Source organism: Luteococcus peritonei (genome assembly GCF_039526385.1).
Taxonomy (GTDB): Bacteria; Actinomycetota; Actinomycetes; order Propionibacteriales; family Propionibacteriaceae; genus Luteococcus; species Luteococcus peritonei.
This window is the reverse complement of the sequence record NZ_BAAAIX010000008.1, coordinates 1-46,524: the sequence shown is the minus strand read 5'-3', so window position 1 is coordinate 46,524 and position 46,524 is coordinate 1. Positions and strand designations below refer to the sequence as shown.

48 protein-coding genes and 2 pseudogenes are annotated in these 46,524 nt (G+C 69.8%); 19 read left to right on the top strand and 31 right to left on the bottom strand.

The features are described 5' to 3' along the window. Positions 1 to 138 precede the first annotated feature (138 nt). Both ABD073_RS03825 and ABD073_RS03820 read left to right on the top strand, forming a co-directional pair. Positions 139 to 1,557: an IS30 family transposase gene (locus tag ABD073_RS03825; protein ID WP_343872494.1), complete on the top strand. Its 1,419-nt coding sequence runs from the start codon at positions 139 to 141 to the stop codon at positions 1,555 to 1,557. 4 nt (positions 1,558 to 1,561) lie between these two features. Beyond that, a pseudogene (locus tag ABD073_RS03820) lies at positions 1,562 to 1,855 on the top strand (integrase core domain-containing protein); the annotation flags it as partial. Positions 1,856 to 1,895: 40 nt separating this feature from the next. Here ABD073_RS03820 and ABD073_RS03815 read toward each other — a convergent pair. Beyond that, positions 1,896 to 2,335, bottom strand: a pseudogene (locus ABD073_RS03815) (transposase); the annotation flags it as partial. Between the two features lie 319 nt (positions 2,336 to 2,654). Here ABD073_RS03815 and ABD073_RS03810 point away from each other — a divergent pair. After that, positions 2,655 to 3,602, top strand: a complete 948-nt coding sequence (locus ABD073_RS03810) for a type IV toxin-antitoxin system AbiEi family antitoxin domain-containing protein (RefSeq protein ID WP_343872487.1) — start codon at positions 2,655 to 2,657, stop codon at positions 3,600 to 3,602. A 276-nt stretch (positions 3,603 to 3,878) separates the two neighbouring features. Here the strand turns inward: ABD073_RS03810 and ABD073_RS03805 are convergent, their stop codons facing one another. Further along, complete coding sequence (locus ABD073_RS03805; protein ID WP_343872486.1) at positions 3,879 to 5,162, bottom strand: M50 family metallopeptidase; 1,284 nt, start codon at positions 5,160 to 5,162, stop codon at positions 3,879 to 3,881. Next, positions 5,159 to 6,400 carry a 1-deoxy-D-xylulose-5-phosphate reductoisomerase gene (dxr, locus tag ABD073_RS03800; RefSeq protein ID WP_343872485.1) on the bottom strand — a complete coding sequence of 414 codons (1,242 nt, stop codon included), beginning with the start codon at positions 6,398 to 6,400 and terminating at the stop codon, positions 5,159 to 5,161. Before dxr ends, ABD073_RS03805 begins: the two co-directional genes overlap by 4 nt. 171 nt (positions 6,401 to 6,571) lie before the next feature. On the opposite strand from dxr, the gene ABD073_RS03795 reads away from it, so the two are divergent. From ABD073_RS03795 to ABD073_RS03775, 5 genes are read left to right on the top strand one after another with little or no spacing between them, the layout of a single operon-like run. Further along, the gene (locus tag ABD073_RS03795) at positions 6,572 to 7,831 is read left to right on the top strand and encodes an ABC transporter substrate-binding protein (protein WP_343872484.1); all 1,260 of its coding nucleotides are present in this window, start codon (positions 6,572 to 6,574) and stop codon (positions 7,829 to 7,831) included. Between the two features lie 7 nt (positions 7,832 to 7,838). Next, positions 7,839 to 8,759, top strand: a complete 921-nt coding sequence (locus ABD073_RS03790; RefSeq protein ID WP_343872483.1) for a carbohydrate ABC transporter permease — start codon at positions 7,839 to 7,841, stop codon at positions 8,757 to 8,759. Between the two features lie 2 nt (positions 8,760 to 8,761). Then, positions 8,762 to 9,673: a carbohydrate ABC transporter permease gene (locus ABD073_RS03785; RefSeq protein WP_343872482.1), complete on the top strand. Its 912-nt coding sequence runs from the start codon at positions 8,762 to 8,764 to the stop codon at positions 9,671 to 9,673. Between the two features lie 29 nt (positions 9,674 to 9,702). After that, positions 9,703 to 10,809 carry an LOG family protein gene (locus ABD073_RS03780; RefSeq protein ID WP_343872480.1) on the top strand — a complete coding sequence of 369 codons (1,107 nt, stop codon included), beginning with the start codon at positions 9,703 to 9,705 and terminating at the stop codon, positions 10,807 to 10,809. A 12-nt stretch (positions 10,810 to 10,821) separates the two neighbouring features. After that, complete coding sequence (locus ABD073_RS03775) at positions 10,822 to 11,742, top strand: N-acetylglucosamine kinase (protein ID WP_343872478.1); 921 nt, start codon at positions 10,822 to 10,824, stop codon at positions 11,740 to 11,742. Here the strand turns inward: ABD073_RS03775 and gdhA are convergent. The 7 genes from gdhA to rpsB all read right to left on the bottom strand — a co-directional run bounded on the left by gdhA (position 11,739) and on the right by rpsB (position 18,737). Continuing rightward, a complete protein-coding gene (gene gdhA / locus ABD073_RS03770; RefSeq protein WP_343872476.1) occupies positions 11,739 to 13,073 on the bottom strand; it encodes an NADP-specific glutamate dehydrogenase in 1,335 nt (444 codons plus the stop codon). The genes ABD073_RS03775 and gdhA overlap by 4 nt on opposite strands. Before the next feature lie 114 nt (positions 13,074 to 13,187). Further along, positions 13,188 to 14,453: a dual-specificity RNA methyltransferase RlmN gene (gene rlmN / locus ABD073_RS03765; RefSeq protein ID WP_343872475.1), complete on the bottom strand. Its 1,266-nt coding sequence runs from the start codon at positions 14,451 to 14,453 to the stop codon at positions 13,188 to 13,190. Positions 14,454 to 14,504: 51 nt separating this feature from the next. Continuing rightward, positions 14,505 to 15,392, bottom strand: coding sequence for a phosphatidate cytidylyltransferase (locus ABD073_RS03760; protein WP_343872474.1), 888 nt, complete (start codon positions 15,390 to 15,392; stop codon positions 14,505 to 14,507). Positions 15,393 to 15,405: 13 nt separating this feature from the next. Continuing rightward, on the bottom strand, positions 15,406 to 15,960 hold the full coding sequence (frr, locus tag ABD073_RS03755; protein ID WP_343872493.1) for a ribosome recycling factor: 555 nt from the start codon (positions 15,958 to 15,960) through the stop codon (positions 15,406 to 15,408). Positions 15,961 to 16,026: 66 nt separating this feature from the next. Continuing rightward, positions 16,027 to 16,740 (bottom strand): UMP kinase, encoded by a 714-nt coding sequence (pyrH, locus tag ABD073_RS03750; RefSeq protein ID WP_343872473.1) that lies wholly within the window; start codon positions 16,738 to 16,740, stop codon positions 16,027 to 16,029. A gap of 217 nt (positions 16,741 to 16,957) precedes the next feature. Beyond that, positions 16,958 to 17,767, bottom strand: a complete 810-nt coding sequence (gene tsf / locus ABD073_RS03745; RefSeq protein WP_343872472.1) for a translation elongation factor Ts — start codon at positions 17,765 to 17,767, stop codon at positions 16,958 to 16,960. Between the two features lie 34 nt (positions 17,768 to 17,801). Continuing rightward, positions 17,802 to 18,737 carry a 30S ribosomal protein S2 gene (rpsB, locus tag ABD073_RS03740; protein ID WP_343872471.1) on the bottom strand — a complete coding sequence of 312 codons (936 nt, stop codon included), beginning with the start codon at positions 18,735 to 18,737 and terminating at the stop codon, positions 17,802 to 17,804. Between the two features lie 309 nt (positions 18,738 to 19,046). Between rpsB and ABD073_RS03735 the strand changes: the two genes are divergently transcribed. Further along, positions 19,047 to 20,054, top strand: coding sequence for a peptidoglycan DD-metalloendopeptidase family protein (locus ABD073_RS03735; protein WP_343872469.1), 1,008 nt, complete (start codon positions 19,047 to 19,049; stop codon positions 20,052 to 20,054). A 29-nt stretch (positions 20,055 to 20,083) separates the two neighbouring features. On the opposite strand, the gene ABD073_RS03730 is transcribed toward ABD073_RS03735, so the two are convergent. Then, positions 20,084 to 21,061, bottom strand: coding sequence for a tyrosine recombinase XerC (locus ABD073_RS03730; protein WP_343872467.1), 978 nt, complete (start codon positions 21,059 to 21,061; stop codon positions 20,084 to 20,086). A gap of 106 nt (positions 21,062 to 21,167) precedes the next feature. On the opposite strand from ABD073_RS03730, the gene def reads away from it, so the two are divergent. Together def and ABD073_RS03720 are read left to right on the top strand one after the other, a co-directional pair. After that, a complete protein-coding gene (gene def, locus ABD073_RS03725; RefSeq protein WP_343872466.1) occupies positions 21,168 to 21,773 on the top strand; it encodes a peptide deformylase in 606 nt (201 codons plus the stop codon). Next, entirely contained in the window at positions 21,773 to 22,231 is a 459-nt protein-coding gene (locus tag ABD073_RS03720) for a DoxX family protein (RefSeq protein ID WP_343872465.1), read from the top strand. The genes def and ABD073_RS03720 overlap by 1 nt, the downstream gene beginning before the upstream one ends. A 152-nt stretch (positions 22,232 to 22,383) precedes the next feature. On the opposite strand, the gene ABD073_RS03715 is transcribed toward ABD073_RS03720, so the two are convergent. Genes ABD073_RS03715 through ABD073_RS03700 form a run of 4 tightly spaced genes read right to left on the bottom strand, consistent with a single transcriptional unit; the run spans position 22,384 to position 24,707 of the window. Further along, positions 22,384 to 22,824 (bottom strand): hypothetical protein, encoded by a 441-nt coding sequence (locus ABD073_RS03715; RefSeq protein ID WP_343872464.1) that lies wholly within the window; start codon positions 22,822 to 22,824, stop codon positions 22,384 to 22,386. 7 nt (positions 22,825 to 22,831) lie between these two features. Continuing rightward, positions 22,832 to 23,638 carry a TrmH family RNA methyltransferase gene (locus tag ABD073_RS03710; protein ID WP_343872463.1) on the bottom strand — a complete coding sequence of 269 codons (807 nt, stop codon included), beginning with the start codon at positions 23,636 to 23,638 and terminating at the stop codon, positions 22,832 to 22,834. Positions 23,639 to 23,647: 9 nt separating this feature from the next. Further along, complete coding sequence (locus tag ABD073_RS03705) at positions 23,648 to 24,223, bottom strand: methylated-DNA--[protein]-cysteine S-methyltransferase (protein WP_343872462.1); 576 nt, start codon at positions 24,221 to 24,223, stop codon at positions 23,648 to 23,650. Further along, entirely contained in the window at positions 24,216 to 24,707 is a 492-nt protein-coding gene (locus ABD073_RS03700; protein ID WP_343872461.1) for an RNA polymerase sigma factor, read from the bottom strand. Before ABD073_RS03700 ends, ABD073_RS03705 begins: the two co-directional genes overlap by 8 nt. Positions 24,708 to 24,787: 80 nt before the next feature. On the opposite strand from ABD073_RS03700, the gene ABD073_RS03695 reads away from it, so the two are divergent. Both ABD073_RS03695 and ABD073_RS03690 read left to right on the top strand, forming a co-directional pair. Continuing rightward, complete coding sequence (locus tag ABD073_RS03695; protein ID WP_343872460.1) at positions 24,788 to 25,780, top strand: bile acid:sodium symporter family protein; 993 nt, start codon at positions 24,788 to 24,790, stop codon at positions 25,778 to 25,780. A gap of 9 nt (positions 25,781 to 25,789) precedes the next feature. Then, the gene (locus tag ABD073_RS03690; RefSeq protein ID WP_343872459.1) at positions 25,790 to 26,047 is read left to right on the top strand and encodes a hypothetical protein; all 258 of its coding nucleotides are present in this window, start codon (positions 25,790 to 25,792) and stop codon (positions 26,045 to 26,047) included. 98 nt (positions 26,048 to 26,145) lie between these two features. On the opposite strand, the gene ABD073_RS03685 is transcribed toward ABD073_RS03690, so the two are convergent. From ABD073_RS03685 to ABD073_RS03675, 3 genes are read right to left on the bottom strand one after another with little or no spacing between them, the layout of a single operon-like run. Continuing rightward, positions 26,146 to 27,387 (bottom strand): SPFH domain-containing protein, encoded by a 1,242-nt coding sequence (locus ABD073_RS03685; protein WP_343872458.1) that lies wholly within the window; start codon positions 27,385 to 27,387, stop codon positions 26,146 to 26,148. 46 nt (positions 27,388 to 27,433) lie between these two features. Further along, complete coding sequence (locus ABD073_RS03680; protein ID WP_386751639.1) at positions 27,434 to 27,946, bottom strand: NfeD family protein; 513 nt, start codon at positions 27,944 to 27,946, stop codon at positions 27,434 to 27,436. Then, entirely contained in the window at positions 27,946 to 28,749 is an 804-nt protein-coding gene (locus ABD073_RS03675) for an ABC transporter ATP-binding protein (protein ID WP_343872457.1), read from the bottom strand. The genes ABD073_RS03680 and ABD073_RS03675 overlap by 1 nt, the downstream gene beginning before the upstream one ends. Before the next feature lie 75 nt (positions 28,750 to 28,824). Between ABD073_RS03675 and ABD073_RS03670 the strand changes: the two genes are divergently transcribed. Further along, positions 28,825 to 29,580 (top strand): hypothetical protein, encoded by a 756-nt coding sequence (locus ABD073_RS03670; RefSeq protein ID WP_343872456.1) that lies wholly within the window; start codon positions 28,825 to 28,827, stop codon positions 29,578 to 29,580. A 49-nt stretch (positions 29,581 to 29,629) separates the two neighbouring features. On the opposite strand, the gene fabI is transcribed toward ABD073_RS03670, so the two are convergent. After that, a complete protein-coding gene (gene fabI / locus ABD073_RS03665; protein ID WP_343872454.1) occupies positions 29,630 to 30,403 on the bottom strand; it encodes an enoyl-ACP reductase FabI in 774 nt (257 codons plus the stop codon). Positions 30,404 to 30,446: 43 nt separating this feature from the next. After that, positions 30,447 to 31,175, bottom strand: coding sequence for a 3-oxoacyl-ACP reductase FabG (fabG, locus tag ABD073_RS03660; protein WP_343872453.1), 729 nt, complete (start codon positions 31,173 to 31,175; stop codon positions 30,447 to 30,449). Between the two features lie 100 nt (positions 31,176 to 31,275). Here fabG and ABD073_RS03655 point away from each other — a divergent pair, with 100 nt between their 5' ends. The 4 genes from ABD073_RS03655 to ABD073_RS03640 are packed head-to-tail and all read left to right on the top strand — an operon-like array spanning position 31,276 to position 34,076. Then, positions 31,276 to 31,617, top strand: a complete 342-nt coding sequence (locus tag ABD073_RS03655) for a DUF3099 domain-containing protein (RefSeq protein ID WP_343872452.1) — start codon at positions 31,276 to 31,278, stop codon at positions 31,615 to 31,617. A 45-nt stretch (positions 31,618 to 31,662) separates the two neighbouring features. Beyond that, on the top strand, positions 31,663 to 32,469 hold the full coding sequence (locus ABD073_RS03650; RefSeq protein WP_343872491.1) for an SURF1 family cytochrome oxidase biogenesis protein: 807 nt from the start codon (positions 31,663 to 31,665) through the stop codon (positions 32,467 to 32,469). 15 nt (positions 32,470 to 32,484) lie between these two features. Next, positions 32,485 to 33,258 (top strand): SDR family oxidoreductase, encoded by a 774-nt coding sequence (locus ABD073_RS03645; RefSeq protein ID WP_343872451.1) that lies wholly within the window; start codon positions 32,485 to 32,487, stop codon positions 33,256 to 33,258. Between the two features lie 8 nt (positions 33,259 to 33,266). Further along, positions 33,267 to 34,076, top strand: a complete 810-nt coding sequence (locus ABD073_RS03640) for a putative RNA methyltransferase (protein ID WP_343872449.1) — start codon at positions 33,267 to 33,269, stop codon at positions 34,074 to 34,076. A 57-nt stretch (positions 34,077 to 34,133) separates the two neighbouring features. Here ABD073_RS03640 and ABD073_RS03635 read toward each other — a convergent pair whose 3' ends face one another. The 3 genes from ABD073_RS03635 to ABD073_RS03625 form a co-directional block, all read right to left on the bottom strand. After that, a complete protein-coding gene (locus ABD073_RS03635; RefSeq protein WP_343872448.1) occupies positions 34,134 to 35,993 on the bottom strand; it encodes an ABC transporter ATP-binding protein in 1,860 nt (619 codons plus the stop codon). Between the two features lie 111 nt (positions 35,994 to 36,104). Beyond that, positions 36,105 to 36,941 carry a helix-turn-helix domain-containing protein gene (locus ABD073_RS03630; RefSeq protein ID WP_343872447.1) on the bottom strand — a complete coding sequence of 279 codons (837 nt, stop codon included), beginning with the start codon at positions 36,939 to 36,941 and terminating at the stop codon, positions 36,105 to 36,107. A gap of 83 nt (positions 36,942 to 37,024) precedes the next feature. Then, on the bottom strand, positions 37,025 to 38,623 hold the full coding sequence (locus ABD073_RS03625; RefSeq protein WP_343872445.1) for an ABC-F family ATP-binding cassette domain-containing protein: 1,599 nt from the start codon (positions 38,621 to 38,623) through the stop codon (positions 37,025 to 37,027). Between the two features lie 44 nt (positions 38,624 to 38,667). Here ABD073_RS03625 and thpR point away from each other — a divergent pair, with 44 nt between their 5' ends. After that, positions 38,668 to 39,234, top strand: a complete 567-nt coding sequence (gene thpR, locus ABD073_RS03620) for an RNA 2',3'-cyclic phosphodiesterase (RefSeq protein WP_343872443.1) — start codon at positions 38,668 to 38,670, stop codon at positions 39,232 to 39,234. Here thpR and ABD073_RS03615 read toward each other — a convergent pair. The 8 genes from ABD073_RS03615 to ABD073_RS03580 all read right to left on the bottom strand — a co-directional run bounded on the left by ABD073_RS03615 (position 39,231) and on the right by ABD073_RS03580 (position 46,223). After that, a complete protein-coding gene (locus tag ABD073_RS03615) occupies positions 39,231 to 39,581 on the bottom strand; it encodes a metal-sulfur cluster assembly factor (protein ID WP_343872489.1) in 351 nt (116 codons plus the stop codon). The genes thpR and ABD073_RS03615 overlap by 4 nt on opposite strands. Positions 39,582 to 39,688: 107 nt before the next feature. Next, on the bottom strand, positions 39,689 to 40,141 hold the full coding sequence (gene sufU / locus ABD073_RS03610; protein ID WP_343872441.1) for a Fe-S cluster assembly sulfur transfer protein SufU: 453 nt from the start codon (positions 40,139 to 40,141) through the stop codon (positions 39,689 to 39,691). Then, positions 40,138 to 41,457, bottom strand: coding sequence for a cysteine desulfurase (locus ABD073_RS03605; protein ID WP_343872440.1), 1,320 nt, complete (start codon positions 41,455 to 41,457; stop codon positions 40,138 to 40,140). The genes sufU and ABD073_RS03605 overlap by 4 nt, the downstream gene beginning before the upstream one ends. A gap of 95 nt (positions 41,458 to 41,552) precedes the next feature. After that, on the bottom strand, positions 41,553 to 42,320 hold the full coding sequence (gene sufC, locus ABD073_RS03600; RefSeq protein WP_343872439.1) for a Fe-S cluster assembly ATPase SufC: 768 nt from the start codon (positions 42,318 to 42,320) through the stop codon (positions 41,553 to 41,555). 47 nt (positions 42,321 to 42,367) lie between these two features. Further along, positions 42,368 to 42,700 (bottom strand): non-heme iron oxygenase ferredoxin subunit, encoded by a 333-nt coding sequence (locus ABD073_RS03595; protein ID WP_343872438.1) that lies wholly within the window; start codon positions 42,698 to 42,700, stop codon positions 42,368 to 42,370. Then, a complete protein-coding gene (sufD, locus tag ABD073_RS03590) occupies positions 42,697 to 43,908 on the bottom strand; it encodes a Fe-S cluster assembly protein SufD (protein WP_386751641.1) in 1,212 nt (403 codons plus the stop codon). Before sufD ends, ABD073_RS03595 begins: the two co-directional genes overlap by 4 nt. A gap of 118 nt (positions 43,909 to 44,026) precedes the next feature. Further along, positions 44,027 to 45,475 (bottom strand): Fe-S cluster assembly protein SufB, encoded by a 1,449-nt coding sequence (gene sufB / locus ABD073_RS03585; RefSeq protein ID WP_343872436.1) that lies wholly within the window; start codon positions 45,473 to 45,475, stop codon positions 44,027 to 44,029. Between the two features lies 1 nt (position 45,476). Next, complete coding sequence (locus ABD073_RS03580) at positions 45,477 to 46,223, bottom strand: helix-turn-helix transcriptional regulator (RefSeq protein ID WP_343872435.1); 747 nt, start codon at positions 46,221 to 46,223, stop codon at positions 45,477 to 45,479. Positions 46,224 to 46,524 lie beyond the last annotated feature (301 nt).

Here is a 46,524-nt window from a genome sequence, read left to right as displayed (position 1 = left end):
GGTCGCGCAAGCAGCAAGGCATCACCAGCTTCACGGGACTGGTCCACCACACCGATGCCGGGTCCCAGGGCGGATTCAACTGGTCGTCGCAACACCTTGATCTGGAAGGTGTTGATGATGGGCAGGGTTCATTGGTCGATGAAGACCAGCGAAGCTCCGGAAGGGTTGAGGCGTCAGTGGCGGGCGGACAGGGCGTTGAGGCCCTTGATGTTCTCTCCGGGCAGGCCGCAGCCGTCTCGGGTTGTCCAGCGGGAGTTCTGGCGGGTGATCGCCACTGGTGTCTCAACGGCGGAAGCGGCGATCGCGGTGGGCGTGTCGGTTCCTGTCGGGATGCGCTGGTTTCGTCACGCTGGGGGCATGGCGCCGATCAGTCTGGCCGAGCCGAGTGGCCGTTACCTGTCCTTCGAGGAGCGTGAGGAGATCGCGATCCTGCGCGCGACGGGGACTGGTGTCCGGGCCATCGCCCGGGCCCTGGGGCGTGATCCGGGCACGATCAGTCGTGAGCTGCGCCGCAACGCCGCTACCCGGGGAGGCAAGATCGAGTACCGGGCGACGGTGGCCCAATGGAAGGCGCAGGAGGCCGCGAAACGCCCAAAGACCGCCAAGATGGTCACCAACCCACGGCTGCGTGACTACGTCCAGGACCGCCTCGCCGGCAAGGTCACCCGACCCGACGGCGCCACCGTCGATGGTCCCGACACGCCGGCCTGGAAGGGGCTGAACAAGCCCCATCGTGCCGACCGGCGCTGGTCAAAGGCCTGGAGCCCCGACCAGATCAGCCACCGGCTGCGCCTCGACTTCCCCGATGATGAATCCATGCGGATCAGTCACGAGGCGATCTACCAGTCACTGTTCATCGAGGGCCGCGGCGCCTTGAAGCGGGAACTGGTGACCTGCCTGCGCACCGGCAGAGCTCTGCGCTCGCCGCGTGAGCGTTCGAGGAACAAGCCCCAAGGCCATGTCACCGCTGATGTCGTGATCAGCGAGCGTCCCGCGGAGTCAGCGGATCGGGCGGTTCCCGGTCATTGGGAAGGCGACCTGATCATCGGCACCGGCCGCTCCGCGATCGGCACCCTGGTCGAGAGGCACAGCCGCGCCACGATTCTGGTCCACCTCCCGCGCTTGGAGGGCTGGGGCCAGACCCCGCCGGTCAAGAACGGACCATCCCTGGGCGGCTACGGCGCGGTCGCGATGAACACCGCGCTCGCCGCGTCGATCACCGCTCTGCCGCAGCAGTTGCGCAAGACCATCACCTGGGACCGCGGCAAGGAACTGTCCGCCCACGCCACCTTCGCGGTGGAGACGGGCACGAAGGTCTACTTCGCCGACCCCCACAGCCCGTGGCAGCGGCCCAGCAACGAGAACACCAACGGGTTGCTGCGCCAGTACTTCCCCAAGGGAACCGACCTGTCCCGCTGGAGCGCCGCTGACCTCGAAGCCGTCGCCCACACCCTCAACAACCGGCCCCGCAAGACCCTCGGCTGGAGAACACCGGCCGAGGTGTTCGAAGAGCAACTACGATCCTTGGAAGCAGCCAGTGTTGCAACGACCGGTTGAACCCGCCCAGTACGTCAGTTTTGCCGTCACCCAGCGGTTGGTCGAGGCCGGCGTCGATCCGTCGGTCGGGTCGAACCACGACCCCTACGACAATGCCCTGGCTGAGTCCACGATCGGGCTGTTCAAGGCCGAGTTGATCCGGCCCGAAGGCCCCTGGCGCAGTGTCGAGCACGTCGAGCTCGAGACCCTGCGCTGGGTCGACTTCTACAATACGATCCGTCCCCACGAGGCACTCGACGACCTGAGCCCGATGCAGGCCGAGGACCTGCACTACCATCGGCTCAAGCTCACCGCCTGAGCCACCAAACCAAGTCTCCGGACATGCCGGGGCGGTTCAGTGCTGCCTTCTGCCAGGCGTAGAACGAGGAGCGTGACAGTTCCAACACTTGGCACAACCGCTTCACCTGATAGGTGGTCTGGTGGTCGGCGACGAACTGGAAGCGGTTCACCAGTTCGTCTCCCCGGCGAAATACTTGGCTGCCTTGCGCAGGATGTCCCGTTCGGTCTCGATACGGGCCTTGTCCGCCCGCAACCGCGCGTTGTCGGCCTCCAGCCGGGCAATCCGTGCTGCGGTCGACTCCCCATCCGGTGCTGCGGGTGACGGGGGCGTCGCACCGGGTGTCCTGACACCGCTGCCCAAGACCTTGACCCAGTCCGCGAGGGTCCCGCGGGACACTCCCAGATCCGTGGCGATCTGCTTCAACGTCGCATCCGGAGAGCTCTCGTACAGGTCAACGGCCTGCTGGCGAAACTCTGCCGAGTAGTTCTTCCTGGCCATGATGATGATCATCTCGCTTCCTCCAGCCCATGCTGGATTCCACGTGTCCACAACCCGGGGTCAGGGTCCTAGTCCGCATCACGGCAGAACGGACGGCATCGCGGCACAAAGGTCCACATCACGGCACTTGGTCACGCATCGCCCCTGCAGCAACAGGGGCGATCCGGCACGAACGGCCGCGATCCCCCGGTCCAGTCCACGGCGCTGGTCGAATCCCGAGCCGCCCATCACCTTCCGGGAGTTTTCCACAGGGTGTTCTCCATCCACAGATTTCGCCCGCCCCATGGCCTCAGAGCCGTCTCGGAGTGAGGATCGGCGCATGGAAGCCCACCCCAGGACCTCGGCGACGCGACTGCCACCCCTTGCTGTCCCGGAGATCATGACCACTGCGGGTCTGCATGAGCTCGGACATGATGCCGCCGCCATCCGCCGCAAGGTTCGCGCCGGTGAGCTCGTCAGGCTGAGGCGCGGCCACTATGCCGCACCCGCCTTGGGCGCGGCGGAACGGGAGCGCTGTCGCGTACTCGCCGTGCTCGAGGCCCAGGGTGGATCACCCGTGGTGAGCCACGCCACCGCCGCGAGGGCCTGGGGGCTTCCGGTCCGGCGCGCTGCCACCACCGACGTTCACCTGCTGGTCGCGGGCCAGAGCCGCAGCAAGAGACGCGGCGGTGTGCATCTGCACGGCGGTCGCCTGGCCGCGGACGAGGTGACCGTCCATCAGGGCATGCCCTTGACCACCCTCGCCCGAACCGTCATCGACATGGCCCGCTCGGAGGACCCCGGCTGGGCCTTGGCCGCGGCTGACGCCGCTCTTCATACCGGACTCGTGGACAGGACGCAGCTGGACGAGCAGCTCGTACGACAGGCAGGCGTTCGGGGCAGCGCACATGCCAGGGCAGTGGTCCGCATGGCTGATGCACGCGTCGAGAGCCCGGGCGAATCTCTCTGCAGAGCGGCGCTGCGCCAGCACGGCGTCCCTGACCCCGTCCTGCAGCAGTCACTTCATGACGACGCCGGTTTCGTCGGGCGCGTCGACTTCTGGTGGCCGCAGCAGCGCGTCGTGCTGGAGTTCGACGGACGTGAGAAGTACTTCGCCAATGCCCGTCCAGGGCTCTCGCCCAGCGACGTGCTCTGGGCCGAGAAGCGACGCGAGGACCGGTTGCGCGCATTGGGGTGCACGGTGGTGCGCTGCACCTGGGACGAGGTGCTGCACCATCCGGAGCAGGTGGCCGAGCGGGTACTTCGCGCCCTGGCCAGCGTCGCGTGAGACAACGCGCCGTGGCGTCCACCCAGGCGCCGACTCCCCGGGGCCGGCTCTTGCGCGGATACTTGGCCGACTCCACCGCGCAGGTCTCCCGCCGCCCATCACGGCCTCTGGCGTCGCATCACCCCTGCAGGAACAGGGGCGATCAGCCCCGTGCGGCCGTGATCCGGGCGGCAGTCTCGCAGCACGTTGTCATGCGACCGGTGGGCAGCACGACGGCGCACAGCACAGGACCAGGTCCCCCACTGCCCGGTGAACCCGCAGCAGCGCCCGGGGGGCTCAGAAGAGCTTCACCGGGCTGACCACGTCGGCCAGGATCAGCACCAGGCCGGCCACGAGCAGGAAGCCACCCACCAGGTAGGAGACGGGCAACAGCCGCGCGGTGTCCACCGGGCCGGGGTCGGGGCGGCCCAGCAGCCGGGCGACAGCACGTCGCAGCGCCTCGTACAGCGCGCCGGCGATGTGCCCGCCGTCCAGCGGGGGCAACGGTACGCAGTTCAGCAGGAAGACGAACAGGTTCACCGAGGCCAGCATCCCGAACCAGGAGGCGATCTTGTCACCGGTCGAGAGCCGCTGGGTGCTGGCGATCTCGCCGGCCGCACGCGACGCACCGACGATGGAGATCGGCCCGTTGGCGTCGCGCTGCTGGCCGGTGGCCAGGTCCTTGCCCACGTTGAAGACCTTGACCGGGAAGGTGGCCAGTGCGGTCACCGACTGACGGGTCTGCAGCCACAGGTCGGAGGCAGTGGTCGCCAGGCCACCGCGCTCACGCTGGTAGCGCGGAGTGACGCCGAAGAAGCCGACCTCCACGGTCCTCGACGGGTCCAGCTTGTCGCGCATCCCGGTGACCACGGTGGGCACAGCCGGCAGCTCGACGGTGCGACCGTCACGCTCCACGACGAGTCGCGCCTCGCCGGATCCGTTGGCGCGCACCAGGTCACTGAACTGCGACCAGCTCTCGAGCGCCACGCCGTTCAGGCTGACCAGCCGGTCCCCCGCCCGCACGCCGGCCGCGCGGGAGGGTGCCACGGGATCCGCGGCCGTGCAGCTGCGCTCGGCCCGCTCAGCCGGCACCACGCACTCACTGACCTGTTCGGCCACCAGCTGGGGCCGGTACTGGCCGTGCACGGCGTTGATCGTGCCCAGCACCAGCACGGCCAGCAGCAGGTTCATCAGCGGGCCGCAGGCCATCACCACGACCTTCTGCCACCAACGCTTCTGGAAGAACAGGCGCCCCTCGTCGGCGGGGCTGATCTGTTCGTACTCGACGGCCCGCGCCTCATCGGCCAGCCGAGTGAGGCGGGAGTCGCGGCGCCCGGGGCGGGCCGGCGGGTACATCCCCACCAGCCGCACATAGCCACCGAGCGGCACCGCCTTGATGCCGTACTCGGTCTCCCCGCGTCGCAGGCGCCACAGGGTGGGGCCGAAGCCGACGAAGTACTGGGTGACCTTGGTGCCGAAGAGCTTGGCGGGCACCAGGTGGCCCACCTCGTGCAGGGCGATGGAGGCCATCACCAGGGCGAAGAAGCCCAGCGCGGCCACCACCGTGACCAGCAGCGTCATCCCTTGGTCCCGAAGGCGAGCTCCTCGGCCCGGCTGCGGGCCCAGGCGTCGGCGGCAAGCACCTTCTCGACGCTCATCTGCTCGTCGGTGATGTGGCCGCCCTCGCGGCCGGCTAGCCCCAGGTGCTCGTCGACGACGGCGGCGACGGTGTCCACGATGTCCAGGTAGCCGATCCGACCGTCGCAGAAGGCGTCCACGCAGACCTCGTTGGCGGCATTGAAGACCGCGGGAGCGGAACCGGCGGCACGCCCGCAGCGACGGGCCAGCTCCACGGCGGGGAAGGCCTCGTCGTCGAGCGGCTCGAAGATCCACTGCACCGGGCTGGTCCAGTCGTTGGGCCGGGAGGCGTCCTCGACGCGGTCCGGCCAGGCCAGGCCCAGGGCGATCGGCAGGCGCATGTCGGGCGGGCTGACCTGGGCGATGGTGGCGCCGTCGTGGAATTCCACCATGGAGTGCACGATGCTGCCGGGATGCACCACGACGGTGATGTCGTCCAGGTCCACGCCGTAGAGCAGCCACGCCTCCAGCAGCTCCAGGCCCTTGTTGACCAGGGTGGAGGAGTTGATGGTGACCACCCGGCCCATGTCCCAGCTGGGGTGCGCGAGCGCCTGCTCGACGGTGACATCGGCCAGCTCCTCACGGCTGCGGCCACGGAAAGGGCCGCCGGAGGCGGTGAGGACCAGGCGGCGCACCTCGTCGGCGCGGCCGGAGCGCAGGCACTGGGCGAAGGCGGAGTGCTCGGAGTCGACGGCGACGATCTGGCCGGGAGCGGCGGCCTCGGTGACCAGACGGCCGCCGATCACCAGCGACTCCTTGTTGGCCAGCGCCAACGTGGTGCCAGTCTCCAGGGCGGCCAAGGTGGGCAGCAAGCCGGCAGAACCGGTGATGCCGTTCAGCACCACGTCGCAGTCCATACGAGCCAGCTCGGTGGCGGCATCAGGGCCGAGCAGGATCCTGGGCAGCTGGAAGGAGCCCTCGTTCCAGCCCCGCTGCTTCGCCTCCGCGTAGAGGGCCAGCTGCAGGTCCTGGCCGGCGGTGGCCTTGGCCAGCGCCACCACCTGCGGCTGGAAGTCGAGCACCTGGCGGGCGAACAGGGCGACGTCGGATCCGCCCGCGGCGAGACCCACCACCTGGAAGCGGTCCCGTCGGCTGTCGATCACGTCGAGCGCCTGGGTTCCGATCGACCCGGTGGACCCGAGGATGACGACGCGACGGGGGCTGGACTGGTGGCTGTTCACCACACCATCCTTTCACGCGCCCGGGGCCGCGCCGCGGCGCCACGTCCTGCCCCCGGTTCACCCCTTGGGGTGTGCACATCTGCACCCCTGCGGAGGGATTGTTTTGTGGCGAAGTAAATTCGCGGCGTCGGACACCGCAGTCCCCCGCCCCGGTCCCCGCAGGAGGACTTCATGCACGAGATCTCACGTCGCAACCTGCTGCTCTCGGCAGGTGCCCTGACCGGCGCCGGCCTGCTCGGTGGCTGCGCCTCCAACGATCCCGGAGGGCCGCCTCGTCTGGAGCTGTTCCAGTTCAAGAGCGAGGCGATCAAGCTCTTCGACAAGATCTGCACCCAGTTCAACGCCAGCCAGCAGGCCTGCACCGTCAGCCAGAACTTCCAGGCCGACAATGTCACCGCCCTGCGCGTCCGCCTGGTCAAGAACGACTTTCCCGACCTGATCACCATCAACGGCGACTACGGCTACGGCTCGCTCGCCAGGACCGGTGTCTTCTACGACTTCTCCCCCACCGCGCTGATGAAGCAGGTGCAACCCGCGATCGCCGAGATCCTGCCGACGCTGGGCACCGGCGGAGAGGGCCAGGTCAACGGCATCCCCTTCGCGAACAACGGCTCGGGCATCATATACAACGCCGACGTCTTCCGGGCGGCGGGGCTGGAGCCACCCACCACCTGGGCGGAGCTGGTGGAGATCTGCGAGGAGTTCACCGCACGCAAGATCTCGCCGTTCACCTGGGGCTTCAAGGACAACTGGACCGGGGCCCCGATGTTCAGCTCGCTGAGCGGCGACACCTTCACCGACGGCGTGGCCGCCTGGTACGAGGAGCGGCGAGCAGGACGAACCAGCTTCGCCAAGGACTACATGCCCATCCTCGAGAAGATGAAGAAGCTGGCCTCCTACGGCAATCGCAACAAGTACGAGCTGGGCTACAACGACGCCAACCAGGCCTTCGCCAAGGGCGACTCGGCCATGTACGTGCATGGAACCTATGCGATCCCGGCCATCCGGTCCTACAACCCGAAGATCAACCTCGGAACCTTCGCGATGCCAGCCGACCAGGCCAAGGACACCCGCGTCGTCTCGGGCGTCGACGTGGCGCTGACCATGGGCGTCGAACCGCGCCACGAGCAGGAGCAGCTCGCCTTCTTCGAGTACCTGATGAAGCCGGAGAACCTCAAGGCCTACTGCGACGAGCAGGTGGCCTTCCCCACCCTCGAGGGGATGAAGGCCACCGACCCGGCGCTGCAGGGTCTGGTCCCCTACTTCGACAAGAACCTGCTCGCCACCTATTCCGACCACAACTTCCCGCAGGCCGTGACGTTGAACGCCTACATGCAGCAGTTCCTGATCGACGGCGACGCCAAGGGCTTCGCCGAGACCCTGGACAGCCAGTGGGACAAGGTCGTCACCCGCCTCAACCGGACCCAGTGAGGAAGCCATGTCCACTCCGACGAGCACTCTGGAGCGCACCACCGACACCGACCAGGTCCGCCACCGCCGTGACCCGATCGAGAAGACCTACCTGGCCATGCTGATCCCGGCCTTCGTCCTGTTCACGGCACTGCTGATGGTGCCCTTCCTGACGGGGCTGTTCTACACGTTCACCAACTTCAAGGGCTACGGCGAGTGGCGCTGGATCGGGCTGAGCAACTACACCAGCCTGCTGAAGGACAACGTGATCTGGCAGTCCTACGCCTTCACCTTCACCTACGCCCTGGTGGCCACCGTCCTGATCAACGTCATCGCGCTGGCGCTGGCCCTCTTCCTGAACGAGAAGATCAAGGGCCAGACCTTCTGGCGCGGCCTGTTCTTCCTGCCCAACATCCTGCCGGTGCTGATCGTCAGCTACATCTTCGGCTACCTGTTCACCAACAACCTGCCCGAGCTGGGCGAGAAGCTGGGCATCGAGGTGCTGTCCACCTCGCTGCTGGCCAACGAGAAGTACGCCTGGCTGGCCATCGTCCTGGTGGGCGTCTGGCAGGCGGTGGCCTACAACACGATCATCTACCTGTCGGGCCTGCAGACCATCGACGACAGCGTCTACGAGGCCTCGGCGATCGACGGCGCCAGCTCCTGGAACCGGCTGCTGCACATCACACTGCCGCTGATCATCCCCTTCATGGGCATCAACATGGTGCTCTCCTTCAAGGGCTCGCTGGGCGTCTTCGACCAGATCGTCGCGCTCACTGGCGGAGGTCCCGGCACCAGCACCCAGTCGATCTCCTTCCTCATCTTCAAGAACGGCTTCCAGGGCGGCGAGTACGCCTACCAGACCGCCAACGGCATCATCTACTTCCTCATCGTGGTGCTGATCTCGGTGGCCCAGCTGCGGTTCTTCCAGTCCCAGGAAAGGCTCTGAGCATGTCCCAGGAAGCTGTCTCCCATGTCGCCCAGGCCGACGTCGCCACGCTCGACCCGCGCCGCCAGCCCGCCGTCCGTCGTCGCCGCAGCCGCGCCGGGGGTGGCACCAACTGGCCTGCCACCCTGCTGCTGGCCGTCCTCTCGCTGACCATCCTGGTGCCGCTCTACTTCGCGGTGGTCACCGCCTTCAAGACCCCGACCGAGCTGGCGGAGTCCGGCTTCGGGCTGCCCGGCAGCTGGAGCCTGGACAACTTCCGCACCGCCTGGGAGATGACCGAGTTCCCCAAGCGCTTCTGGACCTCGCTGGTGATCACCCTGGGCGCGGTGACGCTGACCCTGCTGACCAACTCGATGGTGGCCTATGCCATCGCCCGCAACCTGCACCGTCGCTGGGTCAAGGCCCTCTACTACTACTTCGTGATCGCGCTCTTCGTGCCCTTCCCGATCATCATGCTGCCGGTGGTCAAGGAGACAGCCATCCTGCGCATCGACAACGAGCTCGGCCTGATCCTGCTCTACGCGGTCTACGGCCTGGCCTTCAACATCCTGCTGTACACCAGCTACATCAAGTCGATCCCGTTGGAGCTGGAGGAGTCCGCGGCGCTGGAGGGCGCCTCGCGCTGGACCATCTTCTGGAAGGTCATCTTCCCGCTGCTCACCCCGATGAATGCCACCGTGGGCATCCTCACCTGCCTGTGGGCGTGGAACGACTTCCTGCTCCCGCTGGTGATCCTCACCGATCCGGACAAGCAGACCCTGCCGCTGGCCCAGTACGTCTTCCAGGGCCAGTTCAACACCAACTACACGGTGGCCTTCGCCTCCTACCTGATGGCCATCGCCCCGATGGTGCTGGTCTACATCCTCGCGCAGCGCTGGATCATCTCCGGCATCATGCGCGGCGCCCAGAAGTAGCGTCGCACCCGGCCACTAGGCTCGACGGCATGAACGTGCCCGAGAACCTGGAGCTCCACAGCCCGGCCGAGCTCGACGCCCACCTGCAGCGGGCCAGTTCGCTGGCCCGCTGCATCGTGCAGTCGGTGGACCTGACCGGGCGCGGGGCGCAGCTGGCCACCGTCGAGGTGCGCGGTGCCCTCTTCCTGGGCTGCACCATGACCGTCGAGGAGGAGTCCGCGCTGCGGCATCGCGGCGCCCTGGTCTTCCCTGCCCTGCCGGAGCTGCCCTTCAACCCCTACCAGCCCCGGCTCTACACCCCAGAGGACCTCTACGACGCGGTGCTCGACGGTGGCGACTACGCCGCCAGTCGCGATGCCCTGGTCTACGCCTGGACGCTGAAGCAGGGACCCCAGCCGGACCTGGACGCCACCCTGTCCACCGCGCTGCACGACCATGCCGTCTCCGACGCCCTCGACGAGCTCTGCCTGGCCACCGAGGCCGACCGCTCGATCGGCATCATGGGCGGTCATGCGGCCGCGCGCGGCAGCCAGGACTACCTGAGCGCCGCGCGGCTGGCCGGCGAGCTGACCCGTGGCGGACGCCTCGTGATGACCGGAGGCGGCCCCGGCGCCATGGAGGCCGGCAACCTGGGTGCCTACCTGGCCGGACAGCCGGACCAGCTCGAGCAGGCCGTCGAAGTGCTCACCGCCCATCCCGACTTCCACGCCGACCTCACCGGCTGGGCCCGCGCCGCCCTGGAGGTGCGCGCCCGCTGGCAGGCCAGCGGCACCAGCGTCGGGATCCCCACCTGGTTCTACGGCCACGAGCCGCCCAATGCCTTCGCCACCCACGTCGCCAAGTACTTCAGCAATGCCATCCGCGAGGACACCCTGCTGCAGCGCTGCAAGGGCGGCATCGTCTACCTGAGCGGCGCGGCCGGGACGGTCCAGGAGATCTTCCAGGCCGCCACCGCCAACTACTACGCCGCCGAGGGCGCGCCCACCACGCCCATGGTTCTGGTGGGCGTGGAGCACTGGACGAGCCGTCTGCCGGCCTGGCCGCTGCTGGAGGCCCTGGGCCGCGACCGGGCCATGGGAACCCGACTGCACCTGGTGGACCACATCGACCAGGCCGCCGAGCTGCTGCTCGGCTGAGAGGCGGTCACCGTGTCCCTGCTCGGCCTCGACGTGGGCGGTACCTCGACGCGCGCCCTGCTCTGCTCGGCCGACGGGGTGGTCCTGGGTCGGGGCAGGGCGGACGGCGGGAATCCCCGCTCCAACCCGGGCACCGCCCTCGAACAGCTCCGACTGGCCGTCCACCAGGCCCTCGGAAGCCATCCGGCCGCCTCCCTGTCCGGCGTGGCGATCGGCGCCGCCGGGGCCGGGCACCCGGAGGTCCGCGAGCTGCTGGAGCAGGCGGTACGCCGTCTTGGGATCAGCGCACCCTTGGCCGTGGTGCCAGACATCGACATCGCCTTCCGAGCCGGCGACCTGGGCGGTGACGGGGTGCTGCTGCTGAGCGGCACCGGGGCGATCGCCGCCCGTTTCCGTGGCCATGCCCTGGTGCAGCGGTGCGACGGGATGGGCTGGCTGCTGGGAGACCGGGGCTCCGGCGTCTGGCTGGGACTCGAGGTGCTGCGCGCCGTCGCTGCCGAGCTCGACGACCGGGGTCCGTCCACCGTCATGACGGCACAGGTGCTCACTCACCTCGGGATCGAGCAGGCGGACCCGCGCCAGGCCCTCGTTGCGCAGGTCCATGCGCTGCCCCCGTCGCAGCTCGGCAGCTTCGCGAGGCTCGCGCTCATGGCCTGCGACCAACCACACGCCGACCCGGTGGCGCAATCGTTGGTGGACCAGGCCGCGGACCTGCTCTGCGGCCATGCCAGCACGGTGGGGGCAGTCGCCGACGAGCCCTTGGTGACCGCGGGCGGGTTGCTCGCGCCCGGACCGCTGGCCGACCTCATCCAGGAACGCTTCCCGCTGGCCCGCCACGTCGCCGAGCCGGTGCTGGGCGCCTGCGGCCTGGCAGCAGAAGTGGCCGGCACCCCATGGGATGCCGGCCACCTGTCAGGTCTGCTCGAGGACTAGACGACGCCCATCGAGATCATCGCGTCGGCCACCTTCACGAAGCCCGCGATGTTGGCGCCCAGCACGTAGTCGCCGGGAGCGCCGTACTCCTCGGCGGTCTGGATGCAGTTGTCGTGGATGTCCTCCATGATCTGCGCCAGCCGCTTCTCGGTGTACTCGAAGTCCCAGCTGTCACGCGAGGCATTCTGCTGCATCTCCAGCGCCGAGGTGGCCACGCCACCGGCATTGGCCGCCTTGCCGGGCGCGTAGGCCACGCCGGCGGCCTTGAAGACCTCGATGCCCTCGGGCGTGGTGGGCATGTTGGCGCCCTCCGCGATCACCTTGACGCCGTTCTTCACCAGGGTGCTGGCGGCATCGCCGGGCAGCTCGTTCTGGGTGGCGCAGGGCAGCGCGACGTCGGTGGGGATGTCCCAGACCGAGCCGTCGGTGACCAGCTTGGCGCCCTCGCGACGGTTGGCGTAGTCGGCCGCGCGACCCCGCTCCACCTCCTTGACCTGCTTCAGCAGGTCGAGGTCGATGCCCTTCTCGTCGTAGACATAGCCCGAGGAGTCACTGAAGGAGTGGCACAGGGCGCCCAGCTGCTGCGCCTTCTCGATGGCGTAGATGGCCACATTGCCGCCGCCGGAGACGGTGACGCGCTGGCCCTCCAGGCTGGAGCCCTTGGTCTCCATCATCCGGTTGGCGAACAGCACGGTGCCGTAGCCGGTGGCCTCGGTGCGCACCAGGGAGCCGCCCCAGGTCAGGCCCTTGCCGGTGAGCACGCCGGCCTCGTAGCGATTGGTGATGCGCTTGTACTGGCCGAACAGGTAGCCGATCTCACGTCCGCCCACGCCGATGTCGCCGGCGGGGACGTCGGTGTACTCGCCCAGGTGACGGTAGAGCTCGGTCATGAAGCTCTGGCAGAAGCGCATGACCTCGCCATTGCTGCGGCCGTGCGGGTCGAAGTCGGAGCCGCCCTTGCCGCCGCCGATCGGCATGCCGGTCAGCGAGTTCTTGAAGACCTGCTCGAAGCCGAGGAACTTGATGATGCCCAGGTAGACGCTGGGGTGGAAGCGCAGGCCGCCCTTGTAGGGGCCGAGGGCCGAGTTGTACTCGACGCGGAAGCCGCGGTTGATCTGCACCTTGCCCTGGTCGTCGACCCACGGGACACGGAAGATGATCTGGCGCTCGGGCTCGCACATCCGCTCCAGGACGGCGGACTCGACGTACTGCGGGTGGCGCTTGAGCACGGGCCCGAGGCTGTCCAGCACCTCCTTGACCGCCTGGTGGAATTCCACCTCGCCGGGGTTGCGCTTGACGACGGTCTCGTAGACGGTGTCGAGGATGGTCACAGGGACTCCTTGTACTCGTTGGTCAGACTCGGTCTTGCTCCGAGCGGAGCCTATCGAGCACCGGCTCCCGCCCGGGAACCGCCCACCCATCGGTCCATGGAGTGGACAGCGGGTTCACGACATCGTGGCCGCGAGCTGGCCGCAGGCCCCGTCGATCTCTTGGCCGCGGGTGTCGCGCACGGTGACCGGGATGCCCCAGTTCTCCAGCGTCTTCACAAAGGCCCGCTCGTCGCTCTTGCGCGAGGCGGTCCACTTGGAGCCAGGGGTGGGGTTCAGCGGGATCAGGTTGACGTGCGCCCAGCCCCAGTCGCCCCGGGCCTTGAGGCGACGGGCCAGCAGTTCGGCGCGGGCGGCCTGGTCGTTGATGTCCTTGATCATGATGTACTCGATGCTCACCCGACGCCGGGTGGTGCGCGCGTACTCCCAGGCGGCGTCCAGCACCTCGTCGACGTCGTAGCGGGTGTTGATCGGCACCAGCTCGTCGCGCAGCTCGTCGTCGGGGGCGTGCAGGCTGATCGCCAGCGTCAGCGGGATGCCCTCCGTGGTGAGCTGCTGGATCCGCGGCACCAGGCCGACGGTGGACAGCGTGATGCCGCGCGCGCTCATCCCGATGCCGTGCGGCGCGGGCTCCACCAGGGTGCGGACCGCGGCGATCACGGCCTTGTAGTTGGCCATCGGCTCACCCATGCCCATGAAGACGATGTTGTTCACGCGGCCCGGCCCGCCGGGCAGCTCACCGGTGGCGAGCAGCTGGTTGGCGGCCACCACCTGGCTGATGATCTCGCCGGTGGACATGTTGCGCTGCAGCCCGCCCTGGCCGGTGGCGCAGAAGGGGCAGGCCATACCGCAACCGGCCTGAGAGCTGATGCACAGCGTGCTGCGCACCCGGCCGACGCCGGTCTCGTCGTCGGTCTCCCCCAGCTCCACCTCGCCGGGCTTCGAGGGGCGCACGCCGTAGCGCATCAGCACCGACTCCACCAGCGAGCCGTCGTGCAGCCGCCACAGCGTCTTCACGGTGGTGTCGCCGTCGCAGCGCTGCTCGCTGACCTGGGTGATCAGCGTGGGGAAGAAGGTCTCGGCCACCTGCTCGCGCATCCCCTGCGGCAGGTCGGTCCACTGCAGCGGGTCGGTCTCGTGGCGCTCGAAGAAGTGCTTGCTCATCTGCTGCGCCCGGAAGGCCGGCAGCCCCGCCTGCTTTACGGCCTCGACGCGCTCGTCGACCGTCAGGTCGATCCAGTGCCTGGCCGGCTTGCCGCGACGCGGGGCCGCGAAGACCAGCGGCAGCTCCTTGCCGGGATCGGCGAGCGGCTCGGCGGGCAGCACGAGGGCGGGGCTGGTGGCCTTTGGGGCGGCGTGGTTGCGGCCGTCGGGTGCGCTCATCGGAGCACGTCCTCACTACTCGGGAAAGGGTCTTGCAGGAATGGGGCGGTCTCAGCCGCCGGGCACCATCAGGAACATGGCGAACCAGGCCACCGGCGCGGCGACCAGCAGGGAGTCCAACCGGTCCATCACGCCGCCGTGCCCGGGCAGGAAGGAGCTCATGTCCTTGATGCCCACGTCGCGCTTGATGTTGGACTCCACCAGGTCCCCGGCGGTGCCGAAGCAGACCAGGAGCAGGCCCATCACGGCGCCCACCAGCCAGTGCACGTGTAGCAGCCAGGTGGACAGCAGCGCGCCGATCACGACGCTGAACAGGATGGAGCCCGCGAAGCCCTCCCAGGTCTTCTTGGGGCTGACCCGCGGCGCCATCGGGTGCTTGCCGAAGAGCACGCCGGCGATGTAGCCGCCGGTGTCGGAGGCGATCACGCAGGTCAGGAAGGTGATGATGCGCTCGCGACCCAGATCACCGGCCAGCATCAGGGCCACGGTGGAGCCGAGCAGCGGGATGTAGGCGACGGTGAACAGGCTGGCGGAGGTGTCGCGGATGAAGCCGTCGGAGCCACCGCGCAGCCGCAGCACCAGGCAGGCCAGGGCGGTGATGGCCAGCAGCCCGATGATCAGGGTGTTGGCGGGCAGGTGGTCCGCCGGCCGCTGGCCCACCCAGTAGGACCCCAGCACGGTGGCCACGGTGCCCAGCACGATCGGGACCACCTCGGTGCGCGCACCGATCCGCTCCACGGCCTGGGAGATCTCGACGGCTCCCAGGCTGAGCGCGATGGCCACCAGCAGCACGAAGCCCCAGTTCCACCAGGCCAGGGTGGCCACCACGGCACCGAACAACCCCACGCCCACCGCGATGGCGGCCGGCAGGTTGCGTCCTGCGCGGCTCGGCTTCGGCGGGTGCGTGAGGTCGGACGGTGCGATGCGCTCCTGGCTCATGGGGTGGGTGCGCTCAGACCTCGAGCAGCTCGGCTTCCTTGCTCTTGAGCAGCTCGTCGATCTGCTCGACGTACTTCTTGGTCACGGTGTCCAGCTGCTTCTCGGCGCGACCGGCCTCGTCCTCGCCGATCTCCTTGTCCTTCTCCAGGCGCTTGATGGCGTCGTTGGCGTGGCGACGCACGTTGCGCACGCTGACGCGACCCTCCTCGGCCTTGTGCTTGGCCATCTTCACGTACTCCTTGCGACGCTCCTCGGTCAGCGCCGGCAGGATGCAACGGATCATGTTGCCGTCGTTGGAGGGGTTGACGCCCAGGTCGGAGTCACGCACGGCCTTCTCGATGGCGTTCACGGCGGAACGGTCGAAGGGGGTGATCAGGATGGTGCGCGCCTCCGGCACCTGGAAGGTGGCCAGCTGCTGCAGCGGGGTGGGGGCGCCGTAGTAGTCGGCGGTGATCTTGTTGAACATGGACGGGTTGGCGCGGCCGGTGCGGATGCCGGCGAACTCCTCGCGGGCGAAGTCGACGGCGGCGCCCATCTTCTTCTCGGCGTCCTTGATGATGTCGGTGATCACGATGCTGTCCTTCTGTCGGTCTGCGGTGGTGGTTGGTCGTGCATGGGCCGGGCGCCGCTGGGCTCAGCGGACGATGGTGGTGCCGATCTGGTCGCCGTGGGCGGCCTTGCGGATGTTGCCCTCGACGCTGAGGTTGAAGAAGACCATCTTCAGCGCATTGTCGCGGGCCAGCGAGATGGCGGCCGCGTCGGCCACCTTGAGGTCCTTGGCCAGGTAGTCGTCGTAGCTCAGCTCGTCGAACATCGTGGCCTGCGGGTTGGTCTTGGGGTCGGAGTCGAAGACGCCGTCGACGCCCTGCTTGCCCATCAGCAGCGCGTCGCAGCCGATCTCCAGCGCGCGCTGGGCGCTGACCGTGTCGGTGGAGAAGTAGGGCATGCCGGCGCCGGCGCCGAAGATGACCACGCGGCCCTTCTCCAGGTGGCGCACCGCGCGACGGGGGATGTAGGGCTCGGCCACCTGGGTCATGGTGATGGCGCTCTGCACCCGGGTGGGCACGCCGGCCTGCTCACAGAAGTCCTGCAGGGCGATCGCATTCATGACGGTGCCCAGCATTCCCATGTAGTCGGCCCGCTCGCGCTCCATGCCGCTCTGCGAGAGCTCGGCACCGCGGAAGAAGTTGCCGCCACCCACGACGATGGCCACCTGCACGCCGTCGGAGACCACCTCGGCGATCTGGCGCGCGATGCCCGAGACCACGACGGGGTCCACGCCGATGCGACCGCCGCCGAAGACCTCGCCCGAGAGCTTCAGCAGAACTCGCTTGTAGGGATTGCTCACAGTTCCTCCTCGTCGACCGGGACGGTGCAGCTGCCCCGGTTTCCATGACCGTGGCCCCCGATGGACGCGCGGCATGAGGCCGCACGGGTGCACGGCTCCGGCCACTCTACCGAGAATCCGAGCCGGTGGCGTCATCACCCGCACCGGGACGCGACGAGGGGGAGGACCCGTGCGGGCCCTCCCCCTCGTGGGAGTGCGGGTGGTGCTCAGGTGGTGATCAGGCGCCGGCCGACAGACGGACGAAGCGGGTCACCTTGACGCCGGCGGCGTCCAGCAGCTGACCGACGGTCTTCTTGTCGTCCGAGACGGCGGGCTGCTCGACCAGGCAGACGTCCTTGTAGAAGCCACCCAGACGACCCTCGACGATGCGGTCGAGGATCTTCTCGGGCTTGCCCTCCTCCAGGGCGGTCTCCTTGGCGATGCGGGCCTCCTTCTCGATGACCTCGGCGGGGACGTCCTCGCGGGTCACGAACTGGGGCTGCATCGAGGCGATCTGCAGGGCGACCGAGTGCACCAGGGCCTCGTCCTCGCCCTCGTACTCCACCAGGACGCCGACCTGCGGAGGCAGGTCCTGCGAGCGGCGGTGCAGGTAGGTGTGGGTGGTGCCGCTGTACTTGACGGCATCCTTCAGCTCGAGCTTCTCGCCGATCTTGGTGGCCAGGGCATCGACGGCCTCGGCCACGGTGCCCTCGTCCAGCGTGACGGCCTTCGCCGACTCCAGGTCAGTGGCGTCGGAGGCGTCGACGGCCGCGACGATCTTCTCGGCCAGGGCGATGAACTCGCCGTTCTTGGCCACGAAGTCGGTCTCGGAGCCGAGCTGGATGACGGTCTTGCCGGCGGCCGCCACGATGCCATTGCTGGCCTCGCGGTCGGAACGCTTGGCCATCTTGGCCTGACCGGTCACGCGCAGGATCTCGATCGCGCGCTCGAAGTCGCCGTCGGCCTCGGTGAGCGCCTTCTTGGCGTCCATCATGCCGGCACCGGTGGTGTCGCGGAGCTTCTTCACATCGGCAGCAGTGATTGCCATGTCAGTTTTCCGTTCTTGGAAGTGGGTGTACGGATCAGTTGGCGTCGGTGGACTCGGCCGCGGCGGCCTCGCCCTCGGTGGCCTGCTCGGCCGGGGCGGCCTCGACGGCCTGCTCGGCGGGAGCAGCCTCGGCAGCCAGCTGGCCGGCCTCGGGATCGGTGGACTCGGCCTGGGCCGGGGTCTCCGCGACGCCCTCACGGTTGGTCTCACCGGCGAGCAGCTCGCGCTCCCAGTCGGCCAGGGGCTCGGCGGGGGCGTCACCGGCCGGTGCGTTGCCACCGGAACGGGCCAGCAGGCCCTCGGCAGCGGCGTCGGCGATGATGCGGGTCAGCAGCGAGACGGAGCGGATGGCGTCGTCATTGCCCGGGATCGGGAAGTCGACCTCGTCGGGATCGCAGTTGGTGTCGAGGATGGCGACGACGGGGATGCGCAGCTTGCGCGCCTCGTCGATGGCCAGGTGCTCCTTCTTGGTGTCGACCACCCAGACGGCCTGCGGGGCGCGCGCCATCTCACGGATGCCGCCCAGGGTCTTCTCGAGCTTCGCCTTCTCGCGCTTGAGGCCCAGCAGCTCCTTCTTGGTGAGGCCGGAGGCGGCCACGTTCTCGAAGTCCATGACCTCGAGCTCCTTGAGGCGCTGCACGCGCTTGATGACGGTCTGGTAGTTGGTGAGCATGCCGCCCAGCCAGCGCTGGTTCACGTAGGGCATGCCGACGCGGGTGGCCTGCTCGGCGATGGTCTCCTGGGCCTGCTTCTTGGTGCCCACGAACATGATCTGGCCGCCCTTGGCGACGGTCTCCTTGACGAAGGCGTAGGCGCGGTCGATGTAGGTCAGCGACTGCTGCAGGTCGATGATGTAGATGCCATTGCGCTCGGTGAAGATGAAGCGCTTCATCTTGGGGTTCCAGCGGCGGGTCTGGTGCCCGAAGTGGACACCGCTCTCGAGCAGCTGGCGAGTGGTGACGACGGCCATGGCCGGTCCTTTCTTCGTGGGCGCACGGCGCCCACACGGTTCCTTGACGGGCACCGAGCTCTTCGGTGCCACCCTGATGCGCCGCTCGTCCCCGCCCGCGCGGACGCGGGACCGAAGGGGCCGAACCCGTTGCCGGCTCGACGCATGCGAAGTCAGCCCGAATCGGTCCGGGCTGCCCCGGCAGTCTACGGCCCGCACGGCCCGGGACCCAAACCGGGACGTGTCCACAGCCGAGGGGTGGTCGAGGAATTGTCCACAGGCCACGGCGAGGGTGAGAAATCAGGGCCCTCGACGTCCACACTCACCGGCATGAGGACCACGACGCCCCGCTCCCCCGGCACCGCCTCGACCGCGCCGGCCCGACCACTCGCCGTCCTGCTGGCAGGCCTGCTGGTGGCGCTGCTTCCGGCGTCGCAGGCCGGGGCAGCTCCCGGCGGCTCCGGGACCGACCTGGTCCGGCCGGTCCCCGGCCCCGTGGCGCGGCACTACGACCCGCCGGCCGAGCGCTGGCAGGCGGGCCACCGCGGCATCGACCTGGCCGCGCCCCCGGGCACCCCGGTGGTCGCCGCGGCCGGCGGCAGGGTGGCCTTCGTGGGGATGGTGGCCGGGCGCCCGGTGGTCTCGGTGGAGCATGCCGACGGCACCCGCACCACCTACGAGCCGGTGCGCGCCCGGGTGCGGGCGGGCGCCACGGTCTCGGCGGGCCAGTCGCTGGGCGAGGTGGTGGCCGGCCACGACTGCGCCTGTCTCCACTTCGGGCTGCGCCGCGGCCGCGACTATCTGGACCCGAACCGCTTCGGCAGCGCGGATGGTCAGGTGCGGCTGCACCGGTGGGGTGCACGTCCCGCTCCCCCGCCGCCACCTCCGTCACCGATCGGGGGCGGCGAGGTGCCGCTGGCCGGCTTCACGCAGCCCACCGGGGCGCACGGGCTGGCCCGCCCCAGCGCCGGGCCGGTCAGCTCGCGTTTCGGGATGCGCTTCCATCCGGTGCTGTACCGCTGGAAGCTGCACGACGGGGTGGACTTCGCCGACCCGTGCGGCGCACCGGTGCGAGCCTCCGCCGCGGGTCGGGTGGTGCTGGTGGAGGCGAACCTGGCCTATGGCAACCGGGTGGTGGTGGACCACGGGGTGCTCTCGGGCCGCAGGGTGCGCACCTCCTACAACCATCTGTCCAGCGTCGCGGCCTCCCCCGGCCAGGTGCTGGGCGCGGGGCAGCGGGTGGGCCGGGTGGGCACCACGGGCTTCTCCACCGGCTGTCACCTGCACTTCATGGTCTGGATCGACGGCGGGGTGGTCGATCCGCTGGGACAGCTGTGAGCCTGCGGACGCGCAGGGCCGGGGTCGGTTCAGGCGCGGGGGTGGGCCTGCTCGAAGGCCGCGCGCAGCCGCTCGTTGCTCACATGGGTGTAGATCTGCGTCGTGGCCAAGGAGCTGTGGCCCAGGATCTCCTGGACCGTACGCAGGTCGGCGCCGCCCTCCAGCAGGTGGGTGGCCATGGCGTGGCGCAGGCCGTGCGGGCCCAGGTCGGGCGCCTGGGGCACCGCGTCGAGGGCCTGGTGCACCATGCGCCGCACCACCCGGGGGTCGATCCGTGCGCCGCGCGCGCCCAGGAAGACCGCATCACTGGTCTGGCGCAGCCACTGGCCGCGCACCGCCAGCCAGGCCTCGAGGGCGCGCTGCGCGGCACCGCCCAGCGGGACGGTGCGCTCCTTGTTGCCCTTGCCCAGCACCCGCAGGGTGCCGCGGGCCCGGTCGATGTCGGCCAGGTCCAGGCCGCACAGCTCCGAGACCCGGATACCGCTGCCGTAGAGCACCTCCAGGATGGCAACGTCGCGCAGCCCTCCGGGACCCTCCGTCTCGGCCGCGCGGGCGGAGGCGGCGGCGAAGAGCTGGTCCATGTCCTCGGTGGCGAGGTCCGGTGGCAGGCGTCGCGGCACCCGCGGGGACTTCAGCCCGACCGCCGGATCGGTCTCCACCAGCTGCTCACGGGCGGCCCAGGCGAAGAAGACCCGGGCCACACCACTGCGCCGTTGCAGGGTGGCGGGGCTGGCCCCGGTGGCCTGCATGGCGGCCAGCCAACCGCGCAGGTCGCGCACCTGCACCCGGTGGAGCTGGTCTATCCCCTGCTGCGCCAGGTGCTGCACCAGCAGGCTGACGTCGCCGCGGTAGGCGCGCACCGTGTGCTCCGAGTTGCGCCGTTCGGTGGCCAGCCACTCCGCAAAGGCCTCGACGGCATCGCGCAGCGCAGGACTCGGCTCCGCCTGCAGGGGCCGACCGTGCGCCCCCGGCTCGGACGGGTTCGGCTCCTCCTGCTCTGGGCTCATGCGCCCAGACTAGGCGGGCGGGGCGGCGCGTCGGCCCAGCCGGCCACCGCGTCGCGCCGGGGTGTCCCTGTAGGGTTCGCAGGTACGCACCTGGAAGGAAGAGCACGTGAGCGCGAGCAGCCTGGAAGACCTCACCACCTCGGGACGCGTCCTGCGGGTCACCCGCTGGGGCGAGGACGTCCTGCACCAGCCCACCCGCCCGGTGACCGACTTCGGCGAGGAACTGCACCAGCTGGTCCGCGACATGTTCGCCACCATGGCCGCCGCCGAGGGCGTCGGCCTGGCAGCCACCCAGGTGGGCGTGGACCTGGCCGTCTTCGTCTACGACTGCCCCGACGAGGACCAGGTGCACCACCGCGGAGTCTTCTGCAATCCCGTCGTCACGCTGCCCGAGGGCCGCGACCGCCGCCTGGACTCCACCGACGAAGGCTGCTTGAGCTGGCCCGGTGCCTACCAGCCGCTCGCCCGCCCCGACCGCGCCACCTGCACCGGCCAGGACGCCTTCGGCCAGGACATCACCGTGGTGGGTACCGGGTTACTGGCCCGCTGCCTGCAGCACGAGACCGACCATCTGGGCGGCATGGTCTTCGGCGACCGACTCAGCTCGCGCGCCCGTCGCAAGCTCGACGAGCAGCACGAGCAGCTCAAGCACTTCTACCCCGACGACTGGCCGGTCAGCCCCAAGGGTCGTCGCGAGGACCCGCAGGCCTGATGCACGCCACCCAGACCCCGTACACGGAGAACCCGTGGCGGGCCATCATCCTGCTGCTCTGCCGCTGCGCCCTGGGCGTGGTCTTCATCGCCCACGGCTGGAGCAAGTTCACCGACCCCACCATCCAGGCCACCATCAAGCAGTTCACGGCCTGGCACATCCCCCAGCCCGGGATCGCCGCACCGCTGGTGGCCCTGCTGGAGCTGCTGGGCGGCGCCTGCCTGGTGCTGGGCGCCTACACCTGGGTGGTCTGCGTGCTGCTCAGCCTGGAGATGGCCGGCGCCATCTGGTTCCTGCACAAGGACAACGGCATCTTCGTCGGCCAAGGCGGCTGGGAACTCTGCGCCGCCCTGATCGCCGCCCTGATGTGCCTCTCGTTGGCCAGCGCCGGCGACTGGAGCTACGACTCCTGGGCCAACGGCCCCGACACCCCGCGGCGGCGACGACGCCGCTCCTGAGCACCGAACTCCCGGCCGCCCCCTGAAGGGCGGCCGGGAGTTCTTCGTCGAGGGGCCGGGCACGTGGCAGCCCCAGAGGGAGCCCACCGGGCTCAGGATCGCCGCGCCAGGCGCCAGATCCGCGAGCCCAGCAGCGGCAGGCCGATGAGCAACTAGGGCGAGATGACCATGCCGAAGCCGAGACCGAAACCATTGACCTGGTTGCCGGCGGTGAAGCGCGAGCCCGGCAGCAAGGTCACGCCGGCCGTGACCTCGTGCCCCACCGGGATACCGGTGGCCATGGCGCCGTCGACGAAGGCGAACATGCTCCAGGCGTGCACCAGCACCACGAAGCCGAAGAGAAGCGCGGCCAGCACCGCCCCGGTGGTCCATGAGGGACGACGTTCGTCGCGCACCGAGGCGGCACTCTCCCGGGCCAGGGCCCGGATGGAGCCCAGCCCCTCACGGGCCGTCTCCCAGCCGCGCTCGGCGGCGGAGCCGTCCAGGTTGGCTCGCAGTTCGTTGCGCAGCTCGCGTCGCTGACGCCCGGGCGCGCCGAAGTAGTCGAGCCAGAAGTCCAGAATGTTGGAGATCGGGGGATGCCGCGACGGCACGACCGGCTCAGGGGCGCAGCACGTAGCAGACCACCGCGGTGGCCGCGGCCACGTTGAGGGAGTCGACGCCGTGCCCCATCGGGATGCATACCACCCGGTCGGCCTGCTCCAACCAGTGCTCGCTGAGCCCTTGGCCCTCGGTGCCCATCAGCACGGCAACCTTCTCGTCGGGCGACAGGCTCGCGGCCAGTTCGTCCAGGCTGACCGCGTCCTCGCGCAGGGCGAGGGCGACCACGGTGAAGCCCGCCGCCCGGAGCCGCTCCAGGTCGTTCTCCCAGCTCTCCATCCGGGCCCACGGCAGGCTGAAGACGGCCCCCATGGAGGTCTTCACGGCGCGTCGGTAGAGCGGATCGGCGGCGCGGGGCGCCAGCAGCACCCCGTCCCAGCCCAGGCCGGCGGCACTGCGCACGATGGCGCCCACATTGGTGTGGTCGACGATGTCCTCCACCACCACCAGGCGTCGGGCGTCCAGCAGGTCGTCGAGCCGGTGGCGCACCTGGCGCTGCATCGAGGCCAGCGCGCCGCGGTGCACATGAAAACCGGTCACCTGCTCGGCCAACGCGGGGCTCACCACGTAGACCTCCGCGTCGGTGGCCTCCAGCAGGTCGGACAAGGAGTCCACCCAGCGGGGCGCCAGCAGGAAGGAGCGCGGCGGGTAGCCGGCCTCCACCGCGCGTCGGATCACCTTCTCGCCCTCGGCGATGAACAGGCCGTGCTCGGCCTCGATGCTGTGGCGCAGCGAGGTCTCGCGCAGCGCCACGTAGTCACGCAGGCGCTCGTCGTGCGGGTCGGTGATCTCGACGAAGTGGGCCACCGGACGAGCCTAGCGGTGCGTCGGCAGCGCACCCTCCAGCTCGAGCAGCGCCTGCTTGGCCTCCAGGCCGCCCAGGTAGCCGCCCAGCGCCCCGCCGGAGCGCAGCACCCGGTGGCAGGGCACCACCAGCGGCAGCGGATTGGTGGCGCAGGCGGTGCCCACCGCACGCGAGGCGCCGGGACGCCCCAGCGCGGCGGCCACCTCGGCATAGCTGGCGGTGCGGCCGTAGCCGATCTGCGGCAGCCAGCGCTGCACCTGCTGGCGAAAGCCCGTCGAGAGCCGGTCGTCCAGGTGCAGGTCGAAGCTGGTGCGGAGACCGGCGAAGTAGTCGTCGAGCTGGTGGGCGGCCGCATCGAGCCGACCGGGTTCGCGCAGCACGCGCGGGCCGATGCGGGCGGAGAGGTCCTGCAGCACGCCGTCGAAGCCCTCGCGGGCGAAGGCCACCCGGGCCAGCCCCGCGGGGGTGGCGGCCAGCAGCAACTCCCCCACCGGGCTGTCGACGGTGCGCCAGGCCACCTCCACCAGCCCCTGCTCCGAGGCGGTGCGGGCCAGCCGGCTGGTCAGTGCGTCAAGGTGCTCAGTCATGGTCTTCCTCACGGTGGATGCGGCGCAGACGGGCCATGCCGTCGCTGGCGGCCCGGCGGGCGGCCTCGGGGGTGGTGCCGAGCAACTCGGCAACCTGGGCATGCGGCAGGCCGGCCAGGTGGTGATGGGCCACCGCTCGGCGCTGCTTCGGTGGCAGCCGGTCGAGCCAGCGCCACAGCAGCAGCCTCTCCTCGGGAGCCATCCGAGCCTCGCGCTCCCCCGGCTCGGGAAGCACCTCCGCCGGAAGCGCCCGCCGGGAGCTGGCCCGCACCTGGTCCAGGCTGCGGCGTCGCGCGATGGTGACCAGCCAGGCCTCCACGTCGGCTCCGTCGTCCAGCTCCGGCCACGCCCGCAGCGCTGACAGGAAGGTCTCCTGCCAGGCGTCGTCGGCATCGGGGCCACCACCCAGCACGCTGCGACAGACGCGCAGCACGGTGGTGCCGTGCTGCTCGACGGCCTGGCTGAAGGGGATCTGCATGCTCATGTCCTGTAGACGCCGCACCACCGCGGACTGTGAGGTCCCAGCCTGCCACCGACTCCGGTCGGTCGTAGGCTGGGCCCACCATGAGCCTCAGCCTTCCCCGCCCGGACCGCTTCCTGCTGGCGATCATCACCGCCGCCGTGCTGGCCAGCATCTTCCCGGCCACCGGTGCCGCGGTCCCGGTGCTCTCCTGGGCCAGCAAGATCATGATCGCGGTGCTCTTCTTCCTCTACGGCGCCCGGCTCTCGCCGCAGGAGTCGCTGGAGGGACTGCGCAACTGGCGCCTGCACGCGGTGATCCTGTCCTTCACCTACCTGCTCTTCCCGCTGCTGGGGCTGGCCCTGCGGGTGCTCGACGGGCCGGTGTTGAGCCACGAGCTCTACCTGGGCCTGCTCTGGGTCTGCCTGGTGCCCCCCACGGTGCAGTCCAGCATCAACTTCACCTCGATCGCCAAGGGCAATGTGGCCGGCGCCATCGTGAGCGCCTCCTTCTCCAACCTGGTGGGCGTGGTGATCACCCCACTGCTGGCCATCGCGCTGATGTCGGCCACCGGCGGGCTGCACATCGATGCCTCCTCGGTGCTCGACATCGTCGGCCAGCTGCTGGTGCCCTTCGTGCTGGGCCAGCTCTCCCGACGCTGGACCGCCGACTTCGTGAAGCGACACAAGCGGCTCAAGCTGGTGGACCAGGGTTCGATCATCCTGGTGGTCTACTCCGCCTTCAGCCAGGGCATGCGCGAGCACATGTGGAGCACCATCTCGCCGGGTGACATCGTCCGCCTGGTGCTGGTCTGTCTGGTGGTGCTGGCGCTGGTGCTCTGGCTCACCTGGCAGGTGGCGCGCTGGCTGGGCTTCAGCCGGGCCGACCGGATCGCCATCCAGTTCTGCGGCACCAAGAAGTCACTGGCCACCGGCGTGCCGATGGCCACCGTGCTCTTCGCCGGGATGCCCACGGTGGGCCTGATGGTGCTGCCGCTGATGGTCTTCCACCAGGCCCAGCTGATGGCCTGCTCCGCCCTGGCCGGCCGCTACGCCCGCCAGGCCGGCGAGACGGGCGACGTGCAGGTCGCTGGGTAGGCTCGGGTCATGGCAGAGATCCGCAAGCACAAGACCTCGGCTCCCAACAGCGCGATCGCCAAGGCCCTGGAACAGGCCCTCGGCGCCGCCGTCCGCCCGGTGACCCCCGGCGCGCCGCCCCGGCCCAACCAGCCGGAGAACCCGCACGTCGCACCCCCGACCGCCGGTGCCGCAGCACCGCTGCCCGGGTCCGGCTGGGTCAGCCTCTCGCCGCAGGCCGCGCCGAAGGTGGCCAAGCAGCGCGACCAGGACGACGAGCTGGACTGAGCCGCGCCCTCCGGCTTCCCGGGCAGCAGCACCCGACGCGACGGCGCCCCGCGAGTGATCGCGGGGCGCCGTCGTCGTGCTGCTGGGTGGTGGCAGGCTCACTGCCCGCCGGCGGGAGGCTCCCACCCGGTCTGGTAGGCCGGCCCGGCGGGCGGCTGCTGGGCGCCCGACTGCTGTGGCTGCTGCACCTCCAGCGCGTCGGAGGCACCGGTGGTCAGCTGGTCACCCTCCGGAGCCGGGTCCACCGGCTGCGGGTTGCGGCGCGGCTTGAAGGCCGGGTTCGACAGCTTCTCCGCCTCCTCGATCACGCTCTGCACCGTCTTGTCGCTCTGCGCCCGCTCCTGGTCGGTCTGGGCCTGGATCTCGGCCATCACGTCCACCTTCTCCGGCGCGGAGAACTTCGACCGGTCGGTCTGCGCGTAGGCCTTGACCTGCTCACCGATGTCGCCCACCGCGGAACCCAGTCCCTTCAGGGCGTCGTTCAGCTCACTGGGCACGATCCACACCTTGTTGGAGTCGCCGCGCGCCAGGGAGGGCAGCATCTGCATGTACTGGTAGGCCAGAAGACCTTGGTCCGGCTCGCCGGCATGGATCGCGTTGAAGACCGTGGTGATGGCCTGCGCCTCGCCCTCGGCGCGCAGCATCTGGGCCTGGCGGTCGGCCTGAGCGCGCAGCACCGCGGCCTCGCGATCACCCTGTGCCCTCAGGATGGCGGACTCGCGCTCACCGCCGGCGGACAGGATCTGGGACTGCCGCTGCCCCTCGGCCAGCAGGATCTGGGCCCGCTTGTCGCGCTCGGCACGCGCACCCTTCTCCATGGCGTCACGGATGGTGGCCGGCGGCTCGATGGCGCGCAGTTCCACGCGGTTGACCTTGATGCCCCACTTGCCGGTGGCCTCGTCGAGCACCGCGCGCAGCTTGTTGTTGATCTCCTCGCGGCTGGTCAGGGCCCGTTCCAGGTCCATGCCGCCGATGATGTTGCGCAGCGTGGTCATGGTGAGCTGCTCGATGGCGCCGCGGTAGTTCTGCGCCTCGTAGGCGGCGCGCACCGGGTCGACGATCTGGAAGTAGATGACCGAGTCGATGTTGACCATCAGGTTCTCCTCGGTGATCACCCCCTGCGGCGGGAAGGCCTGCACCTCCTCGCGCATGTCCATGGTGTAGCGCACCCGGTCCACCAGCGGCACCAGGAGGTGGGGGCCGGGCTCCAGGGTGCGTCGGAACTTGCCGAGCCGCTCCACGACGGCGATCTGCTGCTGCTTGATGATCTTGAGCGACTGCTGCAGGGCGATCACCACCAGGGCCACCAGCAGGGCCATCAGGATGAATCCGATCTCCATCTGTTCCTCCTTGTCAGACCCCGGGACGGCGTCGTCCCGGAGGGTTCTACTCGATCTCTGCGGCGCTGCTGCGCCCACCCAGCTCGCGCTCCACGGGGTAGACCACCAGCGTCGCCCCGTCCACCTCGTAGACCTCGACGATCTCCCCCACCTCGACGGCGGCGACGCCGGGCACCAGGCGGGCGCTCCACAGCTCACCGTTCACCTTGACCTCACCGCCGGTCCGGGTGATGGCGGCGGTTGCGGCACCCTCGCTGCCCACCAGCTTGTTCAGGCTGGAGCGGTAGCCGGGGGCGCGTCGTACCCGCTCCAGCAGGGTGGGGCGCAGGAAGCCCAGCATGGCCGCGGCGACGCCGAGCGCCACCAGCACCTGGAGCCAGAGCATGCCCGGCACCACCAGGGCCACGAGCCCGCCGGCCAGGGCGCCGGAGGACAGCATCAGCAGGGTCAGGTCCAGGGTGAGCATCTCGGCGCAGGCAAGCACCAGGGCAAGAGCTCCCCACAAGGCCCACAGGTGGTCCGAGAACCAGCCGGCCAGGTCCTGCTCCTGCGGGGTCATCACTCCATCCCCCGCCTGGGCCACACCGCGCGGGCCTGCCAGCGGCCGTCCTCGTGGCTGATCCGCAGCGGCAGGTCGAAGGTCTGGCTCATCAGGTCGTCGGTGAGCACCTGTTCGATCGGCCCGGCGGCCACCACGTGGCCGTCCTTGAGCAGCAGGGCGTGGCTGATCCCGGCCGGGATCTCCTCGACGTGGTGGGTGACCAGCACGGTGGCGGGGGCGTCGGGATCGCTGCAGATCTCGGACAGGGTTCCCACCAGCGCCTCGCGGCCGGACAGGTCCAGCCCGGCGGCCGGCTCGTCGAGCAGCAGCAGTTCCGGGTCGGTCATCAGGGCTCGGGCGATCTGGACCCGCTTGCGCTCGCCCTCGCTCAGCGTGCCGAAGGTGCGCGAGGCCAGGTGGTCGACGCGCAGCTGGCGCATCAGGTCGCCGGCACGGTCGTGATCCAGGCTGTCGTACTCCTCGCGCCAGCGGCCCATCACGGCATAGGAGGCGGAGACCACCACATCGTCCACCCGCTCCCCCTTGGGGATGCGGTCGGCGATGGCGGCCGAGGCCACGCCGATGCGGGGCCGCAGCTCGAAGACATCGACGGCACCGAGCAGCTCGTCGAGGATGGCGGCCATGCCGGTGGTGGGGTGCATCTGGGCGCCCAGCACCTGCAGCAGGGTGGTCTTGCCGGCACCATTGGGGCCGATCAGGACCCAGCGCTCGTCCTCCTCGACGCGCCAGGTGATGTCCGCCACCAGGTCCTTGCCCCCGCGTCGAACCCCAACCCCTGCCAGATCCACGACACTCGCCATGGGTGCAACCTATCGAACCGCAGGGGCTCACCCAACCCCGGCTCGCCCTTGTCGTGGCCGCGTATCCTCGTCGTCGTGCTCGACCTCTGCCTGGCTCTGTGCTCCAGCCTGAACGCGATGGCCGAGGGCCGCCTGACGGCGCCGGATGCCGAGGCCCTGGTGCGGCGCGGCACGGCCCACCACGTCCACGACCCCGACCAGCTGCTGGGCCTCGACCCGCTGGCCCAGGTGCCGCTCCGACTGGCCCTGGCGCGCCTGGCGCACGGTGGCCGGCCGGCGGCCGGACCCGGTGGCGCCATCGGGTCGGCCCCGCCGGTCTGGGCCCTGCTGATCCCTCGCCCGGGACGGATGGCAGGGCTGCGCGGTCCGCTGCAGGCCAACCGGTTGGCGCTGGAGGCCGGCGCGGTGGTGACCACTCACGACGGTTCGCTGGCCTGGTTCGGGCAGCAGGTGGGCGAGGGTGTGCAGTGGCGCCTGGCTCGGCTGGAACGCCCGCTGCCACCGCCCGACCCTCGCGAGGCCGCGCGCAGCCTGACGCGGCTGGTGGGCCAGGGGGCGCAGGCGCTGGCCGAGCTGGGCGTGGTGGCCGGGCAGCGTCCCGACGCCATCCATGCGCCGGTGCTGGGGGCGCACTACCCGGAGCGCTCACAGCTCCTGCTGGACCGTGCCTGGCTGCTGCTGGCCGCCTCCGAGCAGGCGCTGGCCGCACAGTCCGAGGTGCTGCACTCCCACGCGGTACTGGTGCGTGAGAAGCACCTGCGCGAGCTGCTGGAGGTGGCCCTGGACGCAGTGAGCGCTGCGGCCAGCTGGCCGCAGCGCTCGCTGCACTGATCTGTCGACACCGTCCGGCTCGGGCCGGTGGCGCATGGGTCGAGGCGGTTCAGCCGCCCATCGAGTGCACGCCGCCGTCGACGTGCACCATCTCGCCGGTGGTCTTGGGGAACCAGTCGCTGAGCAGGGCCACGACGGCCTTGGCGGTGGGCACCGCGTCGGTGGTGTCCCAGCCCAGCGGGGCTCGCTGCTCCCACAGGTCGTTGAAGGTGCCGGAGCCGGGGATCGCCTTCTTGGCGATGGTGTCCAGCGGGCCGGCGGCCACCACATTGGCGCGCACGCCCTCCGGGCCCAGGAAGCGGGCCAGGTAACGGGTGGTGGACTCCAGGGCGGCCTTCGCCACGCCCATCCAGTCATAGGTGGGCCAGGAGACGCGGGCGTCGAAGGTGAGGCCCACCACGCTGGCCTCGTCACCGAAGAGCGGCTTGCAGGCCATGGTCAGGCTCACCAGCGAGTAGGCGGAGATCTGCACCGCGTCACCCACGTCGGACCACGGGGTGGTCAGGAAGCCACCGCCCAGGGCAGTCTCCGGGTTGGCATAGGCGATGGAGTGCACCACGCCGTCGAGGCGCTCGATGCCCAGCTCGCGCAGCTGGTCGGCCAGACCGGCCAGCTGCTGCTCGTCGGTCACGTTCAGCTCGATCACGGCCGGCGCGGGGTCCAGCGACCGCACCACGCGGTTGGTCAGGCTCATCGCGCGGCCAAAGTTGGAGACCACCACGGTGGCCCCCTGCTCCTGCGCGATCTTGGCCACCTGGTAGGCGATCGAGGTGTTGTGGGTCACGCCGGTGACCAGGATGGACTTGCCTTCGAGAATTCCCATGTACTGCCTTCTTGTGCGGGGGTGGGGTGGTTCGGGCCGGGGCTCAGTGTCCCATGCCGAGACCGCCGTCGACCGGCAGCACGGCACCGGTGACATAGCCCGCGGCATCGCTGCTGAGATAGCGCACCGCGGCGGCCACGTCGGCGGTCTGGCCCAGCTTCCCCACCGGGATGCGGGACTGGTAGCCCTTGATGGTCTGCTCGTCCAGGACGGCGGTCATGTCCGTCTCGATGAAGCCGGGGGCCACCACATTGCAGGTGATGCCGCGCCCACCCAGCTCACGGGCCACGCTGCGGGCCATGCCCACCAGGGCCGCCTTGGAGCTGGCGTAGTTCACCTGGCCGGCGGAGCCCAGCAGGGCCACCACGGAGCTGATCAGCACGATGCGTCCGTGGCGCTGCTTCATCATGGGGCGCACCGCACGCTTCACGACGCGGAAGGTGCCGGTGAGGTTGGTGTCGACGACGGCCGAGAAGTCCTCGTCGCTCATCCGCATCAGCAGGCCGTCGCGGGTGATGCCGGCATTGGCCACCAGGATCTCGACCGGGCCGTGGGCGGCCTCCACCTCGGCGAAGGCGGCCTCCACCTGCTCCGGGTCGTTGATCTCGCACCGCACGCCCAGCACGCCCTCGGGCACGTCACCGGAGCGGTAGGTGGCGGCCACCTTGTGCCCGGCACGCAGCAGGTCGGAGGCGATCTCGCGGCCGATGCCCTTGCTGCCACCGGTGACGAGGACGCTGCGGGGGACGAATTCTTCGCTGCTCTGGCTCACCGTGCCACGCTATCCGCCGCCTCGACGGGCCAGGGCTGGGCGGGACCACAATGTCGTCCGGGCATCTTTGGAGGATTCGGCAGCGGCGTACAGTTGGCGCGTGGCACGCAGCGAGGGGGCACGCCCCACCATCACCAGCGCGCGACGCTCCCGCTCGGAGGACGTCGAGATGCGCCAGCGTCGCTATGTGTGGACCATGCTGCTGCGCACCGCCTGTTTCCTGCTGATGTTCGTCGTGCCGGGCATCTGGAAGATCGTGGCCGTGGCGGGTGCCGCCGTGCTCCCGGCGATCGCCGTGGTGCTGGCCAATGCCCGCGAGAACCGCACCAACCCGGCAGACCTGGCCCCGCACGACGAGGAGCCGGTGGAGCTGCCGCAGCTGGGGGCCGCGCCGGTGATCCGCGGCGAGGTCGTCGACGACGGCCACCACCCCGCCGCCTGAACCGGGCCCGCGACGGGTGCGAGTAGGCTCGGCCGGGTGAAGAAGATGTGGATGCGCTGGCTGGCCCTGCTGCTGTTCGTGGTGCTGCTGGGCTCGCTCTTCGTCCGGCTCGGCGAGTGGCAGCTGCACCGTCTGGAGCAGCGCCGAGAGACCAATGCCCGCATCACCGCCTTCCACAACCAGCCGGTCAAGCCCTACCAGGAGGTCTTCGGCGGTCCGATCGGCGACGACCCGCAGTGGCAGCGGGTCAGCGTCACCGGCAGCTATGACGCGAAGCACCAGCTGCAGGCCATGCTGCGCAACCAGGGCGGCAAGGCCGGCAGCGAGGTGCTCACCCCGATGCGCACCGAGCAGGGCGACTGGCTGCTGGTGGACCGGGGCTTCATCCCGCGCGCCCAGGGCGCCAACGAGATCGCGGTGCTGCCCGATCCCCCCACCGGACGGGTCACGGTCACCGGCTACGTGAAGCGCAGCGAGTACGACGACAAGCCCAATGCCATGCTCCCCGAGCAGGGCACGGTGCGGCTGGTGAACACCGAGGTGCTGAGCCAGCACCTGCCCTACACGCTGCTGGACGGCTACGTCGGCCTGATCGACAGCTCGGTGCCGCAGGCCGGTGACCTGCAGCCGATCACCCCGCCCGAGCTCACCGAGGGACCGCACCTTTCCTATGCCCTGCAGTGGTTCACCTTCACCGTGATCGCGGTGATCGGCGCCGCGATCCTGGTCCGCGGCGACCTGCGCGACCGCCGCAAGGCGCTCGCTCGTCGCGAAAAGGCAGCCGCCCAGGCGGAGAATCGCGAATCCACCGATAGCCTCACAGCACCGCGCCGCACGGGCGAGGACGAGTGACGAGGAGATTCCGCGATGGATCTGGGACTTGCCGACAAGGTCTTCCTGGTGACGGCCGCCAGCTCGGGCCTGGGACTCGCCAGCGCCCGCCAGCTCGTGGCCGAGGGTGCCCGCGTGGTGCTGGTGGCCCGACGTGAGGAGGCGCTGGCCGAGGTGGCCACCGAGCTGAACGGCGACGCCCCCGAGGACGCGCCGCGCGTCGTGCCGATGGCCGGCGACCTGCTGGAGGCCGACACCGTCACCGAGGCGATCACCCGCGCCCTAGAGGTCTTCGGCCAGGTGGACGGCGCCCTGGTCAGCGTCGGAGGCCCCCCGGCCGGCCACGTGCTGGAGAACACCGACGAGCAGTGGACCACCGCCTTCTCCTCGGTCTTCCTGCCCGCCCTGCGGGTGGCCCGCGCGGTCTACGCGCAGAACCCGCGGGCCCGGCTGGCCCTGGTGCTGTCCACCTCCACCCGGGTGCCGCTGCCCGGCATGGCCATCTCCAACGGCCTGCGCCCCGGGCTGGGCATGCTGGTCAAGCAGCTGGCCGACGAGGTGGGCCCCGACGGCGGCCGCGTGGTGGGCCTGATGCCCGGCTCCATCGCCACCGGCCGGATGACCTACCTGTTCGAGCAGGCCAGCGACCCGAAGGCTGCGCGCGAGCTGGTGGAGTCGCAGGTGCCGCTGCGCCGGATGGGCGAGCCCGACGAGTTCGGCCGGGTGGCCACCTTCCTGCTCTCCGATGCCGCCGGCTACATGTCCGGCTGCGTGGTGCCCGTCGACGGCGGCGCCATGCGCACCGTCTGAGGACCCCCATGGCGATCGAGAAGGCCCTGGCCCTGCTGGCCTGCCCGCAGTGCCAGGGCCGACTCTTGCTCGAGGGGCGCAGCCTGGTGTGTCCCCGCGGCCACAGCTTCGACCTTGCGAAGCAGGGCTATGTGAACCTGCTGGGCCGCGCCGCGCCGGCCAATGCCGACAGGGCGGACATGGTGGCTGCCCGTGACCGCTTCCTGTCCGCCGGCCACTACCGCCCCATCGAGCAGGCCCTGGCCCGACGGATCGGTTCGGCACGCCGCCTGCTCGAGGTGGGCGCCGGCACCGGCCACTACCTGGCCGGGCTGCTCGAGGCGCTGCCGCAAGCGGTCGGGCTGGCCACCGACGTCTCGGTGCCCGCCTGCCGACGCGCTGCCCGGGCGCACGAGCGGATGGGCGCCGTGGTGGCCGACACCTGGGCCGGGCTGCCGGTGCGCAGCGGCCATGTCGACGCCCTGCTGTGTGTCTTCGCACCGCGCAACCCGGCGGAGTTCGCCCGGGTCTGCGCTCCCGGCGCGACGCTGGCGGTGGTCACCCCCAATGCCGGCCACCTGGCGCAGGCGCGTGAGGCGCTGGGCCTGCTCGACGTCGAGGCGGACAAGCTGGCCCGGCTGAACCGGACCATGTCCGGCGCCTTCGAGGCCGTCTGGACCCAGCGGATCCGGTGGAGCATGGACCTGGGTGCCCAGGACCTGTCCGACCTGGTGCAGATGGGGCCCAATGCCTTCCACGAGCATGCCGCGGTGCAACGGGACATGACGGTGGAGGCCGATGTCCAGCTCACCATCTTCCGCCGCCCCAACGGCGGCTGAGCCGGGCGCACCGCCCGGCGGGGCGGCGCGACCGGCTCGGCGGCAGCGGGTGCTGGCTCAGGCGAACTGGCTGGCGTAGAGCTCGGCGTACTCGCCGCCGGCAGCCAGCAGCTCGTCGTGGGTGCCGCGCTCGACGATCCGGCCACCCTCCAGCACCAGGATCTGGTCGGCCGCCCGCACGGTGGACAACCGGTGGGCGATCACCACGCTGGTGCGGTCCTGCATGGCGGCGTCCAGCGCCTTCTGCACGGCCACCTCGCTCTCCGAGTCCAGGTGGGCGGTGGCCTCGTCCAGGACCACGATCGGCGGTGCCTTCAGCAGCAGCCGGGCGATCGCGAAGCGCTGGCGCTCACCGCCGGAGAGGCGGTAGCCGCGCTCCCCCACCATGGTGTCCAGGCCGTCGGGCAGGCGCTGCACCAGCTCCCAGATCTGGGCCGCCTGCAGCGCCTCGGTGATCTGCTGCTCGGTGGCGCCGGGGGCGGCGTAGAGCAGGTTGTTGCGGATGGTGTCGTGGAACATGTGGGCGTCCTGGGTGACATAGCCCACCATGTCCTGCAGCGAGGCCTGCGTGAGCTCGCGCACGTCATCGCCACCGATCCGTACGCTGCCACCGGTGACGTCGTAGAGCCGGGTGAGCAGGTTCGTGATGGTGGTCTTGCCCGCCCCGGAGGGGCCCACCAGGGCGAAGGTCTGGCCCGGTGCGACGTGGAAGTCCACCCCGTCGAGCACCTTCTGGTTTCGGCTCTCGTGGCCGGGGGCGACCGGCTCCAGCGAGGACAGCGAGACCAGCTCGGGATCGGGGTAGGTGAAGTGCACCTGGTCGAAGTCGATGCTGGCCACGCCGGAGGCACGACGCGCATCGGGCCGGTCACTGATCAGCGGCTTGAGGTCGAGCACCTCGAAGACCCGCTCGAAGCTGACCAGCGCGCTCATCACGTCGACGCGCACATTGGTGAGCTGCACCAGCGGTCCGTAGAGCTGGGCCAGCAGGCCGGCCAGGGCGGTCAGCGTGCCGACGGTGAGTTCCTGGCGGATCGCCATCCAGCCGCCCGCTCCGTAGACCAGGGCGGTCGCCAGCGCCGCCACCAGGGTCATGGCCGTCATGAACAGCCGGCCCACCATGGCGATGGTGACGCCATTGCGGCGCAGCTCGTCGGCCTTGGTGGCGAAGAGCTCGTGCTCGGTGGCGGGGCGCCCGAAGAGCTTCACCAGCAGGGCGCCGGAGACGGTGAAGCGTTCGGTCATCATGGCCGACAGGTCGCCGTTCAGCTGCATCGAGTCACGGGTGAGCGAGGCCAGCCGGCCGCCCACCACGCGCGCCGGGATCAGGAAGATCGGCAGCAGCACCAGCGAGGCGAGGGTCAGCTTCCACGACAGGCTCATCATGGCGGCCAGCACCAGCACCAGCGAGATGACATTGCTCAGCACGCTGGACAGCGTGGTGGTGAAGGCGCGCTGGGCACCCAGCACGTCCGACTGCAGCCGGCTCACCAGCTTGCCGGTGTGGGTCCGGCTGAAGAAGGCCAGCGGCATCGACGAGACGTGGTCGAAGACCTGGCTGCGCAGGTCGTAGATCAGTCCCTCGCCGACGCGGGCCGAGCACCAGCGGTTCACGATGCTGAGCACCGCGTCCAGCACCGCCAGCAGGGCCACCACGCCGGCCAGCTGCAGCACCAGGCGGGTGTTGCCCTGCAGCACGCCGTCGTCGATGATCCGCTTGAAGATCAGGGGCGGGACCACCCCGGCTGCTGCGGCGAGCACCACGCAGACCAGGAAGATCACCAGCAGCCCTACATAGGGCCGGCCGTAGCCGGCGATGCGGCGCACGGTTCCCGGCGCCAGCTTGTGGTTCTTGACCTCGGGGTCCTTCTTGAGGCCCCCCATCATGCGCCCTCCCGGGCCACCCATTCCACTCATGCACTCTCCTCGTCCTCATCGTTGGGACGTTCATCGATATATCGTCCAGCCCTGCAACGCGGAACGGCCGGCCGGTATTCCCGGCCGGCCGCGCACGTCGCGAGGCGAGTGCTACGCGCCCTTCTTCGCGGACTTCTTCTTCGACTTCTGGGAGTCGCCCTTGCCGGACTTCTTCTTGCCGGCCTTGTCCTTGGCGTCCTTGTCCTTGACCGGCTTGTCCTTGACGTCCTGGTCCTTGACCGGCTTGTCCTTGACGTCCTGGTCCTTGGCCAGCTTGTCCTTCACCGGCTTGTCCGCCTTGGCCAGCTTGTCCTTCACCGGCTTGTCCGCCTTGGCCACCTTCTCTGCCTTCGCCGACGTGTCGACCTTGGTCACCTTCTCGACCTTGGCGGGCTTCTCGATCCTGCCAAGCTTCTCGATCTTGTCGGCCTTCTTGGCCTTGCTCGGCTTCTTGGCCTTGGTGGCCTGGTCGCCCTTGGAACGCTTCTCGGCCCTGGTGGATGTGTCGGCCTTGACGCTCTTCTCGGGCTTCACGGCCTTGGCGTGCTGGGCCGAAGGGTCAGTGACCACCGGCGCCGGCGGGGTAGCCCCGCTGCGGCGGCGCGGGGTGGGTGCGTCGACGGCGGCCCTGGCCTGCCGCTTCACCGGTGCGATGGCCTCGTCGATACTGGCCCGGCTGGTGCTGCGACGCGGGTTGGTCAGCCTGGCGCGAGCCTCTCCGGCCGCGCCGCGGGTGGCCCCACCGCGGCCCCGCAGCTCGACGCCGTGCTCCTTGAGCAGGCCCTGCACCCAGCCGTAGGAGCGGCCAAGATCATCAGCCATGGACCGGATCGCCTCACCAGCGGCGTAGCGGGCCGCGAGCTCAGCGGCGACAGCGCGGCGCTGCTCCCCCGTGATCCGCGCGCCGGGCGCGAGCTGGCTGGTGGCGGTGGGCTTGCTGGTGGCCATGGCCTGTCCCCTTCACGGGTGCGGATGTGTGACCAAGATCAAAGCACACCGGCGGGCCCGACGGCAGCAGGCGCGACGAGCACTCAGGCCAGCGAGATCAGGTCCGCGTACTCCGGGCTCCACAGGTCCTCATCGCCCTCCGGCAGTACCAGCACCCGGTCGGGGTCCAGGGCGTGCACGGCGCCCTCGTCGTGGGTGACCAGCACCACCGCGCCGGTGTAGCTGCGGATGGCATTGAGCACCTCCTCGCGCGAGGCCGGGTCGAGGTTGTTGGTGGGCTCGTCAAGCAGCAGCACGTTGGCGGAGCTGACCACCAGCATGGCCAGCGCCAGCCGGGTCTTCTCGCCACCGGAGAGCACCCGGGCGGGCTTGTCCACGTCGTCGCCGGTGAACAGGAAGGATCCCAGCACCTTGCGGCACTCGGTGGCATTCATGTTCGGCGCGCTGGCCACCATGTTGTCAAGCACGCTGGAGGTGAGGTCGATCAGGTCGTGCTCCTGGGCGAAGTAGCCGATCCGCAGGCCGTGGCCCGGGAGCAGTTCGCCGGTGTCGGCCTCCTCCACCCCGGCCAGGATGCGCAGCATGGTGGTCTTGCCGGCGCCGTTCAGGCCCAGGATGACCACCTTGGAGCCCTTGTCGATGGCCAGGTCGACGCCGGTGAAGACCTCCAGCGAACCGTAGGACTTGCTCAACCCCTCGGCCATCAGCGGCACCTTGCCCACCGGGGCAGGCTCCGGGAAGCGGATCCGCGCCACCTTGTCGGCCTCGCGCTCGTCCTCCAGCCCGGCCAGCATCCGCTCGGCACGACGCGCCATGTTGTGCGCCGCGGCGGCCTTGGTGGCCTTCGCGCCCAGCTTGTCGGCCTGGGCGAAGAGCTGCGCGGCCTTGCGCTCGGCATTGGCTCGCTCGCGACGGCGACGCTTCTCGTCGGTCTCGCGCTGCTTGAGGTAGAGCTTCCAGCTCATCGAGTAGATGTCCATCTCGGCACGGTTCGCGTCCAGGTGGTAGACCTTGTTCACGATCGCGTCGAGCAGGTCGGTGTCGTGGCTGATCATCATCAGCGCACCGGGATAGGTCTTGAGGAAGTCACGCAGCCAGGCGATCGAGTCGGCGTCGAGGTGGTTGGTGGGCTCGTCCAGCAGCAGCGTGTCCGCTCCGGAGAACAGGATCCGCGCCAGCTCGATGCGTCGTCGCTGGCCACCGGACAGGTTGCGCAGCGGCTCGGCCAGCACCCGGTCGGGCAGCGCCAGGTTGGCGGCGATCCGGTGCGCCTCGCTCTCCGCGCCGTAGCCGCCGGCCGCGACGAACTGCGCCTCCGCCTTGGTGTAGGAGCTCATCGCCGCCTCGCGCTCCTCGCCGGTGGCGGTGCTCATGGTCTGCTCCAGGTCGCGCATCTTGACGATGACCCGGTCCAGCCCGCGCGCCGAGAGGATCCGGTCGCGGGCGAGCACGTTGAGGTCGCCGTCGCGCGGGTCCTGCGGCAGGTAGCCGAGCTGGCCACTACGGACGACACTGCCTGCGGCCGGCATCCCATCCCCCGCCAGGATCCGGGTCAGCGTGGTCTTGCCGGCACCGTTGCGGCCCACCAGGCCGATCCGGTCGCCCGGGATCACCTGGAAGGAGATGGGGGAAAGCAGCAGCCGGGCACCCGCCCTGACCTCGAGGTCCTTGATCTGAAGCACGTCCTCCAGTCTCCCACGTCGCGGCCGCACGGTTGAATTGGCGCATGAGCCAGCGCCTGTTCGTCGCCATCCAGCCCGATGCCACCACGACGGCCCAGCTGCGGGACCAGCTGGTGGGGCCCCGTGCGGCGCTCACCGGGAGGCCGCTGCGCTGGAATCCCGAGCAGCAGTGGCATGTCACGCTGCTCTTCACCCCCAATGTCCGCGACCACCTGGTCCCGGAGCTGGTGGACGGACTGCGTTGCCTGGCCACCGCCCGACCCGGCTTCGAGCTGGCCCTGGCCGGCGGCGGTGCCTTTCCTGAACTTACCTGGGCACGTCACCTGATCGGCCTGCTGGACGACCCGACGGACTCGCTGCCGGCGCTGGCGCAGGACTGCCGCAGCCTGGCCGGCGGCCTGGGCCTGGAGCACCCCGAGGGGCCCTACCAGCCGCACCTCACACTGGCCAGGACGAACAAGGCCCGCAACCATGCGGCTGACGCCGCCTGGCTCCGGGCCCTGCGCAGTGACCCGTGGCGGGTCGAGGAGATCGTGCTGGTGCGCTCGGTGCTGGGGATTCGCGGCCACGCCGAGCACACCGTGGCCGCCACCTTCCCGCTGGGAGGCTAGACGTTGAAACCGACGGCCCGCAGCTGTTCGCGGCCCTCGTCGGTGATCATCTCCAGCGACCACGGCGGCAGCCAGACCCAGTTGATGGTGGCCGAGTTCACCAGGCCATCGAGCACATTGTGGGTGTCGTACTCGATCTGGTCGGTGAGCGGGCAGGTGGGGCTGGTCAGCGTCATGTCGATGGTGGCGTTGTTCTCCTCGTCGACGTGGATGCCGTAGACCAGGCCCAGGTCGACGACGTTGACCATCAGCTCGGGGTCGACCACGTCGCGCATGGCCTCCTCGATGTCCTCGACGCTGGGCCGCGGGCTGGTGGGGATGCCGGTGGGCAGCTCGTCCTTGACCAGGTCGGAAGGGCGCTGCGCCGGCACCTCGGCGGTCTCGCCGCGGTCGAAGTCCGGGCTCTCGGGTGGGACGGACACGTGGGTCTCCTTCGGTTGGAAAACTTGTCGGGTCAGGCCTGGGCCTGGGCGCGCAGCACGGCGTCGCGGACGGCCGACCAGCCGAGCATTGCGCACTTCACGCGGGCGGGGAACTGGGAGACACCGACGAAGGCGATCCCGTCCTCCAGACGGTCCTCGTCGGGCTCGGCCTTGCCCTGGGACTGCATCATCTCCAGGAACTCGTCGTGCAGGGCCATCACGTCGGCGGTCTCGCGACCGATCACCAGGTCGGTCATCACCGAGGTGGAGGCCTGCGAGATGGAGCAGCCCTCCGCGTGGTAGCTGACATCGCCCACCTTGCCGCCGTCGAGCTCCACCCGCAGGGTGATCTCGTCGCCGCAGGAGGGATTGACGTGGTGCACCTCGGCGTCGAAGGGCTCGCGCAGGCCGGAGTTCAGCTTCGCCTTGTAGTGGTCCAGGATGATCTCCTGGTACATCTGCTCCACCATCTGCTGCTCGCTCATCGTGCACTCCTGTCGTCCTGGCGGGCGGCGCGACGGGCCGCGCGACGCGCCTCGATGCTGCCGCCACCAGCAGCCTGCCGCCCCTGGAAGAAGTCGCGGGTCCAGTCCAGCGCCTCGGCCAGCGCCTCCACCTCGGCCTTCGTCGTGTACAGGTAGCCGGAGGCACGCACCGAGCTCTGCACCCCGAGCCGGTCGTGCAGCGGGCGGGCGCAGTGGTGGCCACCGCGCACGGCGATGCCGCGCGAGTCCAGCATCTGCATGATGTCGTGCGGGTGCACCCCGTCCAGGGTGAAGCTCACCGCGCCACCACGCTGGACGGCCTCGGTGGGCCCCAGGATGCGCAGCCCGTCGACGTCCTGCAGCCGGCTGAGCATCAGGGCGGTGACCTCCTGCTCGTGGGCGGCCACCCGGTCCATGCCGATCCCGGACAGGTAGTCCAGGGCGACGCCCAGGCCATGGGCCTGCACGATCGGCGGAGTACCCGCCTCGAAACGGTGCGGCGGGGCGGCGAAGGTGGAGCCCTCCATGCGCACCACCTCGATCATCTCGCCGCCGCCCAGGAAGGGGGGCAGGGAGGCCAGCAGGTCGTAGCGGCCCCAGAGCACGCCGATGCCGGTGGGCCCGCACAGCTTGTGGCCGGTGAAGGCCAGCAGGTCGCAGCCCAGCTCGGTCACGTCGGTGGGTCGTTGCGGCACGCCCTGCGAACCGTCGACCACGAGCACCGCGCCCACGGCATGGGCCATCTCGGCGATCTGGCGCACCGGGTTCACCGTGCCCACCACATTGCTGATCCAGGTGATCGAGACGACCTTGGTGCGCTCGTTGACCAGGCCGTCGCGCTCGGCGGCCTCCAGGTCGAGCCGGCCCTCGTCGGTGATGTCGAACCAGCGCAGGGTGGCGCCGGTGCGCTCGCAGACCAGCTGCCAGGGCACGATGTTGGAGTGGTGCTCCATCACGGAGACCAGCACCTCGTCGCCGGGGCCCAGCGAGGCGCCCAGGCTGTTGGCCGCCAGGTTCAGCGCCTCGGAGGCGTTCTTCGTGAAGACCACCTCGCCGCGCTGCGGGGCGCCGATGAACGTGGCCACCCGGTCACGCCCGCCCTCAAAGGCCTCGGTGGCCTCCAGGCCCAGCTGGTGCATGGCGCGCGCGACATTGGCGTTGTGGTGCAGATAGGTGTCGGCGATCGCCTCGACCACCACCGTCGGCTTCTGCGAGGTGTTGGCCGAGTCGAGGTAGACCAGCGGGTTCTCCCCCACCCTGCGCTGCAGGATCGGGAAGTCGCGGCGGATCGCCTCGACGTCGTAGTCGTGGTTCATCAGAACCTCTCATCCATGGGGCACACGCGGCGCCGCAGCGGGCTGCGACGCCGTGTGGTGTGGCTGTGTGGGGAGCCTGCTCCCCGGGGTGCGGATCAGGCCTGCGCCTGGGCCGCCTTCACGTACTTCTCGTAGCCCTCGAGCTCGAGCTGCTCGGCCAGCTCCTTGCCGCCCTCCTCGACCATCCGGCCGTCGACGAAGACGTGCACGTGAGTGGGGTGCACGTAGCGCAGGATGCGGGTGTAGTGGGTGATCAGCAGCACGCCGCGGTCACCCTGCTGGCTGAAGCGGTTGACGCCCTCGGAGACGACGCGCAGGGCGTCGATGTCCAGGCCGGAGTCGGTCTCGTCCAGGACGGCGACCTTCGGGTTGAGCAGCTCCAGCTGGGCGATCTCGTGGCGCTTCTTCTCGCCGCCGGAGAAGCCCTCGTTGACCGAGCGGGTGGCGAAGTCGTCCTCGAGCTGCATGCCGGCCAGGGCGCCCTTGACGTCCTTGGTCCAGGTGCGCAGCTTGGGGGCCTCGCCGTCCAGGGCGGTCTTGGCGGCGCGCAGGAAGTTGGTCACGCTGACGCCGGGAACCTCCACCGGGTACTGCATGGCCAGGAAGAGGCCGGCGCGGGCGCGCTCGTCGACGGTCATCTCGGTGAGGTCCTGCCCGTCGAGCAGCACCTTGCCGGAGGTGATCGTGTACTTGGGGTGGCCGGCGATGGCGTAGGCCATGGTGGACTTGCCGGAGCCGTTCGGGCCCATGATGGCGTGCACCTCGCCGTCATTGATGGTCAGGTTCACGCCCTTGAGGATCGGCTTGGGACCGGTTTCGGTCTCGACGTCGACGTGCAGGTCGATGATTTCCAGCTTGGACATTGCTTCTCCAGGTTTCTGTTCAGTGGTGGTCTGTGGCGGCCGCGTGGTCAGGCCAGCGCCGCGGGATCGATCGGGTTGTCCAGGTCCACCTGGACCATGCCGTCGACCACCCGCGTGGGGTAGACCGGCACGGGCTCGGTGGCGGGCAGGTTGAGCGCGGCCCCGGTGCGCAGGTCGAAGGCCGACCCGTGCAGGTAGCACTCGATGGAGCAGTCGACGACGTCGCCCTCGCTGAGCGGCACCTTGCCGTGCGAGCACTCGTCGGTGATGGCGAAGATCTCCTCGCCCACCTTCACGATGGCCAGCTCGGCATCGCCCACCTCCACGCCCAGCGGGAGGTCGGTCAGCTCGGCGAGCTCGCAGGCATCGACGAAGCTCATGCCTGCTGCTCGATGGTCGGCGCGACGACGGCGAGCTCCTTCTCGACGGCCTCCATCAGGCGTGCCTCGACGGTCTCGACGCCGATGCGGCGCACGATGTCGACGAAGAAGCCGTGCACCACCAGGCGGCGGGCCTCGGGCTCGGGGATGCCGCGGCTCATCAGGTAGAAGAGCTGGTTGTCGTCGAAGCGGCCGGTGGTCGAGGAGTGGCCGGCGCCAGCGATCTCACCGGTCTCGATCTCCAGGTTCGGCACGCTGTCGGCCTTGCAGCCGTCGGTGAGCACCAGGTTCTTGTTGGACTCGTAGGTCTCGATACCCTCGGCCACCTTGCGGATCAGCACGTCGCCGATCCAGACGGAGTGGGCCCCGTCACCCTGCAGCGCGCCGCGGTAGTCCACATTGGACTTGGTCTGCGGGGCGTTGTGGTCGACGAAGATGCGGTGCTGGATGTGCTGGCCGGCGTCCACGAAGTAGAGGCCGTACTGCTCCAGCTCGCCGCCGGGGCCGGCATAGCGCACGTCCTCCTGCAGACGGATCACGTCGCCGCCCAGGGAGGTGGTGACCATCTTGACGTGGGCGTCGCGACCCACCAGCACGGAGCGCTGGCCGCCGTGCACCGCGGTGTCGTCCCAGTCCTGCAGGGTCACAATGCTGACCTTGGCGCCGTCGCCGACGCGCACGTCCAGCTTCTCGGCAAAGGTGACGTCACCCTTGTAGTGCAAGATCACGGTGGCCTTGCTGAAGGCGCCCACCCGGATCACCATGTGGTCGCTAACCACGCCGCCGGTGCCGGTGCCGGTCAGCAGCACGGGCTCGGACAGCTCGCTCTCGGCCGGGATGTCCAGCAGCGCCGCATAGCCGGCGTTCTGGGCGGCCAGGGCGGAGACCCGGTCCAGCGGGGCCTCGACGGCGAGCTCACGGGCCTGCTCGGAGTCGATCGAGGTGAGGCTCACGCCGGCGGGCAAACTGGTCTGCCAGGTGAGGTTGTCGCTGGTGACCTCGGCGCGCAGCAGCGGACGGATCCGCTTCATCGGGGTGAAGCGCCAGACCTCCTCGCGGCCGGTCGGCTCGGGATGGTCGGCCAGGTCCCACGAGGGGGTGGGGTGCAGGTGCGAGGCCACGGTCTCCACCGCGCCGGCCACGTTCGGGGCCGGGACGCCCTCGGGCGTGGTCAGCTCGAGGCCGGTGTCGGTGGTCTCGGTCGGCATCTGGTCCACCGAGGTGTTCGGATCGGTGCCGTCAGGACGGGTGTCCGTGTCGGGAGTGCTCACAGTGTGGTCTTTCCTTGTGGTGTTCGGATGAGGCGGTGGCGGGGCTGTGCGGGCGTCAGCCCACGGCGCCTTCCATCTGGAGCTCGATCAGACGGTTCAGCTCCAGGGCGTACTCCATCGGCAGCTCGCGGGCGATCGGCTCGACGAAGCCGCGCACGATCATGGCCATGGCCTCGTCCTCCTCGAGACCACGCTGCATCAGGTAGAAGAGCTGGTCGTCGGAGACCTTCGAGACGGTGGCCTCGTGGGCCATCGAGACGTCGTCCTCGCGCACGTCGACGTAGGGGTAGGTGTCGGAGCGGCTGATGGTGTCCACCAGCAGGGCATCGCACTTCACGCTGGAGGCCGACTGCGAGGCGCCTTCCTGCACCTCCACCAGGCCACGGTAGGAGGAGCGGCCGCCCCCGCGGGCCACCGACTTGGAGATGATCGAGGAGCTGGTGTGCGGGGCGCAGTGCACCATCTTGGAGCCGGCGTCCTGGTGCTGGCCCTCGCCGGCGAAGGCGATGGACAGGGTCTCGCCCTTGGCGTGCTCGCCCATCAGGTAGACCGCCGGGTACTTCATGGTCACCTTGGAACCGATGTTGCCGTCGATCCACTCCATGGTGGCGCCCTCCTCGCAGGTGGCGCGCTTGGTGACCAGGTTGAAGACATTGTTCGACCAGTTCTGGATGGTGGTGTAGCGCACGCGGGCGTTCTTCTTCACCACGATCTCCACGACGGCCGAGTGCAGTGAGTCCGACTTGTAGATTGGGGCGGTGCAGCCCTCGACATAGTGCACGTAGGAGCCCTCGTCGGCGATGATCAGGGTGCGCTCGAACTGGCCCATGTTCTCCGTGTTGATCCGGAAGTAGGCCTGCAACGGGATCTCGACGTGGACGCCCTTGGGGACGTAGATGAACGAGCCACCGGACCAGACCGAGGTGTTCAGGGCGGCGAACTTGTTGTCGCCCACCGGGATCACGGTGCCGAAGTACTCCTGGAAGATCTCGGGGTGCTCCTTCAACGCGGTGTCGGTGTCCAGGAAGATCACTCCCTGGCGCTCCAGCTCCTCGTTGATCTTGTGGTAGACCACCTCGGACTCGTACTGGGCGGCGACGCCGGCCACCAGGCGGGCCTTCTCGGCCTCCGGGATGCCGAGCTTGTCGTAGGTGTTCTTGATGTCCTCGGGCAAGTCCTCCCAGGACTGCGCCTGGCGCTCGGTGGAGCGCACGAAGTACTTGATGTTCTCGAAGTCGATCTCGGTCAGGTCGGCGCCCCAGGTGGGCATCGGCTTGCGCTCGAAGAGCTTGAGGCCCTTGAGGCGCAGGTCGAGCATCCACTCCGGCTCGTCCTTCAGCTCCGAGATGTTCTTCACGACATCGGGGTTCAGGCCACGCTTGGCCGCGGCACCGGCATCGTCCTTGTCGTGCCAGCCGAAGCGGTAGTTGCCCAGCGCGTCCAGGTGCTCGTCCTGGGTGGCGCCGGTACCGGGCACCACCGGCTTGTTCTGCACGTCGGTCATATCAGTTGGCCTTTCGGTTGTCTGCGTCAGAGGTCTTGGGAGGAAGGGGCGGCATCGGGATGTTGGTGGTGCAGATCCCGTCGCCGTGGGCGATGGTGGCCAGGCGCTGGACGTGGCTGCCCAACAGCTTGCTGAACAGCTCGGTCTCGGCCTGGCAGAGCTGGGGGAACTCCTCGGCGACTGCGGCCACCGGGCAGTGGTGCTGGCACAGCTGGGTGGCCGGGACCCCCAGCTGGGTGCTGGCCGAGGGCTGCACGCTGGCCACGTAGCCGTCGGTGTTCAGCGCGCGGGCCAGGGCGTCAACCGGGCTGCCCTGCGGGTCGTCGGCGCGGAAGCGGTGGTAGGCCGCCTCGACGTCGGAGACGCGCTGCTCGGCCAGGGCATTGACCGCCCCCGGCCCGGCGGCGCGCACCAGGTGGCGCAGCGCCTCGATGGCCAGTTCGTCATAGGCCTGGTAGAAGGTCTTGCGACCCTCGTCGGTCAGCGCGAAGACCTTGGCCGGGCGGCCGCGGCCACGCTGGCCGTAGACGCGCTGCTCGCGGGGCTCGATGTGACCCTGCTCGGTGAGTACGCCCAGGTGCCGTCGGATGGCGGCGGGGGTCAGGTGCAGCCGCTCGCCGAGTTCCGCGGCGGTGCTGGGACCGTGCTGCAGGATACTGCGGGCGACCCGGCCTCGGGTGGACGCCTCTTCCTCGGCGTCGACGGGGCCCGGCGTCGCTCCGCGCAGGGGGGTTCCGTCAGTTTCCACAACACCATTCTTACCTAATTGACACCCCGTTGTACAAGCCGACCAGACTCCCTCACCCAGCAAGGTGAGGCAAGCCTAGATCGCTGGTTAGGCCGCTCGTGACCATTCGGGCAGGCGGGCGGGGCCGAAGCAACCGTGAGCGCTGCTAAGTTTGCTCCTAACCCGCGCGGCGGGGGCGGTGATTGGCGCCCCCATTCCCCGGGTGTTCAATGTACGGACCGGACGCCGAACCCCGGGGGGGTGTCCCTATGTTCCTCGTCAAGCGGCGAGGGGCATGGGTGAGGGTGTTGGGGCGGGGGCC

Excerpts from the sequence above, each read along its gene's own strand:
- sufD (WP_386751641.1), bottom strand. The coding sequence starts at position 43,908 with ATGCCGACCGAGACCACCGACACCGGCCTCGAGCTGACCACGCCCGAG.
- ABD073_RS03605 (WP_343872440.1), bottom strand. The coding sequence starts at position 41,457 with ATGAACCACGACTACGACGTCGAGGCGATCCGCCGCGACTTCCCGATC.
- ABD073_RS03690 (WP_343872459.1), top strand. The coding sequence starts at position 25,790 with ATGGCAGAGATCCGCAAGCACAAGACCTCGGCTCCCAACAGCGCGATC.
- ABD073_RS03780 (WP_343872480.1), top strand. The coding sequence starts at position 9,703 with ATGAACGTGCCCGAGAACCTGGAGCTCCACAGCCCGGCCGAGCTCGAC.
- ABD073_RS03645 (WP_343872451.1), top strand. The coding sequence starts at position 32,485 with ATGGATCTGGGACTTGCCGACAAGGTCTTCCTGGTGACGGCCGCCAGC.
- ABD073_RS03795 (WP_343872484.1), top strand. The coding sequence starts at position 6,572 with ATGCACGAGATCTCACGTCGCAACCTGCTGCTCTCGGCAGGTGCCCTG.
- ABD073_RS03825 (WP_343872494.1), top strand. The coding sequence starts at position 139 with ATGAAGACCAGCGAAGCTCCGGAAGGGTTGAGGCGTCAGTGGCGGGCG.
- ABD073_RS03720 (WP_343872465.1), top strand. The coding sequence starts at position 21,773 with ATGCACGCCACCCAGACCCCGTACACGGAGAACCCGTGGCGGGCCATC.
- thpR (WP_343872443.1), top strand. The coding sequence starts at position 38,668 with ATGAGCCAGCGCCTGTTCGTCGCCATCCAGCCCGATGCCACCACGACG.
- ABD073_RS03635 (WP_343872448.1), bottom strand. The coding sequence starts at position 35,993 with ATGAGTGGAATGGGTGGCCCGGGAGGGCGCATGATGGGGGGCCTCAAG.
- ABD073_RS03695 (WP_343872460.1), top strand. The coding sequence starts at position 24,788 with ATGAGCCTCAGCCTTCCCCGCCCGGACCGCTTCCTGCTGGCGATCATC.
- sufU (WP_343872441.1), bottom strand. The coding sequence starts at position 40,141 with ATGAGCGAGCAGCAGATGGTGGAGCAGATGTACCAGGAGATCATCCTG.
- ABD073_RS03650 (WP_343872491.1), top strand. The coding sequence starts at position 31,663 with ATGTGGATGCGCTGGCTGGCCCTGCTGCTGTTCGTGGTGCTGCTGGGC.
- ABD073_RS03595 (WP_343872438.1), bottom strand. The coding sequence starts at position 42,700 with ATGAGCTTCGTCGATGCCTGCGAGCTCGCCGAGCTGACCGACCTCCCG.
- ABD073_RS03730 (WP_343872467.1), bottom strand. The coding sequence starts at position 21,061 with ATGAGCCCAGAGCAGGAGGAGCCGAACCCGTCCGAGCCGGGGGCGCAC.
- ABD073_RS03785 (WP_343872482.1), top strand. The coding sequence starts at position 8,762 with ATGTCCCAGGAAGCTGTCTCCCATGTCGCCCAGGCCGACGTCGCCACG.
- ABD073_RS03675 (WP_343872457.1), bottom strand. The coding sequence starts at position 28,749 with ATGGCGAGTGTCGTGGATCTGGCAGGGGTTGGGGTTCGACGCGGGGGC.
- ABD073_RS03810 (WP_343872487.1), top strand. The coding sequence starts at position 2,655 with ATGGAAGCCCACCCCAGGACCTCGGCGACGCGACTGCCACCCCTTGCT.
- ABD073_RS03700 (WP_343872461.1), bottom strand. The coding sequence starts at position 24,707 with ATGAGCATGCAGATCCCCTTCAGCCAGGCCGTCGAGCAGCACGGCACC.
- ABD073_RS03760 (WP_343872474.1), bottom strand. The coding sequence starts at position 15,392 with ATGAGCCAGGAGCGCATCGCACCGTCCGACCTCACGCACCCGCCGAAG.
- ABD073_RS03805 (WP_343872486.1), bottom strand. The coding sequence starts at position 5,162 with ATGACGCTGCTGGTCACGGTGGTGGCCGCGCTGGGCTTCTTCGCCCTG.
- tsf (WP_343872472.1), bottom strand. The coding sequence starts at position 17,767 with ATGGCAATCACTGCTGCCGATGTGAAGAAGCTCCGCGACACCACCGGT.
- rpsB (WP_343872471.1), bottom strand. The coding sequence starts at position 18,737 with ATGGCCGTCGTCACCACTCGCCAGCTGCTCGAGAGCGGTGTCCACTTC.
- ABD073_RS03630 (WP_343872447.1), bottom strand. The coding sequence starts at position 36,941 with ATGGCCACCAGCAAGCCCACCGCCACCAGCCAGCTCGCGCCCGGCGCG.
- ABD073_RS03790 (WP_343872483.1), top strand. The coding sequence starts at position 7,839 with ATGTCCACTCCGACGAGCACTCTGGAGCGCACCACCGACACCGACCAG.
- ABD073_RS03685 (WP_343872458.1), bottom strand. The coding sequence starts at position 27,387 with ATGGAGATCGGATTCATCCTGATGGCCCTGCTGGTGGCCCTGGTGGTG.
- ABD073_RS03735 (WP_343872469.1), top strand. The coding sequence starts at position 19,047 with ATGAGGACCACGACGCCCCGCTCCCCCGGCACCGCCTCGACCGCGCCG.
- sufC (WP_343872439.1), bottom strand. The coding sequence starts at position 42,320 with ATGTCCAAGCTGGAAATCATCGACCTGCACGTCGACGTCGAGACCGAA.
- rlmN (WP_343872475.1), bottom strand. The coding sequence starts at position 14,453 with ATGAGCGCACCCGACGGCCGCAACCACGCCGCCCCAAAGGCCACCAGC.
- sufB (WP_343872436.1), bottom strand. The coding sequence starts at position 45,475 with ATGACCGACGTGCAGAACAAGCCGGTGGTGCCCGGTACCGGCGCCACC.
- ABD073_RS03680 (WP_386751639.1), bottom strand. The coding sequence starts at position 27,946 with ATGACCCCGCAGGAGCAGGACCTGGCCGGCTGGTTCTCGGACCACCTG.
- fabI (WP_343872454.1), bottom strand. The coding sequence starts at position 30,403 with ATGGGAATTCTCGAAGGCAAGTCCATCCTGGTCACCGGCGTGACCCAC.
- ABD073_RS03705 (WP_343872462.1), bottom strand. The coding sequence starts at position 24,223 with ATGACTGAGCACCTTGACGCACTGACCAGCCGGCTGGCCCGCACCGCC.
- ABD073_RS03640 (WP_343872449.1), top strand. The coding sequence starts at position 33,267 with ATGGCGATCGAGAAGGCCCTGGCCCTGCTGGCCTGCCCGCAGTGCCAG.